Below are 57,671 nucleotides of genomic sequence, written 5' to 3'. Positions count from 1 at the left end.
CAGCGAGAAATCCGTCTTTGGATTCTTGCAATTGCCGCTGCAAGGCGGCGATTTGTGACTTAGCGGCATTGAGAGCCTGTTCCAGCAAGAGGCTGCGTTGTACCAACAGGTAGGCGGCATCCGGCTGGCGGGTGACCGCCTGATGAATCATGGCGTCGGCTTCTGCAACTTTCTCCGGGACGCTGGCGCGCTCGAGCTGATTCAAAAAATTCGACAGTTGTTCGCGTTCCTGCAGATTCATAAAGAAGATCTCAGTGGTTCAAGGACTGCTGCAATGTGGCGTCATTGGTAGGAAAAATCAAGTGGGCTATGTAGCTCGCTTGGCGAAAGCTGAGCCATGGCTAGCTTCCGTGGCGCGGTTTTGAAGCGTAGCTCCCCAGGGTTAGACAGTTCGTTTAGGGCACAAATGACCGAATTTATACGAAAACCACATCATCGCTATGAGGACCCGCTGGCTCGCATCTGGACAGCATGCGCAAGTGCGGTCGGATTCCGAATAGCCAGATCCCGCGATCTCTACGCCGCTACGGACGGTGAGGGTACGATCTACCTTGGGACAGACGATATCCTCGATCCGGACGACTCGTTGGCACAGATGATACTGCACGAGCTCTGTCATGCACTGGTGGAGGGCGAGGCGGGTGAATGTCAGCCAGATTGGGGACTCGACAACACCTCCGGTCGTGACACCTGGCATGAGCATGCATGTCTGCGGTTGCAGGCCTATTTGACTGCAGCTTGGGGATTGCGCGAGTTCTTCGCTCCCACGACTGATTTCCGTGTGAAATTCTGGAATACCATGGCCGAGGATCCCTTCCAGCCGTCTTTCCCCGTGGCTCGATACGAGCCAAGCTGTGTTGCGGCCCGGACCGCCGCGTGGCGCGCTTCGCTCCCGCGCTGGCAGGTTCCTCTCACGCAGGCTTTCGAGGCCACCGCGCGGGTATTGGCGGCCGTTAATTCGGTAGCGGACGGAACTTCGGTGCCAGTGACGAAGACTTTGGCTCTGCCTTCATTGTATGGCACGGTAAGGCCTGTTCCCGCAATGCATGCGGCGGGTCATTCATTTGTCGCGCCCTGGCATGGCCAAGAGCGGTGTGGCGGTTGCGCCTGGAGTTACCACAAACGGGGCCGTACGCGCTGCCGCCATCCAGGAACAGCCCCCATTTCTCCGGAAATGCCGGCCTGCGCGCGCTGGGAAGCGAGGGCTGATCTTGCCTGCGAAACTTGCGGAGCCTGTTGCCGTGAGGCCTACGACGCCGTTGATGTGGGGCGCAGAGAAGTCTTGGTCAGGCGTCACCCGTTGCTGGTTGAAACCGCTGGGGCGAGGTCACTCAGAGTCAAGCGAGTGGACGGGCGATGTGCGGCCCTTTCGGGCGGGCGGGAGAAAAACGATGGATACTGGTGTTCCGTTTACGAGGACAGACCCAAGACCTGTCGAGAATTTGAACTCGGCGGCGACCATTGTCTGACGGCAAGGAGAAAAGTTGGGCTTTCCCTTTGATGCAGAGCCAGAATGCGGCAGACATGCTGATGCCCGATCCAGAATACCCTTAGGGGTTCTGCATCGGGCCTCTCAAGCGAGCACGTGCGATTTAGTGGAAGATGGCGTCAGCCGTGAAACCTTCGGTCTCGAGTATCTCCCGAAGCCGTTTCAGGGCTTCCATCTGGATCTGGCGGACCCTTTCGCGGGTGACCCCCATCTCATTGGCGACTTCTTCCAGTGTGGAATTCTCGTAACCCCGCAGGCCATAGCGCCGTGAAATCACCTCACGTTGCTTGTCGTTCAGTTGGTCCAGCCAGCCCTTCAAGGAAACGGAAATCCGTTCGTTCTGAAGGATATCGGAGAGGGACGGCTTCTCGTCATCGCTGATGGAATCCAGCAGCGACTTGTCGGAGTCCTTCTTGACCGGCACATCAACCGAAGCGACGCGCTCGTTCAGCTTCAACATCTTTTCGACGGTCTTTACCGGCTTGTCCAGGTGCTTCGCGACGTCACCGGCGCTGGGGTCGTGATCCAGCGTGTGGGACAGTTGCCGAAATGCCTTGAGATACACGTTCATCTCCTTGACGACGTGAATCGGCAGCCGGATAGTGCGGGTCTGGTTCATGATGGCGCGTTCGATTGTCTGACGTATCCACCAGGTCGCGTATGTGGAGAATCTGAACCCGCGATCCGGTTCAAATTTCTCAACAGCACGGATGAGGCCCAAATTGCCTTCTTCAATCAGGTCAAGTAAAGGCAGGCCCCGATTCAGGTAGCGCCTCGAAATCTTTACGACCAGACGAAGATTGCTTTCGATCATGCGCCGGCGCGCTGCCGGGTCGCCATTTTGGGCCAATTTGCCGTAATACTTTTCTTCGTCGGCGCTCAGTAGGCGAGAGCTTCCCAATTCCTTGAGATAGAGGCGGGTGGCATCGAATTGATGATCCAGCGCTGACTGCTCATACTCCACCTCATTCCAGTCTTGTGGTGAATCTTCTTCCTCCACGTCGTCGATTTCGTCCGCTGCTTCGACAAAATCGGATTCCGCGTCCAGGTCAGGAACGAAGGGTGAGATCTCATCGAAAGTGCTTTGTTCGGTGAAGGGTTTCAGTTCTTCGATAGCTAAATCCGACATCCTAGGTCTCCTTATGAGTTTTGTTCCAAACTAAACCTTGAGCAAACCACACCTGTGAGCGGCACGAGGTGAAAATTCTTTAGGCGGCAAGGGAAACAAAAGCAATGCAGCTTTGTCTTACCGAGCCTTTGGCTTAGCGACTAGGACCGAAGAATCTTTAGCCTCGGGAAACAAAAATTGTTCGGAGACACAGAAGGTGGGGTTGGGAGAGTAGCAGGTGAGGCCGGTATGGTTTCCCGCCGAAGCCTCGCTGACAGGTCTGAATGCCCGCAGGACAGGGATTCTAATGTTGTTCCAATGCGGAAAGTTCTGATCTAAAGCGGGTCAAGCCAGCCCTGGATCACCTGCTGGATCATGGGAACCAGCGCTGAATAAGCCGCAACAGCGCCTTTGGCATTGGACTGGGTGCAAGGGTGTGTAAAGACAAATTCTTGCTCGTGGGCAGCTTCGCCACGTTGCGCGGAAAGCAGGGAGACACGCACCCGCACGAAGACGCGGGCAGACGACGGCTGATCGAAGATCTGTTCAAAGTTGAGCAGAGTAATCTTCAGCGCGATCCCTTTTTTGACGTCAAGCTTCAGGTATTGCATCAAGAGTTCCGCGGGCGGGGCTAGCCAGCGGTCTTGGTTATAGAAAAGCACCCGGGTCGGGTCGGCATAACTGAGCCGGTAATAGATGCGGTCGCTCGCCAGCCATTCCGGAGCGGCGACGGAAATGGAATTGACCGGAATCCGCGCTTCTTTGGCTCTGACCGGGCCCAAATCGTGAAGTGCTGCGGGTGGCATCCTCTCGGGCAGGACGCTGCAGCCTCCGGCAATAAAGAGCAGAGCAGCACCGAGCACCTTGGCGGAGCTTGTTAAGTTCATCTGCGCGGCTCCATAAACCCCGGTTCGCCGGGGCCCGGCTGTTCATGCCGGTTTCCGTGCAACAGAGCCTGGGGGTCGTCGCGCAGTGACTTCGCCACTCGCCGCATTTCGGATGCAGTCTGGGTAAGCGATTCCAGGGTAGCATCGAGCTTTGGAATGGTCGAATGGTTGATCTGGCCGGCGGCCGATTTGCCTTCCTGCAAGAGCAGGCCCGTGTCTTTAAGCAAAGAATGACCTTCTTTCAGTAATTGGCTCATTTGGTGCGCCATATCGTCCAGGTGGTGCAGTGAATGTTGTGCGCTGCCCGTCAAGGGAGGCACCTGAGCGAAAGCGTCATCCAGCCTGTCTTCCAGGCTGGCAAGCTTGCCGGTTGATGTTTCCAGATTCTGCAATATGTGCTGGATGCGCTGTTGTCCGTCGCTGTTGAGAATGGCGTTGAGACGGGCGATAAGTTCTTCGGCGCGGATCAGGATGTTGCCGCCGGAGTCGGACAGCTTATCGACCAGAGACGGACGCATCGTAATGCGGGCAGGGTTTGAAGGGTTGGTTTCAAGCGGTTGCGGTTGCTCGCCGCTATCGCCCAGTTCAATTTGGGCCAAGCCAGTCAAGCCTTGTATGCGGAGCTTCGCATACGTCCCGTGGGTGATAGGCAGGCCCTTCTTGACATTGATCTTGACCAGTATGTTCCTGACGTCTTCGGGGTCAAATAGGATGCTGACCACCTTGCCCGCGTTGACGCCGCGGTACAGCACTGTGGACTCCTCGACCAGACCGGATACGGAGCCATTGGTTGTTACCACATAGGTATCACTCACGTCGCCGTAACGGCCCAGCCAGAGGGTGATGGCCACCGAGGCGGCTATCAGTGCCAGCAAAAACAGACCTGTGTATAGGGCGTAGGATTCTCGGGTCATGAGGCTTGCTGCCGGAAGATCTGCCTGGCTCGTTCACCGTGGAAATAGCGCTGCACAAACGGGTGTGGGCAAGCCAGCACCTGGTCGAAGCTGCCCCAGACAGCCAGTTGTTGATCCGCCAGTACGGCAACGCGCGAGCAAAGGTCGCTCAGAGTATGCAGATCATGGGTAATCATGACGACGCTGAATCCCAGTTCCCGGTGGAGGCCTTCCAATAGCGCAACGAACTCCTCACTTAATACCGGATCGAGTCCGGAGGTCGGTTCATCCAGGAAGAGTAGTTCGGGTTCGAGGATCAGGGCGCGCGCCAAGGCCGCGCGACGCACCATGCCGCCGGAGAGGGCTGCGGGCATGAGCAAAGCATGTTCGGGTTGCAAGCCTACCATTGAAAGCTTCATCAATACCAGGCGGGTGATCAGGTCCTCGTCGAGCAGTTTCAATTCCCGCAGCGGGAAAGCGACGTTGTCGAAAACGCTCAATGCGCTGAACAGGGCACCGCTCTGGAACAGCACGCCACAACGGTTGCGGAGTCGCTGGCGTTCTTGTGGGTCGGCAAGCTGAAGATCAACGCCAAACAGTTCCACGGCGCCTTGGGTCGGAGCCTGCAAGCCGATCATTTCCCGCATGAGTACGGTCTTGCCACAGCCTGATGCTCCCACCAGCCCCAGGATTTCCCCCTCCTGCACGCTCAGGCTGATATCCCTGTGAACCACCGCTTCGGCAAAGCGAGTCCAGACTTCCTTGACCTCAATAACCATCGGGCTCATCAGCGCAACCCCACGCCGCGGAACAGGATGGCGAATACCGCATCCAGCAGAATCACCAGGGTTATGGAGGCCACAACCGAGTTGGTGGTTTCGTTTCCCAGGCTCTCCGTGTCCGGCTTGATGCGCAGGCCAAAATGGCAGGCGACGATCGCAATGAACAGGCCAAACACGGCCCCTTTCAGCAGACCGATGTAAAAATTCATGACCGGGACGGCCGCAGGGAGTTTCAACGCGAATTGTGTCAGGTTGATACCCAATTCGAGATTCGCCGAAATGGCCCCTCCGATCAAGGCGATGACATCGGTCCAAACCACCAGCAAGGGCATGGCGATGGTCAGCGCGACCACTTTCGGCAAGATCAGGCGCAAGGAGTGGGAAATCCCCATGGCGGCCAGGGCGTCCAGCTCCTGGGTCACGCGCATGACGCCAATTCTGGCGGTCATTGACGACCCGGACCGGCCAGCGACCAGGATGGCGGCAAGCAAAGGCCCCAGTTCGCGGATCACACTCAGTCCGAGGATGTTGATGATGTAGATGGATGCACCAAACGTGCGCAGTTGCAGGGAAGACAGATAGCTGACCACGATGCCGATGAGAAACCCAACCAGTGCCGTGATGCCCAGGGCGCGCCCCCCGGCTTCGTGCAGCGTGGCGGAAATTTCCTTCCAAGGAATCTTGGAGGGGTGAGCAATCAGGTAAAGTCCATCCAGGACAATTTGTCCGAGCAAGGTCACAATCGTTGTGCCCTGCCGCCAGCCTTCGAGCGCGGTGTCCAAAAGGCGCAGCGGCCAGAGGCGGGCGGGCTGCGGAGGCAGCGCAGTCGGGTAATGCCTGGTATTCCAACGCTCGAAAATTTGGGCGTGCTCAGGGCGAAGTTTGATGTCGACCGGCAGGGACTCCGCCCATGACTTCCATAACAGCGCTGCGCCGGCGCTATCCAGGGCAGTGACTCCAAGCAGGTCCCAGGCTACAGCGGGCGCGGCAGCCTGTAAGCAGAGTTCCCGCTGCAAGCCGGGGGCTGCCGACAAGCCCCGAAGGTTCCAACTTCCAGACACGGTCACGAGCCTGCCCCGTTCACGCGGGGCTACTTCAAGCTTCGGAATCGGACTGGAATCCTTCAGATTTTCCATGAACTCAGCGATTTATGAATTCTCGCCTATTTGCAAGATTTGCTGATTCTTCTCGGCCTTCGCCGGCGAGGTCTGGCAAGTATAAAAGCGCAAATCGTAGCCATCCTTCAATAGTCTGAAGTACCGTAGATACGCCATGTTTCCTCGCGGAGTCTATGCGGGAGGCTTGGCTCTCGGGAATTCGTCCATATCCCGCAGGACAGGAAACAATCGGGACCATAGGGACATGACCATCAATGTGGCCACACCGCCTAGGATCACCGAAGGTACCAGACCGAACAGGCTAGCCGTGACACCGGATTCGAATTCCCCGAGTTCGTTGGATGCACCGATAAAAACCGAATTCACCGCGCTCACGCGGCCCCTGATGGCGTCGGGGGTCTCCAATTGCACCAGCATCTGGCGAATATACACGCTGATCATGTCGCCCATCCCCAGCAGAAACAAGGCGAACAGGGACAGGGGAAAGTAGTCGGAAACGCCGAATAGCACCGTAGCAACACCGAAAAGGGCCACGCCATCGAACATCCAGCGTCCTACGTGGTGGCGTATGGGAAAGTAGGCAAGCATCAAGGCGGTGACCGCCGCGCCAACGCCCGGCGCCGTGCGAAGCAGCCCTAGTCCAGTGGGTCCCACGTGCAGAATATCGCTGGCGATGGCCGGCAGCATCGCCGTGGCGCCACCGAATAGCACGGCGAACAGGTCTAGGGAGATGGCGCCGAGTACGACCGGCCGCGACTTCACAAAGCGTAGCCCTTCCAGCAGACTGCGCCCCGCCGCGTGGTTTGCCTGTTGGCTGTTCCCCTGTCGCAGGCGGGTGAACAGCATTAAGGTCATGGCGACGGTCAACAGACTGGCCTCGACAAAATAGACGACGGGTGCGCCAGCCAGATAGAGAACGCCGCCAAGCGCTGGACCGGCGATGACGGCGATCTGGAATGAAGAAGAACTCAGAGCGACGGCATTGGGAAAATCTTGAGGTGGAACCAGGTTGGGAAGAATGGCTTGCCCGGCCGGCATCATGAAGGCTCGTGCCGCCCCGTAGATACCGATTATCAGGAAAATCGGCCACGGCCCTGCCGGTTCCGATGTGCTGGCGAGCAGCAGCAGCGAGCCGCATAACGCCTCCGCGGCATAACAAGCGAATAGGATGCCGCGCCGGTCTCTTCGGTCGGCCAATTGGCCGGCAGGCAGGATCAGGAGCACGAACGGCAGAAATTGAGCCAAACCCACCAAACCCAGGTCGAGGGTCTGACCCGTGATTTCATAGACCTGCCAGCCGACGGCTACCCCTTGCATCTGCACAGCCAGGGTCGCGAAGAAGCGCGCCAGGAAGTAGCGGACGAAGTTGCTGTGGCGCAGGGCTTCCAAACCCCGGGATGGGACGGTTGTCATCGGCGGAGTTGAGAGAGACCTTCAGGATTTCGTTCGATGTAGGGCAAATGGAAACAGGGATGGCACTGGAAGAATGCGGTTGACGGCAAGGGCATGGACATTTGAGGAAACAATCAGCTTTTGAACCAAGGTATCGGGTACGTATCAGCACCTATTGAGACGGTAAGGGAATCCTTTAAGATGATGCGAAACGTTCGGTTAACTTATTGACGGAGAAAGCGTATTCATGACGACCGAGGAAATCAGGGCCATCGCAGTGCAGAACGGCGTAACCAACGCCTTTCAGTACACATCAACCAAGCAGGTAGTATGGGCCATACAGAAGGCGCGTGGCGAGGATTGCTGCTTTCTTTCCGACCAACGCATGGCCTGTCGGGAAACGGAATGTGAATGGCGTGACGAGTGTCTGCGTCTAGTTGCCGAATGGCGCCGTTAAGGAACCCGCCTCGTGGGCTTTCGGCGTTTGCCCAGGTAAATCCAAGGTAGCCCGGGCGCCGCCTGGGTCCAAAGGCAGCCGCGTGCTCTGGCTTACCCATTTCCCGCTGGTGGTGAGAACAGCCTGTCGTACTTGACCATCTGTCCCCTTGCCCGCATGGGGCCTGAATTCTGGCCCCGACGGTGCATGCTTATTCGTTGCGTGCGCGTCCTTCGCTGTCGAACGAAAGCACGGTCACTTCTTCATCCACGTCCGTAACGGTCGCACGCCGCAGAACGCCATTCTCGTGGTATTCGTAGCGGTGCTCCATTTCGATCTCCCCGTAAGTGACTTTCTGAAACCCGATCAACCGCTCGGCGTCGTCAAAGTAGGCGCGCAAGAAGGTGTTCCGGTTGTGAATGTCAGCCTCGGTCAGTGGATTGACCAGCTTGAATGGCAGTTTGATGCCGGTGTAGGTCACGAAATACCGGCAGGTGCCCGCATGGATATCATTCATGAATCAGTGTCCGGCAGTGAGTATCGGTGGCTGCCTACGATAACCGCAAATAACCGCGAAGTCTAAACGGTTTGGCGACCGCCTTCCCTGGCGGTTGCCTGCGTCAGATCCCGGATTACAGGGAGAGCTTGATGCCCACCCAGCCAGCCCGAGGCGCGCCGACTCCGATGAAGCGGGTGTTGCTGTAGGCATCCCCCAGCACCCCGTCGGCTTCTCCATAAGTGCCGAAAGTCTGGTACTGCTTGTCGAACAGGTTATCGACGCGGGTGAACAAGGTGAAGTGCTTGTTGTAACGGTATTCCCCGTAGAGATTGAAAATTGCGTATTCCGGTATGGGTTTGTCCAGGTTAGCTTCGTCCCCGCGTAAATACTGATTGCTGTTGAACACCATGTTCACACCCAGCACCAGATCCTTGATGGGCTCGATGTCCGTATGCACCTTCAGCATGTGGCGGGGCAGGCCCGGAATGCGGTCGCCGCGTTCGACCTGGGTCTGGCCGTTGGCGTCCGCCCCCGGATTGTTGGGACTGTTGGCGATGAAAGGGGTCTGGAAGGTGGCGTCCAGCAGGGTGTAATTCACTCCGAAGCGCAAGATGTCCACTTCGCCATTCAGGCCCAGTTCGATGCCACGCCGCTCGGTCTTGCCCACATTGTCGAAATAGCCCTGGTTGGTCAGGCGGCCGCTGCCGATGAAGATGATGTCGTTATGGTTTTCGGTGCGAAAAAGGCCGGCGCTCCAGCTCAGGCGGCCTCCGATGTACTGGCCCAATTCGCCTCGGAAACCCGTTTCCCAGGTTTTGGCGACCACTTGGTTCAGCGGCGGGTCTGAAAGGAAGGCATTGGGCAGTTTGCAAGGCGCTTCCGGATCCGCACAACTTAGTTCCATGGCCGTGGGCGCGCGATTGGATTCACTGTAATTACCGTAAAAACCAATCTCCGGCATGAAGTTATAAGTCAGGCCGGCGGTCGGGTTGACCCGGTCGTACTTGTGGAACCCATCCAGGGTCGGTTCGCCCGGTTCCACATAGCGATCATCTAGCTCCACGAAAGCCAGGTTGTAGCGCATGCCTGCGGTGATCGTCAGATCGTCGGTGACGGAAAGACTATCGGATAGATAGACGCCATAGTAGCGGACGCGCGATTTGAGGCGCACACGCGATTCGTTGACCTGGATGCCGCTGCCGATGGTGCCGCGGTCAGCGGTAAGGCTGGCCAATTCCGTGTCCGAGGAGAAGTTGATCTGGCCCTCATCGTATGTGCCGCCGATGATGCCGCGGTTCTTCAGGCCGAACACATCCTGATGGAAGGCGGACTGGATGCTGCCGCCAAAGGTCTGCTGGTCGGTGAAGCTGGTATTGTTGGTGGCGCCTTCCACGCTGCCGCTGGCGCGCACCAGATTGCCGTTGACCTCTTCCACCAGTTCGTCATCATCGCAAAGGAACTCGGCGTTGGCCGGGTCCTGGCATGCCTCAAAATCGCTGTCGTCGCCGTTGAAGGTGCTGACGCGGTTTTGGCGGAAATAAGCGGTGCCGGACAGTTCGATCTCGTCGGTGATCCAGCTGTTGCCGTCCAGGCTGGACAGAAACAGATTGGTGCGCGTGCGGTCGGGATGCGTAAACACGGCTTCCGGATCTTGCTTGTAAAGCTGATAAGGCAGGGCGCCGTTCCCGATGAGGCCGTTGCCGTTGCCCGCCAGGGTCAGGTTTAGTTGTGAGCGTCCGTCCTTCCAACTGAAGGCGCCGAAGCCCTGTTTGACGTCGGTGGTGGAGAAGTCGCGCCAGCCATCTTCCTGAAAGCTCTTTAAGTCCAGAAAATAGCCGAATGTCCCATTGTTCCAGCCCGAGATCACTTCTTCCCAATGCCGTCCCCAGGAACCGCCGCCAACCTCCAAATGATGTCCCGGCGCGCTGAAGCCCGTTTTGGTGCGCACCGAGATGGCGCCACCGAGGCTGTTAAGCCCATAGATGGGGTTGGAGCCGCTATGCAGGCTCATGGTATCGATGGCTCCCTCCGGTATCAGATCCCAGTTGACCGTGTCGCCAAAAGGTTCGTTGAAACGGACACCGTTGTAATAAACAGAGAGGCCCTGCGGCAACCCCAATAAGGGCGAGGCGGTGAAGCCGCGGAACTGCACGTCCGGTTGGTAAGGGTTGTTCTGGGCGTCGTTGACGCTGACGCTGCCCATGAAGCGGCGCATATAATCGGCCAAACTGATGCTTTCGGTCTCGTCGAGCTTCTTGGCGTCGGTGGTCTGAACCGGAGAAGGAATCTGCTTGACCGGCACACCGGAGACGCTCAGGGGGGTCTCACCCACCACTTCCACGGTGTCGAGTGCCGTTACGGCCTTGGATGTTGCAGCTTCTTCCGCGGCCCCGGCGGAGCAGGCCAAAAGGGTTGCGGCCAGACCGCCAATCCGATTCTTCCACATGCTATCGACTCACTCAGTGTTTGCGTTCAGATGAATCGCGGCATTGTAAGTGAGCGGGTCAGTGGAGCATCCGGGAAAAATTCCTGACGTGCGAGTCACTAATTTGCTCGGGCTCAGGTAGTCACCGGCAGGAGGGCAGGGTGGCGATGCCAGGCGTATCTGGTCGGTGCGGACCGGGCTGATCTCAGTGCCCGCGTGACGGTACTTTCATCAGTTCCGCTACGTGGGCGGCGACACTTTCGCCCAGGGCCTCGAGGTTGTAGCCTCCCTCCAACATGGATACCACGCGTCCTCGTGCGTGGCGGTCAGCCAGTTCCAGGAGTTGCCGGGTGATCCAGGCGAAGTCGTCCTCGGTGAGATTGAGTGAGGCCAGAGGATCGTCGCGGTGTGCGTCGAACCCGGCGGAGATCAGCAGCAGTTCCGGCTTGAAGCGGTCGACGGCCGGAAGGATCTTGCCTTGCATGGCGCTGCGGAATTCAATGGAGCCGCTGCCGGAAGGCAGTCCGACATTGAAGATGTTGCCGACGCCGGTTTCGTTGGGAGCGCCCGAACCCGGGTACCAAGGGTATTGGTGGGTGGAAGCGTACAGCACCTCGCGGTCATGCTCGAAGGCAGCCTGGGTGCCGTTGCCGTGGTGCACGTCGAAATCGACGATGGCGACCCGGCGAATGCCGTGGGCCTTGCGGGCATGTTCGGCGGTGATGGCGATATTGTTGAACAGGCAGAAGCCCATGCCGGCCTCGGGCATGGCGTGATGGCCGGGCGGGCGCACGGCGCAGAAGGCATTGTCCGCCTTTCCGGCAAATAGGGCGTCCACTGCGGCACAGCCCGCTCCGGCGGCATGCAGGGCGGCTTCGCCGGACTGTTCCGAGACGATCGTGTCCGGGTCCAGAAACACAATGTCCTCGCCTTTGCCCGGAATCAGTTCGAACACGCGATCGATATGGCTCTGGGTGTGCACGAGCCGCAATTGTTCCATGCTGGCGCGCGGTGCCTCGATTCGGATCAGCGCGGCAAACTCGGACCGCTTCAATACGGTGTCGATGGCGCGCAGGCGCAAAGGGCTTTCCGGGTGTCCGCCGCCGGTGTCATGGGCGAAAAAGCTGGGATGGGAGTAGATGAGCGTGGTCATGCCGCAGGCTTCCCGAGATTGTCTCCGCAGCGATTCAATAGAATAATGCGGTTCTTGTCCAGCGCACGGGACTGGGAACCAGACTTGCATGGCGAACTGGAACCGCTGTGCGCCGATCCACCGGAGCAGCCGCGCGCGGCGGGCCACACCATCAACCCATGCCCAAGCAGAACCGGAGCCTGTGGGCCCGGCATTACGAGAAAAGGCAGCATCATGTTGGAAGAATATCGCAAGCAAGTCGCCGAACGGGCATCTCAAGGCCTGGTTCCCAAACCCCTCACCGCCGAGCAGACCGCCGATTTGGTGGGTCTGATCAAGGCGCCGCCGGCGGGTGAGGAGGCGTTCCTGCTGGATTTGCTGAGTTACCGCATCCCGGCAGGCGTGGATGAGGCGGCCTATGTGAAGGCGGGCTTCCTGGCCGCCATCGCCAAAGGCGAGGCCGCATCGCCGATCTTGGACCCGGTACGTGCCACCGAACTGCTCGGCACCATGTTGGGCGGCTATAACGTGGCGCCGCTCATCGCCTTGCTGGACGACGACCGTCTGGCACCGGTGGCGGCCAAAGGTCTGTCACACACGCTGCTGATGTTCGATGCTTTCCACGATGTGCAGGAAAAGGCCACGGCGGGCAATGTCCATGCTCAGGCCGTGCTCAAGTCATGGGCAGAGGGGGAGTGGTTCACGTCCAAACCCGCGGTGCCGGAAAAACTGACCGTCACTGTATTCAAGGTGGTGGGCGAGACCAATACGGACGATCTCTCTCCGGCGCAGGATGCCTGGTCGCGGCCCGACATTCCGTTGCATGCCAAGGCCATGCTGAAAGTGCCACGCGAAGGCATCACCAACGCCGAAGCGCAGATTCAGGAATTGAAGGCAAAAGGCTTCCCCGTCGCCTATGTGGGCGATGTGGTGGGGACCGGCTCTTCCCGCAAATCGGCGACGAATTCCGTCCTGTGGCACACGGGCGAGGACATCCCCCATGTGCCCAACAAGCGGGCCGGCGGGGTGTGCATCGGTGGCAAGATCGCCCCCATCTTCTTCAATACCATGGAAGATTCTGGTGCCCTGCCCATCGAATGCGATGTGACGGCGCTCAACATGGGCGATGTCATCGATATCTACCCCTATGAAGGCGTTGTCTGCCGCCACGACTCCAAATCCGAGATCTGCCGCTTCAGTCTCAAGACCGACATCATTCTGGATGAGGTGCAGGCGGGCGGGCGCATCAACCTGATCATCGGGCGCGGACTGACCGACCGAGCGCGCAAGGCCCTGGGACTCGAGCCCTCGACTGTGTTCCGCAGGCCCCAGGCCCAGGCCGAGTCCAGCAAGGGCTTTACCCTGGCGCAGAAAATGGTGGGCAAGGCCTGCGGCGTGGCCGGCGTGCGTCCGGGAACGTATTGTGAGCCGCATATGACCACCGTGGGCTCTCAGGACACCACCGGGCCCATGACCCGTGACGAACTGAAGGATCTGGCCTGCCTGGGTTTCTCCGCCGATCTGGTGATGCAGTCCTTCTGCCACACCGCGGCCTACCCCAAGCCGGTGGACGTGCAGACGCACCATACCTTGCCGGATTTCATCATGAATCGCGGCGGCGTGTCCCTGCGGCCGGGGGACGGCATCATCCACTCCTGGCTCAACCGCATGCTATTGCCTGACACCGTAGGCACCGGCGGCGACTCCCACACCCGGTTCCCGCTGGGCATTTCGTTCCCGGCGGGCTCGGGCTTGGTGGCCTTCGCCGCGGCCACCGGCGTCATGCCGCTGGACATGCCGGAATCGGTGCTGGTGCGCTTCAAAGGCACCCTGCAGCCGGGCATCACACTGCGCGATCTGGTGCATGCCATTCCCTACGCGGCTTTGCAGCGCGGGCTGCTCACGGTCGAGAAAAAGGGCAAGAAGAACATCTATTCCGGGCGAATCCTGGAAATCGAAGGGCTGCCGGACCTCAAGATCGAACAGGCCTTCGAGTTGGCTGATGCCTCCGCCGAGCGCTCTGCCGCGGCCTGCACCATCAAGCTCAACAAGGAGCCCATCGAGGAGTACCTGCATTCCAACATCACCCTGTTGAAATGGATGATCGCGGAAGGCTATGGCGACGCTCGTACGCTGCAGCGCCGCATCAAGGGCATGGAGGCCTGGCTGGCGAACCCGGTGCTGCTGGAAGCCGACGCCGACGCCGAGTATGCCGAGATCATCGAAATCGACCTGGACGCCATCACCGAGCCCTTGCTGTGTTGCCCCAATGACCCGGATGATGTGAAGCCGCTGTCCGAGGTGGCCGGCACCCATATCGACGAGGTGTTCCTGGGTTCCTGCATGACCAATATCGGCCATTTCCGGGCGGCCGGGCGCCTGCTGGAGAAGTTCGGCAAGCAGATTCCCAGCCGGTTGTGGATTGCCCCGCCCACCAAGATGGACCAGGCCCAACTCACCGAGGAAGGCTTCTACGGCACCTACGGCAAGGTTGGGGCGCGCACCGAGATGCCTGGCTGCTCGTTGTGCATGGGTAATCAGGCGCGCGTGGGCGACAATACCACGGTGGTATCCACCTCGACGCGCAACTTCCCCAACCGGCTGGGCGCCGGGGCCAATGTGTTCCTGGCTTCCGCCGAACTGGCGGCGGTGTGCTCAATCCTGGGGCGCATTCCCAGCGTGGAAGAGTACATGGCATTCAGCCGCGACATCGAGGAGAAGGCGGCGGACACCTACCGTTACCTCAATTTCGACCAGGTGCCCGAGTACGCTGAGCGCGCGGAAAAGGTGAAGGTGGAAGAAACCGCCTGAGGCACTCGCCCTTACCCATCGTCCCCTCGTTTGTTGATGGAAGACCTGTTTGCGTGGGCGGAAGCGGTGCTGTCGGCGCCCGCAGTGCAGGACAAGCTGGACCTGACCCAGGAAGCGGCGCGGGCCTTGGGGGCAGGGCGGCTTCCCTTGGCGAGGGTGGGCGAGCCGCTGCCCATCGCCTCGGCCTGCTTTCCGGAAAAACCCAGCCGGGTCAATCCGCGGGAGTTACCCAGGCGCAGGCTGAACAGCCTGGAAGGGCGTATCGCCTTGCTGCACGCCGTCGCCCACATCGAATTCACCGCGATCCAGTTGGCTTGGGACCACCTCTACCGATTCCGTGGTCTGCCCGAAGCCTATTACCGCGACTGGCTCGGCGTGGCGGAAGAGGAAGCCCGGCATTTCCAGCTGCTGCGCGAGCGCCTGCGTGCCTTGGGAGCCGACTACGGCGACCTGCCGGCGCATGGAGGACTCTGGGATCTCGCTGTGGAAACCGCCTACGACGTGGCGGCTCGCATGGCCTTGGTCCCGCGCTTCATGGAGGCGCGGGGTCTGGACGTGACGCCGGGCATGATCGAGAAGCTGCGCGAGACAGGGGATATGGAAAGCGTCGCGGCCCTGGAAATCATCCTGCGCGATGAGGTGCGCCATGTGGCGCTGGGTACGCAATGGTTCCACTGGATTTGCGCGCAGCGCGGAATTGAGCCGGAAGACACCTATTTCGGCTTGATAGACCGCCACATGAAAGGCCAAGCTCGCGGACCCTTCAACACGGATCTGCGCCGGCGCGCGGGGTTTTCAGAGCAGGAATTGGCTCGCCTGGACCCTGGCCAGTTGTCTCCGACCTAAGGCGGCCTTAAGCGCCGGCCTGCTTCGCGAGCTCAGGAGATCGGGCGCTTGCGAGCGGTGAGCAGATAATTGATCCCCATGTAGCGGGCCAGGTGGAATTGCCGGGTGAGGGGATTGACGGCGACGCCGCAGCGGTCGGCCACATCCATGTCCTGAGTCGCCATCAGATTCTCCACTTCCAGCGGCGTCGGGAAGCGTTGCCAGCGGTGGGTCCCGCGCGGTAGCCAGCTGAGCACGTATTCCCCCATGACGATGGCGCCCAGCCAGGATGCTAGGGTGCGGTTGATGGTCGCCACGAACATGAGTCCGCCGGGCCTCACAACGCGGCAACAGGCATCCAGGAACAGGCTCAGTTCGGCCACGTGCTCCACCACTTCCATGTTGAGCACCACCTCGTATTGCTCGCCCCGTCCGGCAAGCATCTCCGCGCTGGCGACCTCATAGTGGATCGCCAGGCCCGACTGCGCGGCATGCAGGCTGGCCACGCGAATATTCTTTCCCACCACGTCGACACCGTGCACCGACGCGCCCAGGCGCGCCATGGCTTCGCTGAGAATACCGCCGCCACAGCCGATGTCCAGGACGCGCAGGCCTTGCAGTGGAAGGGGAGCCGTGCTGTCCAGGCCGAAATGACGGCAGGTGTGGTCGAGGATATAGCCTACGCGGGTGGCGTTCATGCGGTGCAGGGGCCAGAAGGGTCCCTCCAGATTCCACCAAAGGTCGGCAAGTTTTTCGTAGAAGGCGACTTCCTCAGGGTCGACGCTGGCGTGCAGATTCATCATGCGGGTGAGCAGGCAGCCCGTTCCAGGGCGATTCAATGGGGACATAGGGATAATAACGTGCGTCCGCGAGGATGCCCATACCTGGCCCTAAAGTCACTCAAAAAGTCCAAACGCTCACCGTGCGCGCCTCGCTCTCGCCGCGCGGCAACTCGCCGGCCGGATGCACCTGCCAGGTCCATTGGGCACGCTCGATGGCCCCAAGGTCGGCCAGCGCCGGGGCAATCAGCGGCATGTAATCGGTGCGTGCCACGCATTGGGCGTCGCGCGCCATTCTTGCGTCTGCCCGTTCGCTGATCAGACAGGCAGGCACCCCGGGCGTTGCAAGCTGTTCGAGATGGGCGAGCATCAGGCGCTCGGCGATGCGTTCGGCCTTGTCGTCATCGACGCCGTGCCGCAAGAGCCAGGCGGCCGGCAACAACGGCAACTGGGTCAGACAGTTGACAGAGGCGATGAAACTGAGCCGCTCAGGTGGTGCAAGCGGCAGGCCCGTCGCGATAACCAGATCAACCAGATCTCTAGGTCGCTCCGCGATCGCATCCACAATGCCGGTCGTGTCGCAATGAACGCAGCGCAGCCGGCCCTTCGAGCGCCGCGCGGCAGACCAGGTTGCCGGCGAGAAGGCGATGTCCACGAGCCAGGTTTCGGAGAAATGCTGCTCGAAATCCGACAGCGGCAGATCGTGCATGACGCCGGCACCGAGTATCAGGGCGATGCCTTCCGGGTTGCGCGCCGACTCGGCGGCCTGGGCCAACGCGGACCGTGTCTGGCTTACGTGACTGCGCCAGGCATCGGCAAGCCGCGCGTGGCGGACCTCGATCGCGGCAATCTCCCGAGCATAGCCCAGCCGCCGGGCCGCGTGGCTGGCTGTCCGGCAGCGCAGCGCTATCAGCAGTTCGGCCAGCATGAGGGGGATCGGAGCCGCTGAGGACATCCGCGGCGCGTGGGGCATTTAGGCGTGGCCATCGTGTTCAGGTAAAATGCCCTAATTTTGTCATGTCTTGGAATTCGAACATGGTTCAAGTTGGAATCGTCATGGGCAGCCACAGCGACTGGGACGTCATGCAGCACGCCGCGCGCCATCTGGAGGACTTGGCGGTGCCCTACGAGGCTCGCATCGTTTCGGCCCATCGCACACCGGACCTGCTTTACCAGTATGCCGAGAGCGCCGCCGAGCGAGGCCTGAGCTGCATTATCGCTGGAGCCGGCGGAGCCGCGCACCTGCCAGGCATGCTCGCCGCCAAGACCCTGGTACCGGTGCTCGGCGTGCCGGTGCCTTCCAAATACCTGAAGGGTGTTGACTCCCTCTACTCCATCGTGCAGATGCCCAAGGGCGTGCCGGTGGCCACCTTCGCCATTGGCGAGGCGGGCGCGGCGAATGCGGCCCTGTTTGCCGCTGCCATGCTGGCCCGCCATGACGCCGATCTGGAAGGCAGGCTGGCGGCCTTTCGCAGTCGGCAGACAGATTCGGTCTTGGCCATGCAACTGCCGGAGGTGCCGTGATGGCGAAGCATTTCCTACCCAATGCCATGCTCGGCATACTCGGCGGGGGTCAATTGGGGCGCATGTTCACCATGTCGGCCCGCTCCATGGGGTACCGGGTGACGGTGCTCGATCCCGACCGCGAAAGTCCCGCAGGCTCCTTGGCGGACCGGCATTTGTGCGCGGGTTATGACGATGCGGCCGCCCTGAAGGAACTGGCCGAAACCTGCGTGGCGGTCACCACCGAGTTCGAGAATGTGCCGGCGGACAGCATGCGCTATCTGGAGCAGCACCTGCGCGTCAGCCCCTCGGCAGAAAGCGTGGCCATCGCCCAGGACCGCATTCGGGAGAAGACCTACATTTCCGGCGTTGGCCTCAAGACCGCCCCGTTTCTGGCTATCGAGGATGAGGCTGATCTCGATCAGGCATTGGGCGCCTATCTTCCCGGTATCCTGAAGCTGGCGCGCCTGGGTTACGACGGAAAAGGGCAGGTCAGGGTGGCTACGGCCGATGAGGCGCGCCTAGCGTTCGGAGAACTTGGCGGCAAACCTTGCGTGTTGGAGCGCCAGTTGGAACTGGTTGCGGAGATTTCCGTCATCGTGGCCCGCTCCGGCCCGCAGCAGGTCGCATGCTTTCCTGTCGCGGAAAACCGGCATGAGTCGGGCATCCTCGACATCAGCATCGTACCGGCGCGGGTTTCCGACGCAATTGCTGACGAGGCGCGGCGAATGGCGCTGCGCTTGGCGGATGCGATGCAATATGTGGGCGTCCTTGCCGTCGAGTTCTTTGTGCTGGAGGGGGGCGATCTGGTCATCAATGAAATTGCCCCGCGCCCCCACAACAGCGGGCACTACACCATGGATGCCTCACTGGTGAGTCAGTTCGGCCAGCAGGTCAGGACCCTATGCGGCTTGCCGCCGGGGGCGACGCGCTTGCTGAGTCCGGTGGTCATGGTCAATCTGCTCGGGGATATCTGGCGGGACGACGAGCCGGCCTGGGATCGGCTGCTCAGTCAACCAGATGTGCACCTGCATCTTTATGGCAAGAAGTCGGCACGCATCGGGCGCAAGATGGGGCACTTCAATGTGCTGAGCGAGAGCGTCGAAGTGGCGCTATCCAAGGCGCTTGAGCTTAAGCAGGCTTTGCAAAAGCCCTGAGCTTGGCGCTTGGTGCCGTTACCCGTCCGTCATCAGACTCAGCAGGTGGCAGGCGCGCGACACTCCTCATCGGGGCTAGCCAGCGAGAAGCTATAGCTGCTCTGCAAGCAATGGTCCAGCCATTGAGACAGGAAATAGTTCAGTGACCACTTGTAGTCCAGGACACCCTTTAGGCTGATTCGGTCTCTCAGTGCGTCCAGCACGAAAGGCCGCTCATGGTCGCTGAGCACCTCGGCGACACCCGCATCCAGGTAAATCCGAATCTGAACGGCCGGCTCCAACGAAGCCTCGAATCCCCAGTTGAAGCTGTGGGTCAATTCCACGGTCATGGTGTAGGGGCACCGCTCGATGAGCCGCAGATGGAGGGCCGGCCTGCCTTCGGCCATGAGCGCGGCAGTGGCTGGCAGCGAGGTCAGTTCGGGAATTAGCGCAATGAGTTTGCGGTAATTCGCCTCGCACAGATTGGCCAGCCAGTAGGATTTGTTGACAGGATTCAGGATGGTCATTGCTTCAGCGTGGAGGACTAGAGCCGGGTCGGTTCATGATATGTCGCGCAGGAACTTGAGGTTTCCCATAGCGTCACACTTTGCACGGCAAATCCCCTGTTCTTCATGAAGTCGTGGATCATCTGGGCCAGATACTCGGAGGTCGGGTGTTCGGGAAGTACCAAAAACCGTTCGCCAGCTGCCTTCAGAATGGGAACCAGGGGATCGTCACGGTGCAACAGGAAGTTGTGGTCCAATTCGCCTTCGATGAATTCCGCTGCCGCCTCGCTGATCTCGGAAAAGTCGCAAACCATTCCCTGTTCATTGAGCTCCTCCGCTGCGATCGATATGGCCGCCTTGACGCTATGCCCGTGGAGATTACGGCACTTGCCGGGGTGTTTCATCAGGCGGTGACCGTAGCAGAAATAGACTTCTTTGGTGATGGCGTACATGGATAGTGTGACGGCAGCCAATGGCCGCTAATTGCTCTTGATACCTTTGATGCTGCCGGCCACAAAAAACTGCCCCCGGGGCATCGGACTGCAACGCACTATCTCGACGAACGCCATGAACGGTGGAATAAGGCCAGTCGTTGGTGCAACATGGATTTCAATCGCCTTGCCGATTTCAACCGGGTGATCGGTATGAAAAAGGATTCCAGATCCACTCAGGTTGCTGCAGACCGCATCGAAAGCCTGGTCATCGTCTAGCAGCTTGCAGTTGATCCTGCACCTGACAGGAAAGCGGCTGAAGCTTCGAGAATCATCAGTAGACATGAGCTCAATCGGGGAAAACACGGGGAAATCCGTCGTTGCGAAGACATTTTAACGCATATCCCGCTGAGGCAGGACACTTACGGAGTGAGAACATCAAGTCGGCAAGAGGGGCTGTCGAGGCATGACGTGTCCTGGGCTCCGCGCGGTGTCAAAAGGTAGATGCCATCTCGAAGATATGATTGACGCTTTCCAAGTGTGGCGCTAAAATGCGCATTCAAAGTTGGTTGGCGTTTTGACGCTAGCAGTAGCTCGACCGGGGTATAGCGCAGTCTGGTAGCGCGTCTGCTTTGGGAGCAGAATGTCGGGGGTTCGAATCCCTCTACCCCGACCAAAGAAGCGCTTGTAGCTCAGCTGGATAGAGCATCGGCCTTCTAAGCCGAGGGTCGCAGGTTCGAGTCCTGCCAAGCGCGCCATACTTTAAATGACCGTCATGGTGACCGTAGCTCAGTTGGTAGAGTCCCGGATTGTGATTCCGGTTGTCGTGGGTTCGAGCCCCATCGGTCACCCCATCTAGTTTCTCAGGGCCATTAGCTCAGCTGGTAGAGCAGCGGACTCTTAATCCGTTTGTCGTAGGTTCGATCCCTACATGGCCCACCATTTTTAATTAGAAATCAATGGTCTGCAGACAAATTTTGCGGGCCATTTTTGTTCCAACAGCTGCTTGCGTGAAAATTGCGTGACCTAATCACACGCAATTACGACACCGACAACCTCCTTAATACCACCAATGTCGCCGGTAGGCGCGGCCGCCGGTCGCGATCGAATCTGACGAACCGTGGGATGTTCCTCGAGTTTCATGGGCGACCTCCAGGAAATGTATATACAAATAAAAAGACCCGAAAATTACGGTGCCTGAGCCACCAGGCGCCGCACCGCCTCATCGAGTCGATCGACCGTGTCTTGACCCATAAGGGCGAGAGCTTTCGCCTGACACGCCTGCCAGACCGGCAGGACCTGCTCCAATAGCGCTCGACCTTCCGCGGTGAGGCCAAAGGGCTGCGCACGGCCATCGGGGTCCGGCATTGTTTCCAGCCAACCCCGCGCCCGCATGCGGTCCACATTCCGGCTCAGGGTCGAGACATCCATCTGTAGGGCATCGCATACCGCAGCGGGACGCGCCGTGCCCATCTTCCAGGCAGCCACCAGGATTGTGACCTGGCTCACCTTGAGACCCAGCGGTCGGAGTCCTTCGTCATAGAGGTTGGTCACACGCCGGTTCAGCATGCGCACGCGACGGGCGATGCAGTCAGTCGCGATGGTGAGCGATGAGTCCGGCATGTCGATTCCTCCCGCATGCGCTTGTATATGCAATTACATCTATCTGTCAAGTGCCATTTCGGGTGACACTGAAGGATCTCCTGGTTCAATCGCCGCCAAAAAGCCAAGGTCAGACTATAAGTGCCCGCATCATTGCGTCCACTCTAACCCACCGCACGCGCTGCCAGCTTCAGCAGATCGAGTAAGTCCAAGACCCTGACGAGATACTGGTCCTTGATCCGGTAAGGGTCGTCGGTTTTTCCGCTCCAGCTGTCGCCTAAGGCGTGCAGGAATCGCTCTAGCCGTTTGCCGTAAAGGCCCGTTTTCGCCAGCAGGGGATCGAGCACGACGGTCGAAAGTGTCACCAGAATGCCGGTCGCCACCATCAGGGCTCCCGTAGACGCGGCGATAAGGCCGACGGACGCGCTGGCGGGAAAGACACCGTAGTACCAGGCGCCTAGCGTATTTCCAAGCCAGAACTGGTTGATCGCCAATTGCTGGGCGAGGGCGGTTGCCGTTGCTGTGCTGGCGGAAAGTAAGCCGGGCGTGGCTTTCTGGAACGCTGCATAGCCGCTTGCCAGGGTGATGAGGTTGCCTGCAAGCTCGGAAACCGCGAGCCTGGTTTTTCCGTACTCGGCGAGGTTCGCTTCCAACGCCTGACGGAAAGCCGGACTCTGACTATGGGCCTCGATATCGGCCAGGTAATCGGCGCAAACGGCTGCCACCTCCGGTTCCTCGAGGATGTGCTGGAGCAGTGCGTCTTTTGTGGCGGTGCGCGGTCCTTGCGAGACTGGCAGTTCCAGCAGTTCGGTTTGGATGACCCAGTTGATTTCCTCCTGATAGCGGGTCGTCATGCCGGAGGGGAGCCTGCGAAGCCGCGCGCCGACTTGCACGGCACCCAACTTCTCGCACAGGTAACCCATTCCGTGAGCCGCGAAGGCAGGCAGCGCCCACACGGCATTGACCGGCACCTTGTAGATGTCATGGAGGAGGCTGCGCCGCTGCAGTGCGAGGGCACCCCGGAATGAAAAGTGCTGTTCCACGAATTCCGGAATCTTCGCTGTGCGGCTGGCCACGTAGGTGGCAATACCGCGCGTGACGGCCACTTCGATAAGTCTTCTTTCGTCTTGTTCCATAGGCGCTTGTTTTCGGGGACCGTCGCTGTCGCCGCGGTTAGCCCTCAGGGAAGCCCAATCTGACGCGGCTTGCCGGGCGTCAAGGCGTTACAAATGCACGGCACACGCTTTCGGCCTCAGCCCATGCGTGATCGAAGCCCACCAGTGAGAACCTGGCAGGATGCCCATCTGGTAAGGTGACAGCGAGCACCTGATAATTCCTCAGGGCAGCCACGGGCAGCTCATCGATCAATTGCACGAATACGAACCAGTCCCCTATTTGTGTCACATAGCGCGAGGACAGCTGTCGTGCGGGCATGCTGTCGAATCGAGCGGTGACCTGGGCGATTTCGTCCCGGTTGGATGCGACGGGGGACACCGTTTTCCTGATCAATACCGTGTCCGGCGCGCAACCTTGAACCGGCGTCGAGGTGAGGGTCAGCGTCACGCCAGCGTGCTTGTCTTCGGTACCGGCACGGGCTGCCAGAAACAAGCCCGTGTCGGGATCGCGGAAGTCCACCGATGTCCAATCACGGTGTACCCGTTGATGCCTGGCCCACTGGCTCATGTCCACGCCGTCACTTGTCCCGCTGCTGAGGGTGAACAGGATGGGCACGAGCAGCCACCGGCTCGGCTGCTGTGAATGATGACGTGAATTGCGCATGAAGCAACAGCGCCAACCCGCGCTGAATGTGTTGCACACATGCCTTTGACCCCCGAGGGCCGCGAACGTTTCTGCCGGTGCCACGACCTTCATCCTGGATCAAGAATAGGACCTGGGCATTTGAGGCCGGCTCCGTGGTCGGTACTCGCCTATCAGGGGTACCGTTCAGCTGTTGGCGCGAAGAGACGGGGGGCCTGCCAGGTCATGGTAAGTCCTCACGGGGACAGCCGCTGATGTCTGCATTGCTGACGTTCCCGATCAGTAGCTTGGCGCCGAACCATCGGCCATTGCTGTCAGTCGTGGCCGGTATCCAATTTCCGTGAGTGACAGCTAACTGGAAATCCTCCCGAATCGGCGGAATCGGCCTTTGCGGAAGTTTCCGCGGTTGAACGCGCCGGTTGCGGTCGTGCGAACCACTATTGACACAGGCTTACGCGCTCAAGGTATCTCCCCGACGATGCCTTCTAACCGGGCGATGGCCTTCTCGTGCTCGGCGACCTCGCTGTGGAATTCCAGTTCGTTTTCCTGCAGGGTCAACAGACTATTGAGCAGGGTCAAGAAGTCAATTTTACCCACTGCGTAACTACCCTGGGCCGAAGTTAAGGTCAGGCGCGATTGGGGAATAATGGCGTCGCGCAGAAGTTTCACGAGTTTTTCCGCCCGCTCGGCCTGGGCCAAGTTGTCCTTGATTCGAGACAAGAGTTCCTGCCGCAGTGCCTGCAAGTCCTGGAACGAGGCCTCCCTCCCGGCGACCGCCTCGTTCACGCCCTGCCGTTGCTTGGTGGCGAAGTACAGCGGTACCTTCACGTTGAGCATCACCTGATAGCCATCAGTGTTCATGGCATTATCGTGAAGTCCGCGCGCATCCAATTCGAAGTCCGGGTAATACTCTCGCTTGGCCAGAGCGACGGACTGATCGCCCCGTTCCAGGGTCTTTTGTTGACCATGGAGCAGAGGCGAGGACTGATCTACCAGTGCGTTCAGCTCTGCAGGTGAATGGTGCAGCGGGGTGAACTCGATTTCGCCGGGCGGGGCGAGCGGGTCATTGGGAAGACGGTTTAGGATGCGATTGATGACGGCATGGAGGGACTGCCGTTTCTGCTCCAGGGACGCCAGCCGAGCCAGGAGCCGGGAAATCTCGGTCTGCGCGCGAAACACATCCTGCTGGGCAGCCTGTCCGACCGAGTAGCGTGACTCAGCGGTGTCCTCGAACTCCTCCAGCAACAGCTTGGTCTTTCCCAACACGTCGATGGAATCATGGACGAAATGCAGGTCGTAGAAGGACTCCTTGAGCTGCGCGATCACCGCCAACTGCATGGCTCTATAATCCTGTTCCATCCGTTCCGCATCGCGGGTGGCGATTTCGCCCTTGAGCCGGAGCTTCCCCGGAAACGGGACTTCTTGACTCATGCCGTACATTACTTCCCGGTTCGGATTCATGTCTTTATATCCGAGAATAACCTTGGGATCTGGCAAGGTCTGCACCTGTGGGATTACCGCCTTGCCGGACTCCCACCGCTGACGAGCTGCCTGAATATCGGGATTGCGTTCATGGGCTTCTCGAATCAACGCTGTCAATGTCGCCCTTGGTTCACTTTCCTGAGGCCATCCCAGCACAGACCAAACCAAACTAGCCCACAACAGTACCAATTTCATGAGGGTTCTCCGGCTCATCGCAATCTCAGCGGGGTATTTCGAATCTTTCTTTGGATGAGTCCTGCAGTCCAATCAGCCCCAGAAACACCAGGTTTCGTTCAAGTTCACTCGGGTCGATTGACGTCAGTGCATGCTCGGGAACGTGGTCCAGCACCTTTTCAGCGATGGCTAGGACATGGTTGACTTCGGCAGCCATTTCAATGTTGGCCAGAATCAGGGCGCTCAGGTGATCGCTGGTCATCGGTTGACTTCCGTTCTGCGTCCGGATGAAGGTGCATTGTGGGAGAACGGCCAGCGGCAGTCCTGTTACGAACAGTCGAACTTCATCTTCCCAGTGACGCGCGACGGATTTCCTCGTCGAGTCCACACGAGAAGAAAATGTGGCTAACCTGGGCATCTCCAAATCGATGGTCGCGCGCCGGATGCCCCATTTGGCCGCAGCGACCAAGAGTTAGCCCTCAACGGGGTCGCCAAGCAAATTGACATCTTTGCGCCCTTCAACGAGTTCGGCGTCGTTGCAGGCTGCGGCTGCCCACAGCACCGCGAACAGAACTGGATCGTCCCGCTGGTCGCGCCCGTCACGTAAAAACCCCCCAATCGGCCGACGAGCTTCGCCTGTGACCTCAAAGGAATGTTCAAAGGTAACTATTTTCCTAACTGTCAAAACTTTGGCTATGCCGGGATCTCCGGTCTGACGGCTATTCAAATCATCCTCTGGTACAAACGCGTTATCCGATCTCTCGCCATTGATCAACCAATTGAGGCCCCAAAGCAGCATGAGGCATGTCACAGCGAGCACGCCTCGTTTCATAGAAGCCGGGTCCGACAATAAGGCGATTGAAGCGGGTTCGAAAAGCAGACTCAGCCAATCGTCAATCCAGTTCATGAAACCCTCAGGACTCGAAATTCAATGGTGACTTAGCACGAGTGACCGATGGGACATGAGCACGGGGGCGTAACCCTGAGTAACGTTTTGGCCATCCCAGAGCCTGGGCGGCGTCGGGTTGCCTTGGATCATCGACAAGGGGAGAGCGGCGAAGAAGCCGCTTTTATCGATGCCACAACCCTTCATAACGCCGCCGGTCCGTGCTTTCGACTACTTGGCCATTTACGCCATTTGTCGATGCATCTTCGCCATTTCCTGGTTTGCCTTAGCCACCTTTTCATAGGAGTTGATGAGCGCCTCGCAGTGTTCCTCGAATGTCTCAGCCGATTTTCCGTACAAGTAGCTATGCTGCTTATACTGCTCCAGGGTCTTCTTGTGCTCTTCCACCTGGGCCTCGGCGGCCTCCTCGCAATGTTCAGCCAGCGCCTTGTGGTCCGTTGCCGTTTTGGCATTCTGAATGGCCGCCGTCATGTCCATGGGATGGGGATTCGGCTGAGCGCAGCCTGCCAGTAGCCCCAAGGATAAGGAAGCGATCAGTAATACTTTGGTGACGTCGTTCATGGCACACCTCGATGATGTAGGTTGAATGGCCGATGGATCTTGCGACTGCAGTGTTTTCCGTCGATAGCCTCCTACGGTTGGTTTAGCGTTGAGTTGGTTGAATGGAATGGCCCTTGACCAGGGCATAGATCGCCGGAATCACGATCAGCGTGAGTAGGGTCGACGAGACCATGCCGCCCACCATGGGCGCGGCGATGCGGCGCATCACCTCGGATCCCGTCCCCGTACCCCACATAATGGGCAGCAGGCCCGCCATGATGGCCACCACGGTCATCATCTTGGGCCGAACCCGCTCAACCGCCCCTTCCTGTATGGCGGCGTAGAGGCCGGCCAAGGTCAACTCGCGTCCTTCCGCTTGCGCGAGCGAACGGGATTTTTCCAGGGCATGGTCTAAATAGATCAGCATGACCACGCCCGTTTCCGCCGCCACGCCGGCCAGGGCGATGAACCCAATAATGACCGCCACACTCAGGTTGTAACCCAGCCACACCATCAACCAGATGCCTCCCACCAGGGCAAAGGGCAGCGAGAGCATGACGATCAGGGTTTCAGCGATGCGCTGGAAGTTCAGGTAGAGCAGCAGAAAGATGGTTACCAGGGTCATGGGCACCACGATCTTCAGCTTGGCCTTGGCCCGTTCCATGTACTCGAACTGGCCGCTCCAGGTGGCGTAGTAGCCGGGAGGAAATTTCACCTGGTCCTGCACGGCCTGGCGGGCATCGTCCACATATCCACCGATGTCGCGGCCGCGGATGTCGATGAAGATGTAGGCGGACAGCAAGGCGTTCTCGGTGCGGATGACGGGCGGCCCCTTGCCCAGTCCGACGCTGGCCAACTGCCCGATGGGGATCATGGCGCCGGAGGGAACAGGCACCAGCACCTGGGTGGCAATGGCATCGGGCGAGTCGCGCAGTTCACGGGGATAGCGCACAATGACGCCGTAGCGCTCCCGCCCTTCCACGGTGGTTGTCACCGTCTCGCCGCCCAAGGCGGTTCCGATGACGTCCTGCAGATCGCCCACGCTCAGACCATAGCGCGCCAGGGCCAGCCGGTCCGGCTCGATGGTGAGGTAGTAGCCTCCCGTAATCCGTTCCGCATAGGCGCTGCTAGTGCCGGGGACGCTCTTGACCGTCGCTTCGACCTCTTTCGCCAGCCGTTCGATCTCGTCCAGATCATTGCCGAACACCTTGACGCCAATGGGCGTGCGAATGCCGGTGGAGAGCATGTCGATGCGGGCCTTGATGGGCATGGTCCAGGCGTTGCTGACGCCCGGGATCTGCAGCGCCTTGTCCATCTCAGCGATCAGCGTGTCGGTGGTCATCCCGGGCCGCCATTGGCTCTCCGGCTTGAGGTTGACGATGGTCTCGAACATCTCCAGAGGCGCCGGGTCGGTAGCGGTGGCGGCTCGCCCAGCCTTGCCAAACACCGATTCCACTTCGGGGAAACTTTTGATGATGCGGTTCTGGGTCTGCATCAGTTCCGCTGCCTTGGTGACGGAAAGCCCCGGTAGGGTCGTCGGCATATACAGTAAAGTGCCCTCGTTTAGCGTCGGCATGAACTCGCTGCCCAGACGGCTGGCGGGTTGAATGGTCGCGGCCAGCGTCATGAGGGCGAGGAGCACTGTCGACTTTTTCCAGCGCAGGACCAGTTGGATCACCGGGCGATATAGCCAGATCAGCACGCGGTTGACGGGGTTCCTGTGTTCGGGAAGGATGCGCCCGCGGATGAACAAAAACATCAACACCGGAACCAGGGTCACCGATAACAGCGCGGAAGCACCCATGGCGAAGGTCTTGGTGTAGGCCAGCGGTTTGAACAGCCGGCCTTCCTGTTCCTCCAGGGCGAAGACGGGCAGGAAGGAAACGGTGATGATCAGGAGGCTGAAGAACAGGGCCGGCCCGACTTCTTTCGCCGCTCGGATGATGATGGACAGGCGGTCTTCCCCCGGCGCTGCCCGTTCCAGATGTTTGTGGGCGTTCTCGATCATCACGATGGCGGCATCCACCATGGCGCCAATGGCGATGGCCACACCGCCCAGGCTCATGATGTTGGAGTTGATACCCAGCGCCTGCATGACGATGAAGGCCATCAGGATGGCGATAGGCAACATGACGATGGCCACCAGGGCGCTGCGCACATGGAACAGGAACACGACGCAGACCAGGGCTACGACGAGGTTTTCCTCGATCAGCTTGCCGCGCAGGTTGTCGATCGCGCGGTGGATGAGTTCGGCCCGGTTGTAGACCGAGACGATGGAGACATTGGCCGGCAGGCCCGCACCGATTTCCTTGATTTTGGCCTGCAGGTTGTGGATGACCTCCAGGGCATTTTGCCCGTAACGGGCCATGGCGATGCCGGCCACCGCTTCACCTTCGCCGTTCAACTCGGTGATACCCCGGCGCTCGTCCGGCCCCAATTCGATGCGGGCCACATCCTTGAGTAGGACCGGCGTGCCACCCTCGGCTTTGACCACCAATTCTTCAAGGTCGTCGATGCCGCGCAGATAGCCCTTGCCGCGCACCATGTATTCGGTCTCGGTGATTTCCACCACCCTCCCGCCGACATCGCGATTGCTGGCACGGATCACCCGGCCGACCGTTTCCAGCGGGATGCGGTAGCTCTGCAGCTTGCGCGGATCGACGATGACTTGATATTGCTTGACGAAGCCACCGACACTGGCGACTTCCGCGACGCCATGGGCCTTGGTGAGCTGGTAGCGAACAAACCAGTCCTGCATGCTGCGCAACTCCGCCAGGGAATATTGCGCGCCAAGGACCACGTACTGGTAAATCCAGCCGACTCCGGTGGCATCCGGTCCGAGACTGGGTGTGACACCGCGCGGGAGGCGGCTGGAGGCGAAGTTGAGATATTCCAGCACGCGCGACCTGGCCCAATAGATGTCGGTACCATCCTCGAAAATCACATAAACGAACGAGGCACCGAAGAAGGAATAGCCGCGTACCACCTTTGACTTCGGCACGCTGAGCATGGACGTCGTCAGTGGGTAGGTGACCTGATCCTCGACCACTTGGGGCGCCTGGCCGGAATAGTCGGTGTAGATGATGACCTGGGCATCGGATAGGTCCGGCAAGGCATCCAGCGGCGTTTCGATGACGGCGAAGATGCCGGCAATCACAAGGATCAGCGTTCCCAGCAGTATCAGAAACGGGTTTCTGGCGGACCATTCGATCAAGCGGGCCAGCATGTCACATCCCATCGTGTCCGGCGTGATCGGCGGCCGGCGATGATTTGCCGGACGCCGCGTTGTCACCTTGTTCCGGCGGCGGTTCAGGCTTCGACGCTTCAGGCCCTAGGACATGAGCACCGAAACTGTTTAGGGCAGCGCGCAGATTGCTTTCGGCGTCGATCAAAAAGTTGGCGGCGACCACCACCTTCTCGCTGCTGCGGACTCCTTCCAAAACCTCCACGGTGTCATCACCGCGCATGCCCAACTTGACCGGCCGTGGCTCGAATCGCCCTTCACCGCGCTCCACCAGGACCAAGGTCTGCTTGCCGCCGTCGAGCACGGACGAACGCGGAACCACGAGGGCCTGCCTTGCCGCTGTGACCATTTCCACATGGGCATACATCATGGGCTTCAGCAGTCCCTGGGGATTGGGCAGCTCTATCCTGACCTTGACCGTGCGGGTTTGGGCGTTGAGGGTGGGATAGATAAAAGTGACCTTGCCGTCGAACGGCCGGCCGGGATAGGCATCGAGCATGACGCGCACCGGCTGTCCGGGAGAAACCAGGCCAATTTCCTGCTCATAAACCTCGGCGATGACCCAGACAGAGGAAAGATCGGCGATCTTGAACAAGGTATCCCCCGCCGCTGCCCGCATCCCGGCCAAGGCAGTCTTTTCCATAACGATGCCCGAAGCCGGCGAGCGGATGACCAGCGTTCGTTGCGCCTTTCCTTGTTTTTCCAGATTGCGAATTTCCGTCTCCGAGACACCCCAGTTGCGCAGCTTCTCCAGGCCGCTTTGGGCCAGCTCCTTGATGCTGTCCTGCATCCAGGGTTCGCTGTTGGCGAGCATGGCCAGGCCGTTCTTGGCGGTGAGGTATTCCCGTTGGGCGCTGAGGAGGTCCGGACTATAGAGGTCGAACAGCGGTTGGCCTTTTGAAACCAGCTGCCCGGTGGCGTTGACGTACAGCTTCTCGATGAAGGCGTCAAATTTGAGAGCCACGGTGGAGAGCTTGCGCTCGTCGGCTTCAATCACCCCCACCGCGTGGACGGTACGGGAGATGTCGCCCTCTTTGACCTCGGCCATGCGTACGCCGAGCTTTTGGATCTTGTCAGAGCTGATCTTGACCAGGTTGTTGTCCTCGCTGCCGGCCTCATCCGCAAAGACCGGGATGTAATCCATGCCCATGGCGTCCTTTTTTGGCATCGGCGAGGTATCGTCCAATCCCATGGGATTGCGGTAGTACAGGAGTTTTCGTAGCTGCTCCGCGCCGCCATTCAGGTCTTCCTCATAGACCGGCACATAGTCCATCCCCATTTCATCCTTGGCGGGCGCCGACGAGGTCACGCTTGGGTTCATGGGATTGCGGTAGTAAAGGGGCTTCCGCACGGCAGCTGTGCTGCCCAACGATGAGGTTCCCGACGGCTTGACGGGCCACCAATGATCGGCAGCGGCACCCAAGGCAGCGGCGGCAACCAGGGCAAGAAGCGTGGACTTGTTCATGTCATGGGGCTCTTGGCGAAGAACAGCCAGCCGAGCTGCGGTATCCAATGCTGGAAAATCGCAACGGCGTAGACCCGAACCTTTGAGGGATAAAGCCCAGGCTTGCCGACAAACACGCGTTGGATGACTCGTCCGAAAGACATCAAAGGCTTGATGACCGGCGACGGGGCAGATATTGGAGCCAACGCGGCATGACATGCCGGCCAGGCGGGCAAAGCACAAAACATCGAATTCTCCTCGAACGCAAAAGCAAAAGGGCTGCAAAAAGCAGCAACCCTCACGCGCCAGTTAGCGGCGCGATTCGCAATTCGGAGAAAACGCTAGATCAACAGAGAACAAAACTGATGGAACAGCGGAATCCGGTGCCCATCGGGAGGTGAGTTGGTACGTGGAGGGGGCTGGGTTGGAGCATAGAGGAGCAATCCCAACGTCATCCAGATGAAGCTTAGAATGACATCCGGGATTTTGGGGATATCAAACGCGAATTCAGCCGCCGGATTGGGTTGAAAGGCCAAACAGGACTTGTAGGAACAATCCTTCGTAGTGAAATGGCTGTGCCCCCCGTGTGCATGGAAATGATTGGAGGTTTCCGAGCAGCTCTGAGGTTGTGCTTCCACCGAGGCGTGACGCCATATCGACGGCATCGCGCAGGTGGAAAATACCAGCACGGAAATCAGATTTACCAGCTGCACAAACACCAGCATACGCAGGTATGGGCGATTTCTTTGGAGACGTAATGTGTTCAGCACAAAGTCAGACTTAGCGGGTCACCAAAGGATAACTAGCCGGACGATAGCACATCACGGATGAATGTTTAATGCGTATTTCTGCTTGCCGTTGTAATCGCTCCCCACGCTCGAGTTTCACGGTACGCGGATTACACTTTAGCTTGAGGTCGCTGATTGGGCAGCGTGTCGAAAAGGACGACTGGGAACTGCACTGTCCAGCGCCAGAACCCGAGGCAGAGCGAAATCATTTTTCAAAACCGCTTGACCTTGCCACGATGGGAAGGTGCAGCATGATGGCCCTCGGTGATTTGTTCTTGAGGAGCCGAATATGGAACACCACCATCACACACAGTCGACCGGGCGTCCCGCTTCGTTCAATAACCTGCTGGCCTTGAAGGCGACACTGCATTGCTTGTCCGGCTGCGCCATTGGCGAAGTGTTGGGCCTTTTAATTGGCAGCGTGCTGGGATGGAGCAACTTCGGCACGGTGGCCCTCGCGATCGTCTTGGCCTTTCTGACTGGCTACGCCTTCACGCTGATCCCCCTCCTGAATGCGGGGGTGGGATGGCGCATGGCGGCGGGTACGGCCCTTGCCGCCGATACCGCTTCCATTGCGGTCATGGAACTGGTCGACAACCTAACCATGTTGCTGATCCCGGGTGCGATGGACGCCCCGCCGGACACGGCGATGTTCTGGATCAGCTTGCTGGCCTCGTTGTTTTTGGCCGGGTTGGCGGCATTCCCGCTGAACCGCTGGTTGATCGGCCGCGGCCGGGGACACGCTCTGGCCCATGGCCACTCTCATTAAGAGCAGGTAACGCTATGAACATCGGCGAAGCGTCTCGTGCTCGGGCATTTCCAGCAAAATGATCCGGCACTATGAGGCCATCGGCCTGTTGTCCCGACAACGGCGCACCCTGTCCGGGTATCGGGACTTTGATGAAAACGATATCCACACCCTCCGGTTTATCCGGCAAGCGCGGGACACTGGGTTTTCCACCCCGGAAATCAAGCAACTGCTATCGCTCTGGGCAGACAGAGATCGCCCCGCGGGAGAGGTCCGCCTTCTGGCCTTGGAGCATCTGAAGGCGCTTGAGGCCAAGATTGCGGAACTTCGGGCTATGGCCGCCACGCTGCACCAGTTGATTGATCGGTGTCAGGGCGATGACCGTCCTGAATGCCCGATCCTCGATGCTTTGGCGGGAGATGTCACCTCTTCGTCTCGCCACAATTCCCAAAGCACCGTGGCGATTGCGAATGCCCTCACACCCAGAAGGAGAAATCATCATGAATAGCTTGGAGACCGCTAAAGCCAATGCGGCTGCCGCGTACAACGCCGCCGCCGATCTTTTCGATCATCCCGCCAACACGTTTTGGGATCGTTTCGGCAGGGAGACAATTGAGCGCTTGGGCCTTCAGCCCGGGCAATCCGTGCTGGATGTCTGCTGCGGAAGCGGAGCCTCAGCGATCCCTGCGGCAGAGGCCGTCGGTCGGGAGGGGCGAGTCGTTGGAATCGACCTGGCGGAAAACCTCTTGGAACTGGCCTGGCGCAAAGCTGAGAGCCGGGGGCTGAACCAGGTCAAGTTCACGCTGGGCGACATGATGTCGCTGGAATTCCCGGAGGCTGCCTTCGACGCCGTGGTATGCGTCTTTGGGATTTTCTTCGTGCCCGATATGCCAAGCGCGGTGCGCGAACTCTGGCACCGCGTTAAGCCGGGAGGGAAGCTCGCCCTGACAACATGGGGACCCAACTTCTTCGAGCCCGCCAATCGGGTATTTTGGGAGTCAATTCGAAGCGAGGCCCCCGACCTGCACAAATCCTTCAACCCCTGGGACCGGATCAGCCATCCAGACTCCCTCGCGGCCATGTTGGCGGAAGTGGGGATCGAAGACGCCGACATATCGGAGCAAGCGGGCATTCACGCTATCGATTCGCCCGAGGATTGGTGGACAACCCTTTTGGGCTCTGGATACCGGGGAACCATCGACCGTTTAGACGCCGTCGCCCATGGGCGTGTGCGTGAGGCTAATCTTCGCTATATCCGGGATTCCCGCCTTTCGGGTATCGAAGCCAACGTGATCTATGCTATCGCCACCAAGTCGGATGTCTGAGGTGGCGCGCGGTGAGTAGTGATTGACGCGGTCGAGACTGGTGCACCTTGGACGGCTGACGTAAGCCACCGAAGATTGCCCGCAATTTCAGGTCTGCCAGAGCCCAAATGCTATTGATGACGAAAAATTCTATGGCGACGCAGTGCTCTGGGACGGCGGCAATGCTTTGTTAGTGGTCGTAGAGGCGTTTGAATTACCGGCAGATCTAGGCTGATCCCAGCAGCTCGCAAGGCATCCAGAAAGCGGCCATTCGCCCAAATTGGGAGCAATGTCTCGATGCCAGTAATGGACGACCTGACGCCGAGAATTCCAAGTTGAGCGACTGGCTGCCACTGAGTGCACAACGGGCATTCCGCGCCGGGATGGTCGCTTATTTCTGCATTGCTGTCGTCGCTAAACCCAATCTCGCCGCCGACCTATCGGCCATATCTGTCATCGAATCAGACCGACACCAGCCAATATCAAACGTCAGCTCTCAAATCGGTCAGTCGCTTGCCATTATTTGCGGTCCTGAAATTGGTCCACTGATAACTCGCGAGATCTGTGCGATCAGCGATTTCTGCTAGACAGCCCCGAATTTCTATAGGCACTAACACCTAAAGATTTATCGGAATGGTCAAAAACGTGCATTGCCGACATGATCTTCCTCGTAGACTACAGCCGAAAATCGGCAAGAGTTTTTTCGCGTGCCGTGAACGGGCAGAGACAGCGCACGCACTTGCGAAAGGCAAAGCACCAGCACCCTGCAATTCAAGCAGTCCATGGGTAAATCCGTCCCGTGCTATCGGCCAAACCGTAGGTTTGAACTAGGGTCTTCTCGTCGGTCTTCCTCGATTCGAGATCGAAATTGCTGATGTTTGCCGGTTTGCTCTGACAATTACGGGTTGACGTTGCCGCATTCGCTTATGGACTGAGCCATCATCTTTTGCGCGTTCTGCGAAAGAAGTTCCGCTTTGGGTCGTCACTCAGGGCACTCGGTGGCGATGATGCGCGGGGACAAAGTTACATTCCTTCATTTGGCCTGCCTAGGGCCGACTGAAGCCCTTATACGGCGGATGAGCCCAGCACCCGCCTGTATTTTACCGCCGTTGGGGTCGGGCTAACTTCGCAAACGCCTTGCCGGATTCAGGCCTCGTAATGTTCAAATCGCCTGGCTCTCCAAGCGGCTTATGGCGCCAGGATCGACGCCCATTTGGTCCGGAGATCAGGCATGAAGCGCATCTATTTTTTAGTACCGAACCTTGAAGTGACCACTTTGATCGTTAATGAGCTCTTGCTAGCGCGGGTGGAGGAGCGGCGCCTGCACGTTCTGGCGAAACGTGACACCCCTTTGGGAACGCTCCCAGAGGCCAGTTTCCTGCAAAAGACGGATTTTGTACCCGCCATGGAGCGGGGATTGGCCGTTGGCGGCATAGCTGGAACACTCGCGGGTTTGGTTGCACTGGCGACGCCTGCTGGGCCTATCCTTGGTGGGGGAGCGATTATCTTGGCTGGCGCCCTGGCAGGCGCTACCACAGGCGTTTGGATCGCGGGGATGGTCGGGTTGAGCGTGGGGAATTCCCGCTTGACTGCGTACGAGGAGGCCATCGAGCGCGGCGAAATCTTGTTGATGGTCGATGTGCGGCGAGACAGGGTCGATGAGATTCATCGACGGGTGAGCCAACTGCATCCGGAGGTCAAATTCGAGGGCACCGATCCGACGATTCCGGCATTTCCCTGAGCTGTTGTCCGGATCGGCAGCCTGCTCCATTGCTGGAGGGAGGCAGGCGCTGTCGTGTTTTCGCTGACAGATTTCTCCTTCAGGGTGGCGACTCGGCTGTCGGCGCGTGCGGTATTCCTTGTTTGGCGCGCTGGAAGTCTGCGATAAGCTCCTGCAGTTCGCTCAGTTTCGAAGGCTTCAGCAGATACTGGTTAAATAGGGGCTTGTCGGTTCCAGAGTCCCCCGGGCCCGGGCTGTAGCCGCTCATGGCTACTATCCTCACGTCGTGGCCACCTGGTTGCTCTCGTAATTTCTTGGCAACCTGGTAACCGTCCATTTCAGGCAGCCCAATATCAAGGAAGATCAGATCCGGCATAAAGCTTTGAGCGATCGCAAGGCCCTGCATCCCATTGTTTGCCGTCTTTAACAGGTGGCCCTGCAACTCCAGCAAAAACGACATGCTGTCGAGAATATCCTGATTGTCATCGATCATCAGTATCCGCAGCGGCTGTTCTGTCTCACGTTTTCTTTCAGTGGGAAAAGTAGGTTCTGCACCTACGGAAGCCGCAGGGTTCAAGGGCAGCCTGACCACGAACAGGGATCCCTGGTTTGCGCCCGCGCTGGATGCCGTGATTTCGCCGCCATGCAACTCAACCAGCTTTTTGACCAGGGTAAGTCCGATTCCCAAACCGCCGTCAGATCGGGCGAGAGACCGTTTCCCCTGGGTAAAGAGTTCGAAAACTTGGGGAAGCAACTCGGGCTCGATACCAATACCGTCATCCTGTATGCGGACAATGACCCACCCCGCCTCCAGTTCAGTTCTCAGATCGATATGCCCGCCTTTACCCGTGTACTTGTTCGCGTTGATGAGCAGGTTGCTGAACACCTGGGTAAGGCGAACCGGGTCGCCCCCCAAATTGATGGGCTGGGGAGTCAGATGGAGGGCGAGGGTTTGTTGTTTGCCGTCAAAAGAAGGCTTGATTGGTTCGGCGAGCTGCTCAATCAGCGAGTTAAGCTCAACAGAATGCCGCTCAATGGTCACCAGGCCCCGAGTGATCCGCGAGACATCGAGCAAATCATCGACCAGGTGGGTGATATGGTCGACATTGCGGGCAAGCACTTCAGAAGCCTTGGCAACCGCCGCTTCGGTGAGCGGCAGGGTACCCAGCGCTTGCGCAATGTTGTTAATCGGCGTCAGCGGGTTACGCAGTTCGTGGCCGAGCATCGCCAGGAATTCATTCTTGCGGCGGTCTGCTTCCTGAAGAGCAATTTGGGCCTCGCGGCGCGCTGTCACGTCGGAATGGGTTCCGATCGCACGTAGCGGTCGACCCTCGGAATCTCTGGCGACCACCTGCCCGCGGTCCAGAATCCAACGCCAGCTACCGTCTTTGTGGCGCAGGCGATGCTCACAATCGTAAATGGGTGTGCGGCCTTCGAGATGGTCGCTCAGCGTCGCCATGACCGCGTCTTTTTCATCCGGATGAATCAGCTTTTCCCAGGCTCGGACATGGGGTTCAACTTCACTGGGTTCATAGCCCAGCATGGCTGCCCAGTTACCGCCGAACTGCACTCGCCCGCTGGGAATATCCCAATCCCAGAAACCAAGTTGGCCGGCTTCAAGCGCCAGGGCGAGCTGCTGGCGGCTCTCCCTCAGAGACAGCTCCGCCAGCTTACGGTCGGTAATGTCCTGCGTGATGCCGAACCCACCTATCAATGGTCCCGTCTCCTCGCACTCTAAATAGGCTCTTTCCCTCACCCATTTGATGTCGCCGCCGGCGACAATGCGGTGTTCGATGTCGTAAGGCTTGCCGTGCAAGCCCGCCTGCCATTCACTATCCACATAAGAGCGATCGTCAGGATGCACCAACGACAGAAAACTGTCGTAGCTCAACGGTGTTCCTTTTTGCACACCGAAAATCTGGTAGTTCTCGTCCGACCAGGACAGAACATTCTGGCGCACATCGAGTCGCCAGGAGCCGATCTTTCCGACCTGCTGGGCGCGATCGAGATCATTTCTGCTCTGCTCCAGCGCGGCCTCAGCCTGTTTTCGCTCTGTGATTTCCCGTATGGTTGCCCACATGGACGCGGGCTGGTTATCGGCATCGGTAATGAGGACAGTGCGCAATTCAACCGGGACAGTGGTTCCGTCCTTGCGCCGGTATTCCTTTTCGTAAATTTCGGAATAACCGCGCACGATAATCTGCTGTTCGACTATGGCTGACTCCATGGCATGCCAGCGGCTGGGGGTCAGGTCTATATAAGTCAGCGCCTCGAGTTCGGCGCGGGTATATCCAAGCAGTTGGCAATACAACTCGTTGCATTCCAGGATGTGCCCGTCCATGGCGACCTGCACAAAGGCATCGCGGCTGTTTTCATGCAGGAGACGATAGCGCTCCTCGGAGCGGCGCAAATTTTCCTCGGCCAGCTTCCGTGCCGTGATGTCGACGAAGATCAGAGCGAAGAAGTTCGGCACCGTAGAAAAGGCAAAGGTTTCAAACCAGCGCTGCAAAGACGCGTTGTAGTTCTCGTAGCGTACCGGTTGGCCGGTGAGAGCAACTTGGCCGAAGGTCTCAAGCCAATGGGCATCCAGATCCGGCCAGACCTGCCGCATGGTCTTGCCAATGGCGGTTTCGCGCGGGATACCCGTCTGGCTTTCCCAGGCCGCATTAAGTTCGACGAACCGCCAATCGCAGGGCTTACCTTCGCCATCGAGGATGATCTCATGCAGGCCGAACCCTTCCGTCATGTGATCAAACAGCTGGCGATATTTTTCTTCACTGGCCCGCAGGACCATTTCGCTGTATTTCTGTTCGATGCAATCGGCGGCCTGGCGCGCCAGCAGATCCATCAAGCGAAGCGCCCGATCACTAGGTCGCTGCGGCGTGCGGTAATGGGTGGAAAACATACCGAGCGGTTGGCCGGATCGGGACAGCAACGGGGTTGATTGCACGGCACGCACGCCAGCGTCGAGTTGGACCTGGAGGCCCGGCGTGCCTACAAACAAGGGACTCTTTTCCACGTCCTCCACGATGATGCGCTCCTTCCGGGCTAACGCCTGTCCGCAAACGCATGCGCTTTCGGCAAAAACGGAATCCCAATAAGCGAGCCACCAATCCGGAAAGTTTCGTTGTGCTGCGATGCGTAGGCTATGCGACTGAGGATCCAGGATCTGGATGTTGCCAAAATCAGCGCCGGCAATCTCAATCGCGACCTCGACGATTTTTTCAAGCAGTGGCTTGGCGTCCCTTTCTGTAATCGCCATAACGGCCAACTCATGGAGCCGTTTCATGGCCGCGAGTTCTTCGTTGATGCGCTGTTCCTGCCTGCGCAGTTCCTCCTCGTTTAGCCGCTGCTCAATAAAATCGGCAGCCTGACGGGCTAGCAGATCCAGCCGCCACAAATCCTCCTCCCGCGGCGCATGCGGTTGCGCCCAATGGGTCGTCAAAATGCCCAGCAAGCGACCTTTCCGCGTGCGCAGGGGAGTGGATTGCACCGCGCTGACTCCGGCGGCGCGCAGTATCCGCAAGGACGGGCTGTTGCTAAAAATGGGGCTCGTTTCTACATCCGGCACCAGGATGCGGGTGCCCTGGCGAATTGCTTCACCACAAACCGATGCCACCTTTTCAGCGTTGGCGAAAAAATCCAGAAAGGCGCGGTCATGGCCAAGCTGGGCAGCAATACGTAGTTCATCACCCTCCAACAACTGCAGCGTGCCTTTATCGCTGCCCATGATGGAAACAGCCGCATCCAGGATTTCCTTGCACATCAAATCGGCATTCGAATCCTCAACAACGAGTCGGCTCAATGCCTGCATCCGCATTAAGGCAGTCAGATCTGATGCAGATTTTTGCTCCGCCTGTTTGCGCTCGGTGATGTCAATGCCTTCGGCCAGGAGAAATTCCAGATTTCCCTGCTCGTCGCGCAGTGCCGTTACCGTGTTTAGGCCATGGCGCAGGGTCCCATCCCGGGTCAAGTAACTGGCTTCGTCCTGACATGGCCCGGTTTGGCCCCTCGCCTTTTTGATAAGGCGCTGCCATTGCGCCACCGTGTCCGGGAGATCACGCCACCAAGGTGCATCCAGGAAGAACATGCCGGTGACTTCTTCTGGCGTGAAGCCGGTGCCGTGAAGAATGGAATTGCTGATTTCGACGATGCGCAGGTCGGGTGACAATAGGCCGCTGTATTGGAACTGATGATTGAAAATGGCACGGAATCGGCGTTCACTTGCACGTAAGGCTGCCTCGGCCTGTTTCTGCCGCGTTACATCGCTGGCAGCGCCGAACCACTCGACGATTTCGCCGCGGTCATCCAGTATCGGAACCGCGCGTGAATGCGTCCAACCGATACTGCCATCAACCTTTATGACGCGATGCTCCAACTCGAATTGGTCTTTGGTTTGAATCGCCTGCTCAATCGTGGCCAACACTTCCCGCTGATCATCGGGATGGATATAGGTATCGACCCAGGTTCGGCTAGGTGTCAGGGTATCGGCGATGAACTCCCGTCCGTGAAGTTGCCGCATCTCGCTCCAGTCGGCGCTCATGCGGTAGACGATATCGAAAGTGGCTGTGGTGAAAGCCCTTAAGCGTCCTTCACTCTCGAGCAATGCCGCCCCGGCTAGATTGCGTTCCAAAGCCTGGGCTTTTTGGCGATGACGATGATAAAGATGAGTAATTAAATTGATTAGCAGTCCATTGACGCTGAATAGTATCAAGGCGATCTGATTGGAGGGTGACTCTACCTCCATCACACCAACGGGTTCATAGACCCAAATGGACACAACCAAAGCAGCCAGAGCGACAGAAAACAGTCCGGGCCCTGGCCCGGCCAATAAGCTGGTAAAAATAATAATGGAATAAAATGAAACAAAGGGGGCTAAACTGAGGCCGTACCAAGCTTTAACAAGTAAATACAATTTGAATGCTAATCCGACTCCGACCAAGGCCAGCCCATAGCCCAGGGTTATCGTGGAGAAAGAACATTGGATGATAAGGATACCAAAGGCCAGTAGGATAAACAGCGTGGCTGTCAGTGGCGCCATGGAAGAGTAGGGTGGAAGCAGCCAAATGGATTCTGGATAATAAAGACATCCTAAAATGGCCAAGCCGGAAATGCCCAAAAGGCAGACCGAAAAAAATTGGATGAGGTGCTGAGTGTGCGGTCGCCATCGTCTGAGAATAATGAGCACGCCCAGAATGAGGAAACACACCACACTCATTGGCGCCATGCGGGTGGGTGAGGTGACGGACCCGTACGTGTCCGCCATAAAAAGGCTGTCAATCTGTAAATAAAGGCCAAAGAGATACTCAGCAAGTGTTACAAGGCCGAGCGCTAACAGGAAAATTGCACATAACATGCTCCCTCTGTTTCCGGTTAATGAATCTTGCACCTGGTGTGAGCGATCAATTAATAGCCACAAACCCAGTCCCGCGACTATGAAGCCTAGGGCGGCATTGGCGGGCATCGTCTGAGCCGCTGGTAAAATATCACTTAAAGGGAGATTCAAAATCCTGAGGAGAAAAACCAGTCCTCCTGCAACAATCACGAGTAGGCTGATGAGATGAACCGCGATCTGTTGCGAAAAGGGAGAATGGGATGCGGCTTCGGCCATTGAGGTGAGACTTTTAATGTGAAATGGCCTTAGGGCGAGTGCGAGTTTTGGTGCAAACGGGAAATTGTTTACGTCTGAAGAAGGCAGCCCCCGAAAAGGATGTAAATCGATCAGGCCGTTTTCCACGACCGAATGCCTGCGTCCCAGAGCCCGTATCGAACTAACAGAAAAAGGCGGCTCACTGCTAACACAGCCGTCGATTTATTGGATTGCCCCGATCTTCTGTTGTGATTCGAGACCAAGCCGGGTTTGCGTAACTTTCAGACCGGTCAGGTCAATCGCCACTGGGCAGTGCCGGTGCTCAGAGCGGTTAGGATGGCGCGCCTCAGGAAATAGGTGTTGGCTTTGGCACTAACTCGTACGTGTCTTCGGGTCTGAGTTCAGGCTGCCACGTCACAACGAAGGGAGACAAGGCCAATTCCGGCAGTGCTGCCGCTGAAAGCCTTCCGCAAAAGCATCAAACTAATCATCTATCGCGGTGTTTGGACCAATTCCATCACAGAGCGACTGTGAAAGATGCTTTTTTTGCAGGAAGCGTTGTAGTCATAGGCCTCTAGCCAAACGCAAGGCAATCAAAAACGTCGCCTGCGCGACGTTCATTATCACGTAACAGCGCGGACGTTCAAATGCGTAATTTCCGAGAGATCGAAATCAGCCCCTGAGCGTCACTTTTTCGGGGCGCTTTGGTACCCAGCGTTCAGTCAGAGCAAACGTTCCTTAGTCCAATTCGTGTGTCGGTCAGCCCAGAGACAGCTTCCTGCTCGATCGGTGTTTCCTTTACGAGCTAATACCTACGGCATTATCGGGATAGTTATTCGCGCCCCTAGCGCCCATGATTCTGGCTTGGTGGCGTGACAGCGCCGTCCCTTAACGGCGCGGGCAGCAAGAAGTGCCACCAGCGCTTAAACCTTCAACGAATTCAACAGAGGTCCGAGCACTATGCGAGTAGAGCAAATTATGACCAAAGACGTCCAGTGTTGTCGCCCGGACGATAGCCTTGAGCTGGCGACACAGATGATGTGGGACCACGATTGCGGTTGTTTACCCGTCTGCACAGACAATGGCGAAAAAAGGGTCGTGGGTATGCTCACAGACCGGGACATTGCCTTGTGTGCCTTGTTTGAGGGAATGCCACTGAGAGATCTTCGCGTGTCCCAGGCCATGGCGAAGGAGCTTCGAACTTGTTTGCCATCCCAGAGCCTGGCTGATGCCGAGAAGATTATGTCAGACGGCAAAGTACGCCGGCTTCCGGTACTCGACAAGCAGCAAGGCCTTGTCGGAATCATTTCACTCGCGGACCTGGCTCAGGAAGCAGCGCGTGAACAAACGACGAGCAGCAAGAACATTACGGACGGGGATGTGAGCAACACGCTTGCCGCCATCTGCACGTCCCATGCGACAGGCATGTCGGCGTCAGCCTAAGGTCAGCCTTACCTGGAGCGTTCAGACATGCGGTCATCTTCATTCCAGATGCATCGCATCGGGCGTCGGGTTCAGCGTTCGCCTTTTCCAGGAGGAACTCATGAAGCGCATCTATTGTGTGGTTCCTAACCTTGATCTGACGGGTTTAATTGTCGATGACCTCTTACTGGCCCAAGTCGAGGATCGGCATATCGACGTACTGGCAAAATGGGGCCGATTGTTCCTGATGGTCGATGTTCCAGGGAATCGCGTGGACGAAATTCATCAGCTGGTTCAGAAGCGCCATCCGGCGGCAGCCTTTGCGGGTGTCGAAGGGATTACTCCGTCCTTTCGGTGAACATTGCTTGCGGACTGAGAGGTAGCGACATGCAGCCAGCATATCTTGGGCGAGCGCTTCCTATGCTGATTTTCTTTGTTACATGCGATGTCGGAGCGGTAACGGAGGGCTGCTGGGTTGATATTTTTGACGAACCGGAATTCAAGGGTTTGCAGGCCAGGCTTGAAGGCCCAGTCGATTTGCCGACCCTGAAAGGGCTACACAGCCATGATTGGAATGATGTGATCGACAGTCTGGAAGTCGGGCCCCACGCGGAGGTCACGGTTTATCGGGATGAAAATTACGAGGTGCCCTCCGTATCCGAAAACCATCCGGATGCCATTCAAAACTGGAAAACCACGCCTGATAATTTCCGTACCTCAATTCAGACTTTTTATCCTAACCAAAGCATTCACCATTTCGGTGAATTCAACCTTCATAACGCTATCAGCTCAATTAGATTGAAGTGCGTCGACCGTGTACCGTGAGAAACGAACTGAGGGAGCGATGGCAAAGGGGCACAACGGGATTCTGAAATTGGCAATCGAACTATTGGCTGCCAGACTGGCTCTTTGATTCATTTACTGAATCAATGGTAATTCAGTAACCCCGGCGTGCCGGGTGCTGCGCGCTTGCAATCAAGTAGGTTAGCCGGTCTGCGTGACAGCCGGGAGTGAATCTCAGGTGGCAGCGAACAGACTGCCATCGAAAATTAATGGCGTGTAAGCCCTAAGACGCCGGCATTCCGCAGTTTTCGCCAGGCTCTTATTGGCCCCTGTAACGCGATCCGGCAATTTTTGAATTCGGGGTCCATTCGAGAACTAAAGGCCGGGTGGGCCAATCTAATTTTGTACCGGTCCTGCTAAAGCCCACCCCGTATTTCGGGCAGGGCGACGAGCACCAAGATCGGGGAGGGTACTGCCATGTCACTCCATTCCTTAATCGCGACAGGAACCAAACTCTGGCTCGACTCGATCGACCCGGAACTGGTTCAAAGAGACCAGGCACTGGGTGCCACCGGTGCCACTTCCAATCCCATCATCATAACCGACACCATCAAGACGGGGCGCTTTGACGACCACATTCGCTGCCTGATTGATGAAGGCATGGACGATACTGCTATAGCGTGGGAAATGACCGACTATCTGGTGCGCCGTGCCCAGGAGACCTTTTTGCCTATTTGGGAACAGACCAAGGGCAACGACGGCTATGTGAGTTTTGAGCTCGATCCCTTGTTGGAGGACCGTGAACTCGGCCCACCCCATGACCAACGCGTCCGGGAGTACATTGAATTGGGAAAGCACTGGGGCAAAGGCCATCCCAATCGCCTGATCAAGGTACCGGCGACCACGGCCGGATTGAATGCGCTGGAGGAACTGGCCGCCGCCGGCGTCAACCTCAATGTCACCCTGATATTCTCCGAGCGGCAATACCGCATGGCGCGAGAGAATGTCTGGCGTGGCGCACAACGGCGCCTGACTTTGGACCACTTCAAGAGCGTCTACAGCATCTTTGTGTCCCGCGTCGACGTGTATACGGAAAAGCATGTTCCGGAGCTCAGTCTGGCGGCTCAAGGGCAGGTCGGAATCGTCAATGTCAAACGCTTGTGGGCGCTGAATCGGGCCTTTTGGCAGGACAAGGCGCTGCCGCTGCAGCAGGAAATCGTGTTTGCCAGCACCGGCACCAAGAAGCCGGACGACCCGCCCGACAAATACGTCGAAGCGCTGGCCGGAAGCGATATACAGACCAATCCGCCCGCCACCAACGATGCCGTAGACAAACTGGGCAAGACCTACACACGCCAGGTCGACCAACTACCTCCGTTAGAAATCCTGGAAGAGATCGATGCCAAGGTGGATATGGAAAAATTGGAAATGGTATTGATGGAGGAAGGCACGGCGAAATTCGCCGACCCCCATAAAGCGCTTTTGAAGCTCATCGCGCTCAAGCACCGGGATCTCGCGGCCTAGGCTATTCTGGCAACGCCTAGTTCGTGGCCGTCCGGGGCGGTGGATTGGACACAGTCCTTGCCCGAATCGGCATCACGGGGCGTAAAGCCTGGCGCGAGGTATTGCGTGACAGGTTACTGGTTCAAGCAGACTACATCGGAGACATAAAGGATGAGGCCTCCCCAGTAACAGGAGGTGAGGCTCGTATCCAACACAATGAGATTCCTAAAAAGCTCTCGAATCGGAGTCATCGCCATGAATACCGACATTACTCCCACGGCTGCCGGACTGTCGCAGCACACCACTGGGTTCGCCCTGAGCGCTGAGGAAAAGTTTATCGCCACAATCTCCTCCATCGGATGCCCCGACTGTGGTGCCGATGGCCACTGGGAGCCCACGCGAACCAAAGACGCCCTTCTGACCCTGAAGTGTGCCACCTGCGGTGCGGCCTTCACCTACTGCCATGGATCGTCAGTGCGCTCCGACGCTGATCGGCTCATTTGCGTTAGTTGCGGAAGCAATGATCTGGAGCCGATAGAAAACGACCTCACTTTACTGCGTTATCGATGCAAGGCCTGTGGGGAAGTTACGCAACGTTAGTTTTGGCGCGGTGAGTTGCAACGAAAAAGGCATCACGGTTTGCCTGGCCGCGGTTCTTTTCAAAACACCGGTTACGGCCAATCGCAATTGACAGGGAGCAGCCGACTTGCAGGAGCGTTGCGACGAAACGACCAATGGCTGCAGAGGGTAAAGCCATGGGTAAGAACATCTCTAAAAAGCTGATCGAGGGGCATCTGGCCGAAGGGCGAATGACGCCGGGTAGCGAGATCGGTCTGAAGATCGATCAAACCCTGACACAGGACGCCACCGGCACCCTGGTCATGCTGGAGTTCGAAGCCCTTGGGATCGCGCGGGTACGAACTGAGCTGTCTGCGCAGTATGTCGACCATAACCTGCTGCAAGAGGACGCAAAAAATTCCGACGACCATCTGTTCTTACGCAGTGCGTGCCGGAAATTCGGAGTCTGGTACAGCCGGCCGGGGAACGGCGTAAGCCATCCGTTGCATATGGAGCGCTTCGGAATTCCGGGCAAAACCTTGCTGGGGTCGGACAGCCATACCTGTGCCGCTGGCTCACTGGGTATGCTGGCAATCGGCGCCGGTGGCCTGGAGGTCGCCATGGCCATGTCGGGAGAACCCTTCTACCTGCAGATGCCGAAGATTTTGGGCGTCAAACTGGTGGGGCGATTGCCGGACTGGGTCAGCGCCAAGGACGTGGTTTTGGAATTGCTGCGTCGGCACGGTGTCGACGGGGGGGATGGGTGGATCGTGGAATATCATGGCCCCGGTCTTGAGTCGCTGACGGCCATGGATCGTCATGTGATCGCCAACATGGGCGCCGAAATAGGCGCAACCACCACGGTCTTTCCGGCAGACGAAGCGGTACGGCGGTTTCTGCAAAGCCAGGGGCGAGAGGATGCCTATCGGGAAATCGTCGCCGACGAAGACGCCACCTATGACGCGTATGAAGAAATCGATTTAGCCACGCTGGAGCCCCTGATCGCACTGCCCAGCAGCCCCGGGAACGTCGTGCCCGTGCGGGAGGTTGCCGGCAGGGAAATCTATCAGGCCTATATTGGCTCATCCGCAAATCCAGGGTTCCGGGACTTTGCCATCGCAGCCGCCATCGTCGACGGCCACCAGGTCCACGACCGGGTCTCCTTCGATGTAAATCCGACGTCCAGGCAGATCCTGGAAAACCTGGTCGAGGCGGGCGTCCTCGGCAAACTGATCCATGCCGGTGCCCGTATACATCAGGCCGGATGCGGCGGATGCATCGGAATGGGACAGGCGCCGGCCACTGGGCGCATCAGCCTGCGTACCGTACCGCGAAATTTCCCGGGACGTTCTGGAACCAAGGAAGACCAGGTTTACTTGTCCAGCCCCGAAACGGCTGCCGCCTCCGCTCTGACTGGCGTGATCACCGACCCAAGGACCCTCGGCATGGCATACCCCCACATCGAGGAGCCTGAAAGCCCGCGCCTCAACCTCGATATCCTGGTTCCTCCTCTTCCAGAAGGAGCGTCGGGGGAACTGGAGAAGGGCCCCAACATAAAACCACTTCCGAATTTGGAACCATTGCCTGACCGAATTGAGGGACCGGTGCTCCTCAAAGTGGGAAACGACATTTCAACAGACGAGATCATGCCCGCAGGGGCCAAGGTGTTGCCGTTCCGCAGCAACATTCCGGCTATCAGCGAATTTGTTTTCAGCCAAATCGACGAGAGCTTTTTCGATAGGGCCATGGCCCATCGACGCCAGACTTTCTTCGTGGTGGGCGGCGACAATTACGGCCAGGGTTCGAGCCGCGAACACGCGGCCCTGGCACCTCGCTATCTGGGGCTGAGGGTGGTCATCGCCAAAAGCTTTGCCCGCATTCACCTACAGAATCTCAGCAACTTCGGCATTCTCCCGCTGCTATTTGTAGATCCCGGAGACTGGGACAAGATCGGTCAGGACGATGTGCTGGCCATCGAGGAGGCGCGCTCAGCCATCAGCCAGAGCAACCGTGTCCAGTTGACCAATCGCAGCAAGGACCAGACGTACGAAACCCTGCACAATCTGACAAAAAGGCAGATCGAAATGGTGCTGGCCGGCAGTCTGATCAATCTGGTAGGAAGTCGGACGATCACGAAGCCGTAACAGCGGAGTCTTTCGCATGAGCATTCAACTCAACCATACGATCGTCTGGTGTAATGACACCCCATCGTCAGCCTCCTTTTTTGGCGAACATTCTTGGGCTGCCGGGGCCCAAGCTTGGAAATCAGCGCGCTGATATTTCCAGGATCAGCATGGAGGTTTGCCACTTTTATTTAGAATCGCCTCTTTATATCAACAGATTATCGGTTGACTCGGGAAGTTCCACTACGCTGATCTCTGGGAAATTCACGATGCTGTTTCACAATCAGCGGCATCGCGGCTAGCACCTCAGGACGTATCACGGCCCCGTATAAACAGGATATCGGCAAGGCCCAGGCCATCTCGATCGGATCATCGAAAACACGTTTCGAGATCCCAAGGTCAAAGGCTGTGGCACCGGCGATATTGAAACAATGCGACACACCGGGTATCTGGGGTAGAGTCCGCGATAGTGGTGTAAATGATGCTTTGCAGGGTGTCAATTAACTCATCACGAAGAGCATGCAATTCTCCCAACCGGGGTAGAGCGAATGCTCGCTCGCCATGGGCATGCAATCTCAAGAGTTCCTCAGCCAGGAAATGCACACAATGATGGATTGTCGTGACTTTTTGAAAGTCCCGATGTGTATGCCAGCCTTTGTTTCCTTCACCCTAGAGCCATTTTCCGAAACGGCAGTGCCGTTCGTCTGGCGATCATACATTGCGACGATACTAGCATTTTAACTACGCAGCTAAACGACTGGCGGGAAACGTGTGAACGATACATTATTTGACCCTAGGAACATTCTCCTCGCGATCAAACCGATCAATGGCATTGAATCTATCCGTCACGTTTAAAGTCAATTCAACTCTATGCTGATATGTGACCGCCATCAGGGATTCTTTTGTCAGGCGGAAAGTCCCAGGAAGTAATTGGCCACGGAGGTTGGAGAATTTATGAACCACTTGCACTATGGAGATTAGGCGTGAGAGTCCAATTCATGTCCAGACAGGAACTGTCCGAGTGGTTAAAAATAATCAGTTAAGTCACCCACAGCCTGGATCCATAAGATATTCCCCGTAATAAACCGAAGATTAAGGGGTAAATCACATGATTGAGGAGGAACGCATCTTTTGGAGGGTCGTAGATCGAGCAGGGTTAAGACAGTGGTTTGTTAGGACCAGTGAGGGGGTTCTTGGACCATATGCATCCTGGCAAGAATCGCGGTCGCAATTGGATCAGCATCTTATTGAGGTGATGCGTCAACAGGTCCAGGGCACCAGATAGGGGAAGCACATAGTCGGCAAATATACCCTTCCGGACGAGCCCGAATTCATGCCCTGTTAGATTCCATTAGAAAGTGCTTTCTATTTCGGCTGTCTGTCCACAAAATGAATTGAAAGTTACGAATTAGCTCGCATCAAGCACGTCTCAAAAGGGAAGGCCTAATCCAGTTTGTGTTCTACTAGCGTTCTGAAGTTTCCTTAACTGATACACCGAGCCTATAGTCACTTTGAAGCCGACAGCATGGCGTTAGCACTTGCATCAACACTGCTTACTGATAAGCCGCACCGCTATGCTGGATTCAAGTACAACGCTTGGACAGGAACTATAGAATGACAGAGGTTACCTATGGGTGCTGCCAGGCCATTCAGACGACAGCTCCATTTGGCCCTAACAGCTTTGCTATTGCTGCAGGCCTGCGCACCCGAGGTCGATACTGAGCGCCACCGAAAGTCAAAAGCACGTTCACCCTCCAGTCATACCCAAGGTTCGCCAGACTGCCGCCAAGTGGGAATAGCCTCCTGGTATGGCCCCGGATTCGATGGAAAGGCAACTGCCAGCGGTGACACCTTCGACCAAGACGAATTGACGGCAGCGCATCGTACCCTCCCGTTGGGAACCGAAGTGGATGTAACCGACCTTAGGAGTGGTAAATCGGTCGAAGTCGAAATCAATGACCGCGGCCCATACGTCGGTAATCGCGCCATCGACTTATCGAGTAAAGCAGCCAAGAAGCTCGGAATAAAAGAAAAAGGGAAGGCTAAAGTTCGGATCGAAGCCGATGATGTACCTGGAAAGAAAGTTGAGGGAACAGTTTCGTGCGCAGATTCTAAAATCAGCGGAAAGAATTCAGCCCAATGAAAAGGTAAATATCTAGCTAGAACGTAGTGGCTCAACCATCAAGGGAGCAAGGAGTTCCTTTTACGCTAAAGAATACGTATCAACCAATAGCTCTGCATGCCCCTAAAAACCTGATACTTTTGATAAAAACCTATTAAAGCCAGAAAAATTCCGATTGCTTCAATTCCAGGTAACGGGTGCTTAGTGTAATCAATGCGTTGTTGCGCTATGCAGATAAAATTCTTATCTAATCTGCGATTCCCTAGAAGAATTTCCGCGGGCAGCAATCATACGAATAGACGCACAATAAAATGAAGTGTTTTATACAGATCTCTATTATAGCAGTTAGGGACTTACCATATCAAATTGGGGTGCTCTATCGCTGACGCAGATATATTGCACCCTGGAAAACATGGCCTGACCATCGGGCGGGCCAATCCAATTAGGTGAAAGGAGAACATTTCATGGCCACAAGAGACGAATATATCGAAAAATTGGAGTTTCAGTTCAAGTCTTGGGCTAAAAGTATTGAAGAGTTAAAGAACAAGGCGGACAAAGCAACTGCAGAAACGAAATCGGAGTGTAGCGAATTGATCGAAACATTACGTTCTCAGCATGCTGCAGCGCAAACCAAGCTACAAGTGCTGAAGCAAAGTGGCGAGGAAGCTTGGGATGAACTCAAGCCAGGGATGGAAAATGCGTGGAATGAACTCAGATCCAGCGTAGAAAAAGCACAATCAAAATTCAATTAGCCATAGGTAGCTCAAGCGGAAGCGTCAGGAAGCGCATGGCTCTTTTGAGATGGAAAGGAGGGTATTTGCCATGTTACAAAGTCGATATTCACGCAGAGATGCTCTAATTAACTTGCTCGCGACAGGCTGTGCAGCATGCCTTTCCCGGCTGGTTTACAGCGATGAAGCTAAGCTTAGTCAAGTCCAAGCAGAATATCAGGGACAACCGAAAGGAAGTCAAGCTTGTGCGAACTGTATGCATTTCAGGCCTCCCAGCAGTTGTAATGTGGTCGATGGCACTATTAGCCCAAACGCATGGTGCAAGCTCTGGGCTCAAAGAAGTAAAGAGTAAACGTTAATTAAAGCATCACGCATGCGCCGTTCACTGGAGGGTTTTTTCGACAAGTGAGGAAGCACGAATAAATGTGATATGTTGTTTGCTGCTGGTACACTACTGTTAATTAACTCACGGCTTGGCTTGGAGCTGACTAGTTTTTTGTCGCGTTTATTGCTCTTCGATAATTTACAGATTTTGTTAACTTGTAATTAGAAATATGAGTATTATTTAACAGTTTGCGGGCCTTATCCATAGAAGGGCATATCATGAATTACGCAACCACTGTCGGTGAAACTAAGAAGGAAATGCATTCAAGAATGACTTTCCGCTTCGCGGTAGGGGACTTGCCATGAGAAACTCAGCTCCGTATATAGCAGCCTTTTTCTTTTCGTTGTCACTTTTGTCAACACAAGGTTGCGCACCAACACAAAAGCAAGAAGGCACTGGTGAATACTTTGACGATACGGTAATTACAACCAAAGTCAAGGCGGCCATATTGCATGAGCCGATGCTGAGTTCGGCTGAAATCAATGTTGAAACTTTTAAAGGCGCAGTCCAACTGAGCGGCTTTGTTAGCTCACGAGAGTCGATAAAAAAGGCGACTGAAGTAGCGTCCAAAGTTACGGGAGTAAAGTCTGTGAAGAACGACATGCGACTTAAGTAACGCCACCAGTTCAGTCCAAGGCACCACGCGTTCCATCTCAGCCAGAAACGGCTGGCGGCGCGTGAGGCGCCTCTTGGACTGAGGGGCCAGGTCAAGAAGGCTGGTCTGCTGGATCATCGAATGGATCGTCAGGAAGGCTTGTTGTGCGGCTATTTTGCTGGGTTAAGGCTCGTACCGGAGCGATTAAATCGGTGTTTCCTTAGTGCAGTCTGGACTGTAAAAGGGCCACTGGAAAATGCTTGAGTGCGTGACCGACCTGCAACCAAACCCCACTTTCCTGGTGGACTGATTTGACGTGAGTTCCACTAAGCACTTCAACGAAGCGCAAGGAACCCAAATAATCCGGCAGCGCTAGGCGCGTGGTTTTCCAAACTTCCATTCCTATTGGCAGTTCAGATGGTTCCTCGGTAAGACTGGCAAACCATCGACTTGCAATGATTATTATAACGCAGTCACCGTGGCGCCGGGCAAACGCACAGAGGTGAGGTGATCTTTCGCCTTCTGGGTCCAATGGAAGATATTCCCCCAACGCAAAAATATCAGGATGACGCCTCCTAAATTCCAATACCTTACGAATTAGGTAAAGTTTGGCTAGGCCGCTTTCCAAATTATCCAGGAAAAATCGCAGTGTCCTTGTTAAATTGCGCCCCTCACATTGTTCCAATTGCTCCATGCGCCTGGCTAGCTGTTCAAAATCAACTAACTGTCGATTATCTGGATCGACAAGGAGAAACCTCCACGACTCCGTGCCCTGATAAATATCCGGCGCTCCCGGTGAAGTCAATTTCAAAAGTGTTTGAGACAAACTATTAAATAGCCCCCATCGCGCGACCTGATTCTGGAATGGTAGGAAAGAATTCAGAAAGGTTTTGCCGGCATCTCGGTCAAGCAACTTGTCTATAAATATCTTGAGTGCGACCTCATATGTTTTGTCAGGATTCAACCAAGAAGATTTTACTTTAGATTCTCTGACAGCCTTCAACATATAAGCTTCAATTCGCTGTTTAAACAGCATTCGCCCTTGATCATCCGTCGGTTCTAGTGGCCATGCGCCCAAAAGAGTCTGATACAGCAAATATTCGTCGTTCCGCGAGGGCAACCATTCGCCTTCGACACGCTGCTTCTTTCGGCGATTTAATCGAGACCACAGTGCGACCTGCTTTTTCCATTGGTTAGCAATCTCGGAAATGACATTGATCCTGGCCCGGACATCTTCGCTCCGTTTGCTGTCATGTGTTGTGGTGTTGATCATTGATCCAGGCCAGCGCCGGAGCCGCTGCTGATTCGCATAATGAAACGCCGCGGGACTGACACCGAAATGTCGTGGATCACCGGCTACTTCGTTCAGAGAAACAAGCCGGTTATATATGTAAAACGTAGTGTCTTCCAAAGATTTGGCCATCACTGGAGCGGTGTACTGTTGGAAGCGCATCGTAAATTGAACGACTTTTCCACGATATTCGGCAGTTTTGCCATCTAGATTTCGGAGTAAGAGGATATCCCGCAGAAAGTCAAACACAGTGTTTTCAACGGAGGCTGAGCAGCGACGCTTTGCCTGCGCAACAGCCCAGTCAATGAATCGCACGTCGTCCTCACCCGCCCCATTCTGAGTGATATAAGTTCGATAGACTGGAAATCGAGCGACTACTTCCACCAATGCGTCACGTAGGCTGTTTTGTGTGTAGTCCCGTGTATGCAGATCCATTTGGGCTATTGAATCTAGCCTTTTTGAGAGCATAGCGAGGTCGCTTGACATCTGGGTTCGGATTACTTGCCGCTTTTGCTGATAAAGCAATTCGTCGAAGGCAACATGTTGGCCGATGAAATGGGCGTAAGTTCGTGTCAAATCACGCTCAGATGGTCCATAGACAAACAAGCCGTTGACATGGTTGGAAAACTCATACCCGGTGGTACCGTCTACCGGCCAGTCTTCTTGCAGGTGCTCGTAGCCCGCTAATATCTTCTCCGCGACAACATAGACACACTTTTCACCCTGATCCAGCGTCCGTGAGTTAGCGCAAAAGCGCCGGGCTTCTTGCTGTAAGTGCTTCAGATAACTCGCAGGATCGTGTAACCCATCGGGATGATCAATGCGCAGGCCGTTGACGCTACCATCAGCGATCAAGGCTAGAACAAGTCGATGCGTGCCTTCGAAAACGGTCGGGTTCTCCTGGCGGAGTCCAACCAGCTCGTTGATATCGAAAAAACGTCGGTAGTTGATTTCATCCGAGGCTACACGCCAATAGGCAAGACGGAAAGACTGTCGCTCCAACAAGTCATGCAGTTCCTTGAAAGACTCCGGTTCACCCTGTCGGCCGTTTATTTCCTCCAACTGACATTTCATGTAAGCCTGAATTGTTGGTGACCGATCGTATAGGCCCGCCAACCGTTGCTTACATCCCGCCGCTACCCGACTGCGTTCCATTGGACAGTTACGCAAGTTTCTGAGTTGCTCGAAATCGGCAATCAGGGCATGCCACTCGGTCATGGTATGGTTTTCGTCCGCAGTCAAACTCGCGAGACTCTCAAGGTCCCGCGCCAAGAGTTCAGGGTAGGTTTCTGGATCAATGGGGCACTGTTGCTCCCAATAACGAACGGCGAACTCTCCCCGGTCGCCGTCAAACGTCAGATGTAATTCGCCTTGTTCTAACAATCTCCCATAGTGATCACCCAATACCGGTAGGTGTACCTTGCTTCGCAGTGTTTCGCGCGCGGGGTGCCAATCAATATCGAAATATTCGCTATACAGTGATGCCCTGCCGTTTTCTAGCACATCCTGCCACCAAGCATTTTGGTTTTGAGCGATACCCATATGATTTGGCACGATATCAAGGATCAACCCCATACCATGGGCATGCAGCATATCGACAAAGCGTTCGAAGTCTTCTCGCCCGCCTACTTCAGGATTAAATGCATTATGGTCGACAATATCGTAGCCATGGACACTACCTCTACGTGCTTTTAGGCAGGGTGAGGCATATACATGGCTTATTCCCAGTGCATGCAAGTAAGGTACTACGCGTACTGCATGAGCGAAAGTGAACTCGTGGTTAAACTGAAGTCGATACGTAGCGCGTGGAAAGGGTTCATCATTCATGAAGGCGCCTGCTCAGCCAGGAACCATACTACTGACCACGCCGGAAAGTTGAAAGGCGATTGGGCAAGGTCTAAATTGGAAGGAAACATGTATAGAAAACGCCCTTCTGGCAAATTGGAAGTGGCCACAATATCGTTCCCAAGATTAGTGAGCATGCTCAGCACGGAACCATCACCGAGTTTCCAGCTCATGTGGAGCCCCGAAACTCCCCAGCGGGCGAAAGTGGCCATGTCCCCACACACACCTCTGAGCCGGGGCACAATTTCACGAGACCGCAGGGCCAATAGTTCGGTGTACCAGTTCCGCCAACGACCAGCCTCTGGCGCTAAAGCCAGTTCCCAATTCAGACAGCACGATTCAAAGCTATCAGAAGGATCGGGAATAGCTATGCCGGAGGAAGCATCCGCTGATTCCGAAAACAGACCAAACTCCTGACGTCGCCCCGCACATACCCGCTCCATTAGGTCGGGCTCGAAATCGCAGAAATATACGAAGGGGTCTCGGCTACCCCATTCCTCTCCCATGAAGATCAACGGTGGCGATGGCGCGACCAGCAAAATGGCCGCTGCAGCACGAATCGCGTCAGGCTCTGCAAGCGCTGTGATACGCTCACCTAATGCCCGATTGCCGATCTGATCATGGTTTTGCAAAAAGTTCACAAACGCCGTTGGGGGTAATTGGCGGCTGGGTTCGCCGCGCAGCACGCCGTTCCGATAGGTAGATGCCTGGCCCTGATAGGCAAAGCCTTCGGTCAGGCATCGCCCCACCAAACCAACCGGGTCATCGGTGTAGTCGCAGTAGTAGCCGTTAGTCTCACCGGTAAGCAAAACATGAAAAGCATGGTGGAAGTCGTCATTCCACTGCGCGGCGAATCGCACGACACGACCTTTTGAGTCGCGAGCAAGATAGCGTGCACTATTGGCATCATTTTCCAACACAAGGTGGATTTGGCGTTCAAAGCCAGCAGTCTGCTGGATGGTATCTGCGAGTTCTTCTAGAAAGCTAGGCATAGAGTTATCAAGAATTGCGTGGACGGCATCTAGGCGTAATCCATCCACGTGATACTCCTCAATCCAATAAAGTGCGTTATGGATAAAGAATTGCCGGACCCAATGGCTGCCTGCTCCGTCGAAATTTATGCCATCGCCCCAAGGCGTCTTATGGCGGTCCGTGAAAAACGAAGGCGCGTAAGTATGGAGATAGTTTCCTTCCGGTCCGAAGTGATTGTAGACAACGTCGATGAACACCATCAGCTGGAGTTCATGGGCAGCTTGAATCAACCGTTTGAGGTCATCGTGAGTACCATAGCGGGCCTCAACTGCAAACGGGAGGACACCATCATATCCCCAGTTCCAACGACCTGGAAATTGGGCAACCGGCATGAGTTGCACGGCAGTGACGCCCAGTTCTGCGAGATATTTCAACTTGGCACTTGCAGCCTCAAAGCTTCCTTCAGGAGTGAAACACCCGATGTGCAATTCGTAGATGACGGAGTCCTCCCATGGGCGCCCGTACCAGTCAACATCTGACCAGAAGAATGATTTAGGGTCGACGATCTGGCTGCAACCATGTACTTCATCACTTTGAAATCGCGAAGCGGGGTCGGGCACAAAAATTTCACCGTTAATTCGGTATGAATACGTATCCCCGGGTGCCGCTTGGTCCGTAGTTGCCTCAAACCATCCATCCTCAAGCGCAGTCATCGCAAGAATCTGCCTTTCGCCACAGACGTTCAGAGAGACGTCCACGGAATTGGCTTTCGGGGCCAACAGCCGAAATCGCACTTTCTTATCCGCTTGTACGTCTGCACCGAACGGCATCGAGTGCCAGCTGATTGGATTCATGTCAGCTAACGCCGCTATTACCGTTGGACAAATTGATGCGATCCTGGCCGGCGTTCAGAAGGGCTAGCATTAAAGTCAGATGTTCTCGGAGTTGGCGTGTAATCAAGAAGTTTTCCTGAACAAAGGCCTTGGCTTTTGCGCCAAGCTCGCGGAGCTTGTCTTCTCGCGCTAACAGATAACGGATTCGCAGGGCCGCGCCTTCAGGCGTTTTTACGAGAAAGCCGGTATGGTGATTTACAATCTGCAGGCGTATACCCCCTACATCACCGCCAATCACGGGCTTTCCTTTCCACATAGCTTCTGTCACCGTCAGCCCAAAACCTTCCTTGAGTGATTTTTGCATAACAACGTCAGCAGCCCGCTGTAGCGCATTGATGGTAAGGTGTGCGTCCGGGGGCAACAAAAGTACATGCATGTCTGGGTCACCCGCGGTCTCGGCTTGAACTTCCCGAAGTACTGCCTCCCCTTCTGGGTCGTCGTCGGCACTACCTCCAGCCAGCACCAGTTGCAAGCTATGGTTAGATTGCTTCGCCATGCGATAAGCGCGTATTACACCGATTGGATCCTTGAAGCGATCAAACCGAGAAACTTGTAAAAGAATGGGCCGCACGCGATCAAGCTTGAATTCTTCATAGACCTTTTCAACTTCGTCTTTTGGCAATTCGATGTTTTTGTCCGCCAACGGGTCAATGCTTGGCGGAATCAAGTACTGCGGATGCGGCAGTGTCTGCGCGAATGCAGCTAGAGAAAATATGCTAGCGTCATAGATTGAAAGTAAGCGCGTGGCGATCCCATGTTGACGCAATCCGGAATCGGATCGCGCTTGGAGGAACTAAGCGGGAGTGGTTTCAAGCTGCCAGCGATGCGGCAGAAGTTCATGAATCCGATGGGCGGGTTGCGTCGGAAGTCGCGTGAGCACGTCTTTCAAATAGACGTAGGGGTCGTGACCATTGAGTTTCGCCGACTGGATCAGGCTCATGATGGCAGCCGCGCGCTGACCGGCACGCAGACTTCCGGCGAATAGCCAATTGCGG

At 56.9% G+C, this 57,671-nt stretch carries 49 protein-coding genes, 4 tRNA genes and 1 pseudogene (1 of these 54 running past the window's edge); 24 read left to right on the top strand and 30 right to left on the bottom strand.

The window, feature by feature from the left end:
- Nucleotides 1–241, bottom strand: the start of a protein-coding gene (locus tag EK23_RS18140; RefSeq protein WP_045226809.1) for a DUF2076 domain-containing protein. The gene continues 392 nt to the left of window position 1, outside the view; only the first 241 of its 633 coding nucleotides appear in the window; it begins with the start codon at nt 239–241; its stop codon lies off the left edge, out of view.
- A gap of 96 nt (nt 242–337) precedes the next feature.
- Between EK23_RS18140 and EK23_RS24615 the strand changes: the two genes are divergently transcribed.
- On the top strand, nt 338–1,501 hold the full coding sequence (locus EK23_RS24615) for a YkgJ family cysteine cluster protein (protein WP_327037069.1): 1,164 nt from the start codon (nt 338–340) through the stop codon (nt 1,499–1,501).
- A gap of 91 nt (nt 1,502–1,592) precedes the next feature.
- Here EK23_RS24615 and rpoS read toward each other — a convergent pair whose 3' ends face one another.
- The 6 genes from rpoS to EK23_RS18110 form a co-directional block, all read right to left on the bottom strand.
- The gene (rpoS, locus tag EK23_RS18135) at nt 1,593–2,618 is read right to left on the bottom strand and encodes an RNA polymerase sigma factor RpoS (protein ID WP_052808325.1); all 1,026 of its coding nucleotides are present in this window, start codon (nt 2,616–2,618) and stop codon (nt 1,593–1,595) included.
- Between the two features lie 314 nt (nt 2,619–2,932).
- Nucleotides 2,933–3,484 (bottom strand): ABC-type transport auxiliary lipoprotein family protein, encoded by a 552-nt coding sequence (locus EK23_RS18130; RefSeq protein WP_052808324.1) that lies wholly within the window; start codon nt 3,482–3,484, stop codon nt 2,933–2,935.
- The gene (locus EK23_RS18125; RefSeq protein WP_158002543.1) at nt 3,481–4,335 is read right to left on the bottom strand and encodes an MlaD family protein; all 855 of its coding nucleotides are present in this window, start codon (nt 4,333–4,335) and stop codon (nt 3,481–3,483) included. The genes EK23_RS18130 and EK23_RS18125 overlap by 4 nt, the downstream gene beginning before the upstream one ends.
- 59 nt (nt 4,336–4,394) lie before the next feature.
- A complete protein-coding gene (locus EK23_RS18120; protein WP_045226807.1) occupies nt 4,395–5,165 on the bottom strand; it encodes an ABC transporter ATP-binding protein in 771 nt (256 codons plus the stop codon).
- Nucleotides 5,165–6,295, bottom strand: a complete 1,131-nt coding sequence (locus tag EK23_RS18115; protein ID WP_045226806.1) for an ABC transporter permease — start codon at nt 6,293–6,295, stop codon at nt 5,165–5,167. The genes EK23_RS18120 and EK23_RS18115 overlap by 1 nt, the downstream gene beginning before the upstream one ends.
- A gap of 153 nt (nt 6,296–6,448) precedes the next feature.
- Complete coding sequence (locus EK23_RS18110) at nt 6,449–7,690, bottom strand: MFS transporter (protein WP_045226805.1); 1,242 nt, start codon at nt 7,688–7,690, stop codon at nt 6,449–6,451.
- A gap of 226 nt (nt 7,691–7,916) precedes the next feature.
- On the opposite strand from EK23_RS18110, the gene EK23_RS18105 reads away from it, so the two are divergent.
- Nucleotides 7,917–8,126, top strand: coding sequence for a hypothetical protein (locus EK23_RS18105; protein ID WP_045226804.1), 210 nt, complete (start codon nt 7,917–7,919; stop codon nt 8,124–8,126).
- 190 nt (nt 8,127–8,316) lie between these two features.
- Here EK23_RS18105 and EK23_RS18100 read toward each other — a convergent pair whose 3' ends face one another.
- From EK23_RS18100 to EK23_RS18090, 3 genes are all read right to left on the bottom strand, one after another.
- A complete protein-coding gene (locus EK23_RS18100) occupies nt 8,317–8,622 on the bottom strand; it encodes a DUF6156 family protein (protein WP_045226803.1) in 306 nt (101 codons plus the stop codon).
- Nucleotides 8,623–8,737: 115 nt separating this feature from the next.
- The gene (locus EK23_RS18095; RefSeq protein WP_045226802.1) at nt 8,738–11,050 is read right to left on the bottom strand and encodes a TonB-dependent receptor; all 2,313 of its coding nucleotides are present in this window, start codon (nt 11,048–11,050) and stop codon (nt 8,738–8,740) included.
- Nucleotides 11,051–11,234: 184 nt separating this feature from the next.
- A complete protein-coding gene (locus EK23_RS18090) occupies nt 11,235–12,182 on the bottom strand; it encodes a histone deacetylase family protein (protein WP_045226801.1) in 948 nt (315 codons plus the stop codon).
- Between the two features lie 213 nt (nt 12,183–12,395).
- On the opposite strand from EK23_RS18090, the gene acnB reads away from it, so the two are divergent.
- Together acnB and EK23_RS18080 are read left to right on the top strand one after the other, a co-directional pair.
- Nucleotides 12,396–14,972, top strand: coding sequence for a bifunctional aconitate hydratase 2/2-methylisocitrate dehydratase (gene acnB / locus EK23_RS18085; RefSeq protein ID WP_045226829.1), 2,577 nt, complete (start codon nt 12,396–12,398; stop codon nt 14,970–14,972).
- A gap of 36 nt (nt 14,973–15,008) precedes the next feature.
- Nucleotides 15,009–15,818, top strand: coding sequence for a ferritin-like domain-containing protein (locus EK23_RS18080; RefSeq protein ID WP_045226828.1), 810 nt, complete (start codon nt 15,009–15,011; stop codon nt 15,816–15,818).
- Between the two features lie 32 nt (nt 15,819–15,850).
- Here the strand turns inward: EK23_RS18080 and ubiG are convergent, their stop codons facing one another.
- Together ubiG and EK23_RS18070 are read right to left on the bottom strand one after the other, a co-directional pair.
- The gene (gene ubiG, locus EK23_RS18075; protein WP_200892186.1) at nt 15,851–16,645 is read right to left on the bottom strand and encodes a bifunctional 2-polyprenyl-6-hydroxyphenol methylase/3-demethylubiquinol 3-O-methyltransferase UbiG; all 795 of its coding nucleotides are present in this window, start codon (nt 16,643–16,645) and stop codon (nt 15,851–15,853) included.
- 52 nt (nt 16,646–16,697) lie between these two features.
- Nucleotides 16,698–17,504, bottom strand: coding sequence for a hypothetical protein (locus tag EK23_RS18070; protein WP_052808323.1), 807 nt, complete (start codon nt 17,502–17,504; stop codon nt 16,698–16,700).
- 107 nt (nt 17,505–17,611) lie between these two features.
- Here EK23_RS18070 and purE point away from each other — a divergent pair, with 107 nt between their 5' ends.
- Entirely contained in the window at nt 17,612–18,100 is a 489-nt protein-coding gene (purE, locus tag EK23_RS18065; RefSeq protein WP_327037068.1) for a 5-(carboxyamino)imidazole ribonucleotide mutase, read from the top strand.
- Nucleotides 18,100–19,236, top strand: coding sequence for a 5-(carboxyamino)imidazole ribonucleotide synthase (locus tag EK23_RS18060; RefSeq protein ID WP_045226798.1), 1,137 nt, complete (start codon nt 18,100–18,102; stop codon nt 19,234–19,236). Before purE ends, EK23_RS18060 begins: the two co-directional genes overlap by 1 nt.
- A gap of 38 nt (nt 19,237–19,274) precedes the next feature.
- Here the strand turns inward: EK23_RS18060 and EK23_RS18055 are convergent, their stop codons facing one another.
- Genes EK23_RS18055 through EK23_RS22740 form a run of 3 tightly spaced genes read right to left on the bottom strand, consistent with a single transcriptional unit; the run spans nt 19,275 to nt 20,497 of the window.
- The gene (locus tag EK23_RS18055) at nt 19,275–19,742 is read right to left on the bottom strand and encodes a DUF1249 domain-containing protein (RefSeq protein WP_045226797.1); all 468 of its coding nucleotides are present in this window, start codon (nt 19,740–19,742) and stop codon (nt 19,275–19,277) included.
- Between the two features lie 17 nt (nt 19,743–19,759).
- Nucleotides 19,760–20,173 carry a 6-pyruvoyl trahydropterin synthase family protein gene (locus tag EK23_RS18050; protein WP_045226796.1) on the bottom strand — a complete coding sequence of 138 codons (414 nt, stop codon included), beginning with the start codon at nt 20,171–20,173 and terminating at the stop codon, nt 19,760–19,762.
- Nucleotides 20,174–20,200: 27 nt separating this feature from the next.
- Nucleotides 20,201–20,497 carry a PilZ domain-containing protein gene (locus tag EK23_RS22740; RefSeq protein WP_082054327.1) on the bottom strand — a complete coding sequence of 99 codons (297 nt, stop codon included), beginning with the start codon at nt 20,495–20,497 and terminating at the stop codon, nt 20,201–20,203.
- 254 nt (nt 20,498–20,751) lie between these two features.
- On the opposite strand from EK23_RS22740, the gene EK23_RS18045 reads away from it, so the two are divergent.
- From EK23_RS18045 to EK23_RS18030, 4 genes are all read left to right on the top strand, one after another.
- Nucleotides 20,752–20,828: transfer RNA gene (locus tag EK23_RS18045), tRNA-Pro, on the top strand.
- 5 nt (nt 20,829–20,833) lie between these two features.
- Nucleotides 20,834–20,910, top strand: a tRNA-Arg gene (locus tag EK23_RS18040).
- Between the two features lie 20 nt (nt 20,911–20,930).
- Nucleotides 20,931–21,006 (top strand) — tRNA-His (locus tag EK23_RS18035).
- Nucleotides 21,007–21,018: 12 nt separating this feature from the next.
- A tRNA-Lys gene (locus EK23_RS18030) sits at nt 21,019–21,094 on the top strand.
- A 246-nt stretch (nt 21,095–21,340) separates the two neighbouring features.
- On the opposite strand, the gene EK23_RS18025 is transcribed toward EK23_RS18030, so the two are convergent.
- The 9 genes from EK23_RS18025 to EK23_RS17985 form a co-directional block, all read right to left on the bottom strand.
- Nucleotides 21,341–21,775: a MarR family winged helix-turn-helix transcriptional regulator gene (locus EK23_RS18025; RefSeq protein ID WP_045226795.1), complete on the bottom strand. Its 435-nt coding sequence runs from the start codon at nt 21,773–21,775 to the stop codon at nt 21,341–21,343.
- A 143-nt stretch (nt 21,776–21,918) separates the two neighbouring features.
- Nucleotides 21,919–22,890, bottom strand: coding sequence for a DUF6635 family protein (locus tag EK23_RS18020; protein WP_045226794.1), 972 nt, complete (start codon nt 22,888–22,890; stop codon nt 21,919–21,921).
- A 79-nt stretch (nt 22,891–22,969) separates the two neighbouring features.
- The gene (locus tag EK23_RS18015; protein WP_158002542.1) at nt 22,970–23,485 is read right to left on the bottom strand and encodes a hypothetical protein; all 516 of its coding nucleotides are present in this window, start codon (nt 23,483–23,485) and stop codon (nt 22,970–22,972) included.
- Nucleotides 23,486–23,971: 486 nt separating this feature from the next.
- Complete coding sequence (locus tag EK23_RS18010) at nt 23,972–25,150, bottom strand: TolC family protein (RefSeq protein ID WP_438941144.1); 1,179 nt, start codon at nt 25,148–25,150, stop codon at nt 23,972–23,974.
- 64 nt (nt 25,151–25,214) lie between these two features.
- Nucleotides 25,215–25,637: a cation-transporting P-type ATPase gene (locus EK23_RS23425; RefSeq protein WP_145998727.1), complete on the bottom strand. Its 423-nt coding sequence runs from the start codon at nt 25,635–25,637 to the stop codon at nt 25,215–25,217.
- A 3-nt stretch (nt 25,638–25,640) separates the two neighbouring features.
- A complete protein-coding gene (locus EK23_RS18000; RefSeq protein ID WP_045226790.1) occupies nt 25,641–26,075 on the bottom strand; it encodes a hypothetical protein in 435 nt (144 codons plus the stop codon).
- 222 nt (nt 26,076–26,297) lie between these two features.
- Complete coding sequence (locus EK23_RS17995) at nt 26,298–26,636, bottom strand: hypothetical protein (protein WP_045226789.1); 339 nt, start codon at nt 26,634–26,636, stop codon at nt 26,298–26,300.
- A gap of 82 nt (nt 26,637–26,718) precedes the next feature.
- A complete protein-coding gene (locus EK23_RS17990) occupies nt 26,719–29,841 on the bottom strand; it encodes an efflux RND transporter permease subunit (protein WP_045226788.1) in 3,123 nt (1,040 codons plus the stop codon).
- Nucleotide 29,842: 1 nt separating this feature from the next.
- Nucleotides 29,843–31,324 carry an efflux RND transporter periplasmic adaptor subunit gene (locus tag EK23_RS17985; RefSeq protein ID WP_045226787.1) on the bottom strand — a complete coding sequence of 494 codons (1,482 nt, stop codon included), beginning with the start codon at nt 31,322–31,324 and terminating at the stop codon, nt 29,843–29,845.
- A gap of 1,056 nt (nt 31,325–32,380) precedes the next feature.
- On the opposite strand from EK23_RS17985, the gene EK23_RS17975 reads away from it, so the two are divergent.
- The 5 genes from EK23_RS17975 (at nt 32,381) to EK23_RS17960 (ending at nt 35,884) form a co-directional block, all read left to right on the top strand.
- Complete coding sequence (locus tag EK23_RS17975) at nt 32,381–32,860, top strand: DUF4396 domain-containing protein (RefSeq protein ID WP_045226785.1); 480 nt, start codon at nt 32,381–32,383, stop codon at nt 32,858–32,860.
- Nucleotides 32,861–32,906: 46 nt separating this feature from the next.
- Nucleotides 32,907–33,347, top strand: coding sequence for a MerR family DNA-binding protein (locus EK23_RS17970; RefSeq protein ID WP_438941143.1), 441 nt, complete (start codon nt 32,907–32,909; stop codon nt 33,345–33,347).
- Complete coding sequence (locus EK23_RS17965) at nt 33,340–34,164, top strand: class I SAM-dependent methyltransferase (protein ID WP_045226784.1); 825 nt, start codon at nt 33,340–33,342, stop codon at nt 34,162–34,164. The genes EK23_RS17970 and EK23_RS17965 overlap by 8 nt, the downstream gene beginning before the upstream one ends.
- A gap of 314 nt (nt 34,165–34,478) precedes the next feature.
- Nucleotides 34,479–34,730 (top strand): hypothetical protein, encoded by a 252-nt coding sequence (locus EK23_RS23420; protein WP_145998726.1) that lies wholly within the window; start codon nt 34,479–34,481, stop codon nt 34,728–34,730.
- Between the two features lie 644 nt (nt 34,731–35,374).
- Nucleotides 35,375–35,884, top strand: a complete 510-nt coding sequence (locus EK23_RS17960) for a lysozyme family protein (protein WP_045226783.1) — start codon at nt 35,375–35,377, stop codon at nt 35,882–35,884.
- Between the two features lie 79 nt (nt 35,885–35,963).
- Here the strand turns inward: EK23_RS17960 and EK23_RS22065 are convergent, their stop codons facing one another.
- Nucleotides 35,964–41,600 carry a PAS domain S-box protein gene (locus tag EK23_RS22065; protein WP_145998725.1) on the bottom strand — a complete coding sequence of 1,879 codons (5,637 nt, stop codon included), beginning with the start codon at nt 41,598–41,600 and terminating at the stop codon, nt 35,964–35,966.
- An 831-nt stretch (nt 41,601–42,431) separates the two neighbouring features.
- On the opposite strand from EK23_RS22065, the gene EK23_RS17950 reads away from it, so the two are divergent.
- From EK23_RS17950 to EK23_RS22725, 9 genes are all read left to right on the top strand, one after another.
- The gene (locus EK23_RS17950) at nt 42,432–42,896 is read left to right on the top strand and encodes a CBS domain-containing protein (RefSeq protein WP_158002541.1); all 465 of its coding nucleotides are present in this window, start codon (nt 42,432–42,434) and stop codon (nt 42,894–42,896) included.
- Between the two features lie 100 nt (nt 42,897–42,996).
- Nucleotides 42,997–43,233 (top strand): hypothetical protein, encoded by a 237-nt coding sequence (locus tag EK23_RS17945; protein WP_045226782.1) that lies wholly within the window; start codon nt 42,997–42,999, stop codon nt 43,231–43,233.
- A gap of 62 nt (nt 43,234–43,295) precedes the next feature.
- Entirely contained in the window at nt 43,296–43,700 is a 405-nt protein-coding gene (locus EK23_RS22060) for a beta/gamma crystallin domain-containing protein (protein ID WP_052808319.1), read from the top strand.
- 435 nt (nt 43,701–44,135) lie between these two features.
- A complete protein-coding gene (locus EK23_RS17935; RefSeq protein ID WP_045226781.1) occupies nt 44,136–45,182 on the top strand; it encodes a transaldolase family protein in 1,047 nt (348 codons plus the stop codon).
- A 734-nt stretch (nt 45,183–45,916) separates the two neighbouring features.
- Nucleotides 45,917–47,863: an aconitate hydratase gene (locus EK23_RS17925; protein WP_045226823.1), complete on the top strand. Its 1,947-nt coding sequence runs from the start codon at nt 45,917–45,919 to the stop codon at nt 47,861–47,863.
- 1,645 nt (nt 47,864–49,508) lie between these two features.
- Nucleotides 49,509–49,985, top strand: a complete 477-nt coding sequence (locus EK23_RS22735) for a septal ring lytic transglycosylase RlpA family protein (RefSeq protein WP_235282192.1) — start codon at nt 49,509–49,511, stop codon at nt 49,983–49,985.
- A 443-nt stretch (nt 49,986–50,428) separates the two neighbouring features.
- Nucleotides 50,429–50,716 carry a sll1863 family stress response protein gene (locus EK23_RS17915; protein WP_045226779.1) on the top strand — a complete coding sequence of 96 codons (288 nt, stop codon included), beginning with the start codon at nt 50,429–50,431 and terminating at the stop codon, nt 50,714–50,716.
- A gap of 49 nt (nt 50,717–50,765) precedes the next feature.
- The gene (locus tag EK23_RS24930) at nt 50,766–51,047 is read left to right on the top strand and encodes a high-potential iron-sulfur protein (protein WP_499842563.1); all 282 of its coding nucleotides are present in this window, start codon (nt 50,766–50,768) and stop codon (nt 51,045–51,047) included.
- Between the two features lie 334 nt (nt 51,048–51,381).
- The gene (locus EK23_RS22725; RefSeq protein WP_082054324.1) at nt 51,382–51,696 is read left to right on the top strand and encodes a BON domain-containing protein; all 315 of its coding nucleotides are present in this window, start codon (nt 51,382–51,384) and stop codon (nt 51,694–51,696) included.
- Here the strand turns inward: EK23_RS22725 and EK23_RS24305 are convergent.
- From EK23_RS24305 to EK23_RS17895, 5 genes and pseudogenes are all read right to left on the bottom strand, one after another.
- Nucleotides 51,682–51,813 (bottom strand): annotated as a pseudogene (locus EK23_RS24305) (IS5/IS1182 family transposase); the annotation flags it as partial. The gene EK23_RS22725 and the pseudogene EK23_RS24305 overlap by 15 nt on opposite strands.
- Nucleotides 51,814–51,895: 82 nt before the next feature.
- The gene (treY, locus tag EK23_RS17910; RefSeq protein ID WP_045226778.1) at nt 51,896–54,793 is read right to left on the bottom strand and encodes a malto-oligosyltrehalose synthase; all 2,898 of its coding nucleotides are present in this window, start codon (nt 54,791–54,793) and stop codon (nt 51,896–51,898) included.
- Entirely contained in the window at nt 54,790–56,637 is a 1,848-nt protein-coding gene (gene treZ / locus EK23_RS17905; RefSeq protein ID WP_045226777.1) for a malto-oligosyltrehalose trehalohydrolase, read from the bottom strand. The genes treY and treZ overlap by 4 nt, the downstream gene beginning before the upstream one ends.
- 1 nt (nt 56,638) lies before the next feature.
- Nucleotides 56,639–57,442, bottom strand: a complete 804-nt coding sequence (locus EK23_RS17900) for a glycosyltransferase (RefSeq protein ID WP_082054323.1) — start codon at nt 57,440–57,442, stop codon at nt 56,639–56,641.
- Between the two features lie 27 nt (nt 57,443–57,469).
- On the bottom strand, nt 57,470–57,671 hold a 202-nt coding region (locus tag EK23_RS17895), incomplete at its 5' end, for a transposase domain-containing protein (protein WP_045226776.1).

This window comes from Methyloterricola oryzae, assembly GCF_000934725.1.
GTDB classification, from domain to species: domain Bacteria; phylum Pseudomonadota; class Gammaproteobacteria; order Methylococcales; family Methylococcaceae; genus Methyloterricola; species Methyloterricola oryzae.
The sequence above is the reverse complement of the archived record's forward strand: the minus strand, read 5'-3'. Positions and strand labels throughout refer to the sequence as shown.

What these genes read in the sequence shown, in the direction of transcription:
- EK23_RS24615 (WP_327037069.1), top strand. Translation starts at nt 338, where the DNA reads ATGGCTAGCTTCCGTGGCGCGGTTTTGAAGCGTAGCTCCCCAGGGTTA.
- rpoS (WP_052808325.1), bottom strand. Translation starts at nt 2,618, where the DNA reads ATGTCGGATTTAGCTATCGAAGAACTGAAACCCTTCACCGAACAAAGC.
- EK23_RS18130 (WP_052808324.1), bottom strand. Translation starts at nt 3,484, where the DNA reads ATGAACTTAACAAGCTCCGCCAAGGTGCTCGGTGCTGCTCTGCTCTTT.
- EK23_RS18120 (WP_045226807.1), bottom strand. Translation starts at nt 5,165, where the DNA reads ATGAGCCCGATGGTTATTGAGGTCAAGGAAGTCTGGACTCGCTTTGCC.
- EK23_RS18115 (WP_045226806.1), bottom strand. Translation starts at nt 6,295, where the DNA reads ATGGAAAATCTGAAGGATTCCAGTCCGATTCCGAAGCTTGAAGTAGCC.
- EK23_RS18110 (WP_045226805.1), bottom strand. Translation starts at nt 7,690, where the DNA reads ATGACAACCGTCCCATCCCGGGGTTTGGAAGCCCTGCGCCACAGCAAC.
- EK23_RS18105 (WP_045226804.1), top strand. Translation starts at nt 7,917, where the DNA reads ATGACGACCGAGGAAATCAGGGCCATCGCAGTGCAGAACGGCGTAACC.
- EK23_RS18100 (WP_045226803.1), bottom strand. Translation starts at nt 8,622, where the DNA reads ATGAATGATATCCATGCGGGCACCTGCCGGTATTTCGTGACCTACACC.
- EK23_RS18095 (WP_045226802.1), bottom strand. Translation starts at nt 11,050, where the DNA reads ATGTGGAAGAATCGGATTGGCGGTCTGGCCGCAACCCTTTTGGCCTGC.
- EK23_RS18090 (WP_045226801.1), bottom strand. Translation starts at nt 12,182, where the DNA reads ATGACCACGCTCATCTACTCCCATCCCAGCTTTTTCGCCCATGACACC.
- acnB (WP_045226829.1), top strand. Translation starts at nt 12,396, where the DNA reads ATGTTGGAAGAATATCGCAAGCAAGTCGCCGAACGGGCATCTCAAGGC.
- EK23_RS18080 (WP_045226828.1), top strand. Translation starts at nt 15,009, where the DNA reads ATGGAAGACCTGTTTGCGTGGGCGGAAGCGGTGCTGTCGGCGCCCGCA.
- ubiG (WP_200892186.1), bottom strand. Translation starts at nt 16,645, where the DNA reads ATGTCCCCATTGAATCGCCCTGGAACGGGCTGCCTGCTCACCCGCATG.
- EK23_RS18070 (WP_052808323.1), bottom strand. Translation starts at nt 17,504, where the DNA reads ATGCTGGCCGAACTGCTGATAGCGCTGCGCTGCCGGACAGCCAGCCAC.
- purE (WP_327037068.1), top strand. Translation starts at nt 17,612, where the DNA reads ATGGTTCAAGTTGGAATCGTCATGGGCAGCCACAGCGACTGGGACGTC.
- EK23_RS18060 (WP_045226798.1), top strand. Translation starts at nt 18,100, where the DNA reads ATGGCGAAGCATTTCCTACCCAATGCCATGCTCGGCATACTCGGCGGG.
- EK23_RS18055 (WP_045226797.1), bottom strand. Translation starts at nt 19,742, where the DNA reads ATGACCATCCTGAATCCTGTCAACAAATCCTACTGGCTGGCCAATCTG.
- EK23_RS18050 (WP_045226796.1), bottom strand. Translation starts at nt 20,173, where the DNA reads ATGTACGCCATCACCAAAGAAGTCTATTTCTGCTACGGTCACCGCCTG.
- EK23_RS22740 (WP_082054327.1), bottom strand. Translation starts at nt 20,497, where the DNA reads ATGTCTACTGATGATTCTCGAAGCTTCAGCCGCTTTCCTGTCAGGTGC.
- EK23_RS18025 (WP_045226795.1), bottom strand. Translation starts at nt 21,775, where the DNA reads ATGCCGGACTCATCGCTCACCATCGCGACTGACTGCATCGCCCGTCGC.
- EK23_RS18020 (WP_045226794.1), bottom strand. Translation starts at nt 22,890, where the DNA reads ATGGAACAAGACGAAAGAAGACTTATCGAAGTGGCCGTCACGCGCGGT.
- EK23_RS18000 (WP_045226790.1), bottom strand. Translation starts at nt 26,075, where the DNA reads ATGAACTGGATTGACGATTGGCTGAGTCTGCTTTTCGAACCCGCTTCA.
- EK23_RS17995 (WP_045226789.1), bottom strand. Translation starts at nt 26,636, where the DNA reads ATGAACGACGTCACCAAAGTATTACTGATCGCTTCCTTATCCTTGGGG.
- EK23_RS17990 (WP_045226788.1), bottom strand. Translation starts at nt 29,841, where the DNA reads ATGCTGGCCCGCTTGATCGAATGGTCCGCCAGAAACCCGTTTCTGATA.
- EK23_RS17985 (WP_045226787.1), bottom strand. Translation starts at nt 31,324, where the DNA reads ATGAACAAGTCCACGCTTCTTGCCCTGGTTGCCGCCGCTGCCTTGGGT.
- EK23_RS17975 (WP_045226785.1), top strand. Translation starts at nt 32,381, where the DNA reads ATGGAACACCACCATCACACACAGTCGACCGGGCGTCCCGCTTCGTTC.
- EK23_RS17965 (WP_045226784.1), top strand. Translation starts at nt 33,340, where the DNA reads ATGAATAGCTTGGAGACCGCTAAAGCCAATGCGGCTGCCGCGTACAAC.
- EK23_RS17960 (WP_045226783.1), top strand. Translation starts at nt 35,375, where the DNA reads ATGAAGCGCATCTATTTTTTAGTACCGAACCTTGAAGTGACCACTTTG.
- EK23_RS17950 (WP_158002541.1), top strand. Translation starts at nt 42,432, where the DNA reads ATGACCAAAGACGTCCAGTGTTGTCGCCCGGACGATAGCCTTGAGCTG.
- EK23_RS17945 (WP_045226782.1), top strand. Translation starts at nt 42,997, where the DNA reads ATGAAGCGCATCTATTGTGTGGTTCCTAACCTTGATCTGACGGGTTTA.
- EK23_RS22060 (WP_052808319.1), top strand. Translation starts at nt 43,296, where the DNA reads ATGCTGATTTTCTTTGTTACATGCGATGTCGGAGCGGTAACGGAGGGC.
- EK23_RS17935 (WP_045226781.1), top strand. Translation starts at nt 44,136, where the DNA reads ATGTCACTCCATTCCTTAATCGCGACAGGAACCAAACTCTGGCTCGAC.
- EK23_RS17925 (WP_045226823.1), top strand. Translation starts at nt 45,917, where the DNA reads ATGGGTAAGAACATCTCTAAAAAGCTGATCGAGGGGCATCTGGCCGAA.
- EK23_RS17915 (WP_045226779.1), top strand. Translation starts at nt 50,429, where the DNA reads ATGGCCACAAGAGACGAATATATCGAAAAATTGGAGTTTCAGTTCAAG.
- EK23_RS24930 (WP_499842563.1), top strand. Translation starts at nt 50,766, where the DNA reads ATGGAAAGGAGGGTATTTGCCATGTTACAAAGTCGATATTCACGCAGA.
- EK23_RS22725 (WP_082054324.1), top strand. Translation starts at nt 51,382, where the DNA reads ATGAGAAACTCAGCTCCGTATATAGCAGCCTTTTTCTTTTCGTTGTCA.
- treY (WP_045226778.1), bottom strand. Translation starts at nt 54,793, where the DNA reads ATGAATGATGAACCCTTTCCACGCGCTACGTATCGACTTCAGTTTAAC.
- treZ (WP_045226777.1), bottom strand. Translation starts at nt 56,637, where the DNA reads ATGAATCCAATCAGCTGGCACTCGATGCCGTTCGGTGCAGACGTACAA.